Origin of the sequence: Novosphingobium sp. ZN18A2, assembly GCF_036784765.1 — a bacterium.
In the GTDB taxonomy this organism is placed as follows: domain Bacteria; phylum Pseudomonadota; class Alphaproteobacteria; order Sphingomonadales; family Sphingomonadaceae; genus Novosphingobium.
Genome location: NZ_CP136651.1, coordinates 53,318 through 108,262 on the forward strand (window position 1 = coordinate 53,318; position 54,945 = coordinate 108,262).

Annotated in this window: 60 protein-coding genes (2 of these 60 only partly in view); 24 read left to right on the plus strand and 36 right to left on the minus strand. The window is 64.5% G+C overall.

Annotation, left to right across the window (positions count from 1 at the left end):
* The 5 genes from RXV95_RS00325 to RXV95_RS00345 form a co-directional block, all read left to right on the plus strand.
* A protein-coding gene (locus tag RXV95_RS00325) for a peptidoglycan endopeptidase (RefSeq protein ID WP_338467038.1) crosses the window boundary here: on the plus strand, positions 1–172 show its 3' end. Its footprint begins 257 nt before the window's first position; 172 of the gene's 429 nt are visible here — the last part of the coding sequence; the start codon falls outside the window, past its left edge; its stop codon occupies positions 170–172.
* Positions 160–2,355: a phage tail protein gene (locus tag RXV95_RS00330; RefSeq protein ID WP_338467039.1), complete on the plus strand. Its 2,196-nt coding sequence runs from the start codon at positions 160–162 to the stop codon at positions 2,353–2,355. The genes RXV95_RS00325 and RXV95_RS00330 overlap by 13 nt, the downstream gene beginning before the upstream one ends.
* A 39-nt stretch (positions 2,356–2,394) precedes the next feature.
* Positions 2,395–2,853 carry a DUF2793 domain-containing protein gene (locus tag RXV95_RS00335; protein ID WP_338467040.1) on the plus strand — a complete coding sequence of 153 codons (459 nt, stop codon included), beginning with the start codon at positions 2,395–2,397 and terminating at the stop codon, positions 2,851–2,853.
* Positions 2,854–3,046: 193 nt separating this feature from the next.
* A complete protein-coding gene (locus RXV95_RS00340) occupies positions 3,047–4,147 on the plus strand; it encodes an OmpA family protein (RefSeq protein WP_338467041.1) in 1,101 nt (366 codons plus the stop codon).
* A 109-nt stretch (positions 4,148–4,256) separates the two neighbouring features.
* The gene (locus tag RXV95_RS00345; protein ID WP_338467042.1) at positions 4,257–4,790 is read left to right on the plus strand and encodes a superoxide dismutase family protein; all 534 of its coding nucleotides are present in this window, start codon (positions 4,257–4,259) and stop codon (positions 4,788–4,790) included.
* Positions 4,791–4,795: 5 nt separating this feature from the next.
* On the opposite strand, the gene RXV95_RS00350 is transcribed toward RXV95_RS00345, so the two are convergent.
* The 7 genes from RXV95_RS00350 to RXV95_RS00380 all read right to left on the minus strand — a co-directional run bounded on the left by RXV95_RS00350 (position 4,796) and on the right by RXV95_RS00380 (position 11,795).
* Positions 4,796–6,388 (minus strand): MFS transporter, encoded by a 1,593-nt coding sequence (locus RXV95_RS00350; RefSeq protein ID WP_338467043.1) that lies wholly within the window; start codon positions 6,386–6,388, stop codon positions 4,796–4,798.
* Between the two features lie 23 nt (positions 6,389–6,411).
* The gene (gene queC / locus RXV95_RS00355; protein WP_338468597.1) at positions 6,412–7,116 is read right to left on the minus strand and encodes a 7-cyano-7-deazaguanine synthase QueC; all 705 of its coding nucleotides are present in this window, start codon (positions 7,114–7,116) and stop codon (positions 6,412–6,414) included.
* A 112-nt stretch (positions 7,117–7,228) separates the two neighbouring features.
* Complete coding sequence (locus RXV95_RS00360; RefSeq protein ID WP_338467044.1) at positions 7,229–7,663, minus strand: DUF3617 family protein; 435 nt, start codon at positions 7,661–7,663, stop codon at positions 7,229–7,231.
* A 136-nt stretch (positions 7,664–7,799) separates the two neighbouring features.
* Positions 7,800–8,720 carry an Hsp33 family molecular chaperone HslO gene (locus tag RXV95_RS00365; RefSeq protein ID WP_338467045.1) on the minus strand — a complete coding sequence of 307 codons (921 nt, stop codon included), beginning with the start codon at positions 8,718–8,720 and terminating at the stop codon, positions 7,800–7,802.
* A gap of 24 nt (positions 8,721–8,744) precedes the next feature.
* Positions 8,745–9,671 carry an ornithine carbamoyltransferase gene (gene argF / locus RXV95_RS00370; protein WP_338467046.1) on the minus strand — a complete coding sequence of 309 codons (927 nt, stop codon included), beginning with the start codon at positions 9,669–9,671 and terminating at the stop codon, positions 8,745–8,747.
* A complete protein-coding gene (locus RXV95_RS00375; RefSeq protein ID WP_338467047.1) occupies positions 9,668–10,861 on the minus strand; it encodes an aspartate aminotransferase family protein in 1,194 nt (397 codons plus the stop codon). The genes argF and RXV95_RS00375 overlap by 4 nt, the downstream gene beginning before the upstream one ends.
* Positions 10,862–11,030: 169 nt before the next feature.
* Complete coding sequence (locus RXV95_RS00380) at positions 11,031–11,795, minus strand: cold-shock protein (protein WP_338467048.1); 765 nt, start codon at positions 11,793–11,795, stop codon at positions 11,031–11,033.
* A gap of 255 nt (positions 11,796–12,050) precedes the next feature.
* Between RXV95_RS00380 and RXV95_RS00385 the strand changes: the two genes are divergently transcribed.
* Genes RXV95_RS00385 through RXV95_RS00400 form a run of 4 tightly spaced genes read left to right on the plus strand, consistent with a single transcriptional unit; the run spans position 12,051 to position 14,625 of the window.
* Positions 12,051–12,863, plus strand: coding sequence for a TerC family protein (locus tag RXV95_RS00385; protein ID WP_338467049.1), 813 nt, complete (start codon positions 12,051–12,053; stop codon positions 12,861–12,863).
* Positions 12,847–13,281, plus strand: a complete 435-nt coding sequence (locus tag RXV95_RS00390; protein WP_338467050.1) for a TIGR01244 family sulfur transferase — start codon at positions 12,847–12,849, stop codon at positions 13,279–13,281. Before RXV95_RS00385 ends, RXV95_RS00390 begins: the two co-directional genes overlap by 17 nt.
* A gap of 22 nt (positions 13,282–13,303) precedes the next feature.
* Positions 13,304–13,726 carry a hypothetical protein gene (locus RXV95_RS00395; RefSeq protein ID WP_338467051.1) on the plus strand — a complete coding sequence of 141 codons (423 nt, stop codon included), beginning with the start codon at positions 13,304–13,306 and terminating at the stop codon, positions 13,724–13,726.
* Complete coding sequence (locus RXV95_RS00400; RefSeq protein WP_338467052.1) at positions 13,723–14,625, plus strand: sterol desaturase family protein; 903 nt, start codon at positions 13,723–13,725, stop codon at positions 14,623–14,625. The genes RXV95_RS00395 and RXV95_RS00400 overlap by 4 nt, the downstream gene beginning before the upstream one ends.
* A gap of 98 nt (positions 14,626–14,723) precedes the next feature.
* Here RXV95_RS00400 and RXV95_RS00405 read toward each other — a convergent pair whose 3' ends face one another.
* From RXV95_RS00405 to RXV95_RS00415, 3 genes are all read right to left on the minus strand, one after another.
* Entirely contained in the window at positions 14,724–14,876 is a 153-nt protein-coding gene (locus RXV95_RS00405; RefSeq protein ID WP_338467053.1) for a hypothetical protein, read from the minus strand.
* 229 nt (positions 14,877–15,105) lie between these two features.
* Positions 15,106–16,440 carry an ammonium transporter gene (locus RXV95_RS00410; RefSeq protein ID WP_338467054.1) on the minus strand — a complete coding sequence of 445 codons (1,335 nt, stop codon included), beginning with the start codon at positions 16,438–16,440 and terminating at the stop codon, positions 15,106–15,108.
* A 29-nt stretch (positions 16,441–16,469) separates the two neighbouring features.
* Positions 16,470–16,808: a P-II family nitrogen regulator gene (locus RXV95_RS00415; RefSeq protein WP_338467055.1), complete on the minus strand. Its 339-nt coding sequence runs from the start codon at positions 16,806–16,808 to the stop codon at positions 16,470–16,472.
* Between the two features lie 224 nt (positions 16,809–17,032).
* Between RXV95_RS00415 and RXV95_RS00420 the strand changes: the two genes are divergently transcribed.
* The 3 genes from RXV95_RS00420 (at position 17,033) to RXV95_RS00430 (ending at position 19,304) form a co-directional block, all read left to right on the plus strand.
* Positions 17,033–18,004, plus strand: coding sequence for an IS1595 family transposase (locus RXV95_RS00420; RefSeq protein WP_338467056.1), 972 nt, complete (start codon positions 17,033–17,035; stop codon positions 18,002–18,004).
* A gap of 281 nt (positions 18,005–18,285) precedes the next feature.
* The gene (locus RXV95_RS00425) at positions 18,286–18,624 is read left to right on the plus strand and encodes a GIY-YIG nuclease family protein (RefSeq protein WP_338467057.1); all 339 of its coding nucleotides are present in this window, start codon (positions 18,286–18,288) and stop codon (positions 18,622–18,624) included.
* A gap of 113 nt (positions 18,625–18,737) precedes the next feature.
* The gene (locus RXV95_RS00430; RefSeq protein WP_338467058.1) at positions 18,738–19,304 is read left to right on the plus strand and encodes a hypothetical protein; all 567 of its coding nucleotides are present in this window, start codon (positions 18,738–18,740) and stop codon (positions 19,302–19,304) included.
* Between the two features lie 125 nt (positions 19,305–19,429).
* Here RXV95_RS00430 and RXV95_RS00435 read toward each other — a convergent pair whose 3' ends face one another.
* The 10 genes from RXV95_RS00435 to rpmI form a co-directional block, all read right to left on the minus strand.
* On the minus strand, positions 19,430–20,131 hold the full coding sequence (locus RXV95_RS00435) for an endonuclease/exonuclease/phosphatase family protein (protein ID WP_338467059.1): 702 nt from the start codon (positions 20,129–20,131) through the stop codon (positions 19,430–19,432).
* 51 nt (positions 20,132–20,182) lie between these two features.
* A complete protein-coding gene (locus tag RXV95_RS00440) occupies positions 20,183–21,052 on the minus strand; it encodes an alpha/beta hydrolase (protein WP_338467060.1) in 870 nt (289 codons plus the stop codon).
* A gap of 94 nt (positions 21,053–21,146) precedes the next feature.
* Positions 21,147–21,998: an NAD(P)-dependent oxidoreductase gene (locus RXV95_RS00445; protein ID WP_338467061.1), complete on the minus strand. Its 852-nt coding sequence runs from the start codon at positions 21,996–21,998 to the stop codon at positions 21,147–21,149.
* A 23-nt stretch (positions 21,999–22,021) separates the two neighbouring features.
* A complete protein-coding gene (locus tag RXV95_RS00450) occupies positions 22,022–23,557 on the minus strand; it encodes a peptide chain release factor 3 (protein WP_338467062.1) in 1,536 nt (511 codons plus the stop codon).
* A 40-nt stretch (positions 23,558–23,597) separates the two neighbouring features.
* Positions 23,598–24,344 carry an SDR family NAD(P)-dependent oxidoreductase gene (locus tag RXV95_RS00455; RefSeq protein ID WP_338467063.1) on the minus strand — a complete coding sequence of 249 codons (747 nt, stop codon included), beginning with the start codon at positions 24,342–24,344 and terminating at the stop codon, positions 23,598–23,600.
* Positions 24,341–26,764, minus strand: a complete 2,424-nt coding sequence (pheT, locus tag RXV95_RS00460) for a phenylalanine--tRNA ligase subunit beta (protein ID WP_338467064.1) — start codon at positions 26,762–26,764, stop codon at positions 24,341–24,343. The genes RXV95_RS00455 and pheT overlap by 4 nt, the downstream gene beginning before the upstream one ends.
* The gene (pheS, locus tag RXV95_RS00465; RefSeq protein ID WP_338467065.1) at positions 26,761–27,861 is read right to left on the minus strand and encodes a phenylalanine--tRNA ligase subunit alpha; all 1,101 of its coding nucleotides are present in this window, start codon (positions 27,859–27,861) and stop codon (positions 26,761–26,763) included. Before pheS ends, pheT begins: the two co-directional genes overlap by 4 nt.
* A 114-nt stretch (positions 27,862–27,975) precedes the next feature.
* Positions 27,976–28,746: a helix-turn-helix domain-containing protein gene (locus RXV95_RS00470; protein ID WP_338467066.1), complete on the minus strand. Its 771-nt coding sequence runs from the start codon at positions 28,744–28,746 to the stop codon at positions 27,976–27,978.
* Between the two features lie 294 nt (positions 28,747–29,040).
* Positions 29,041–29,400: a 50S ribosomal protein L20 gene (rplT, locus tag RXV95_RS00475; RefSeq protein ID WP_338467067.1), complete on the minus strand. Its 360-nt coding sequence runs from the start codon at positions 29,398–29,400 to the stop codon at positions 29,041–29,043.
* Positions 29,401–29,413: 13 nt separating this feature from the next.
* The gene (rpmI, locus tag RXV95_RS00480; RefSeq protein WP_338467068.1) at positions 29,414–29,617 is read right to left on the minus strand and encodes a 50S ribosomal protein L35; all 204 of its coding nucleotides are present in this window, start codon (positions 29,615–29,617) and stop codon (positions 29,414–29,416) included.
* Positions 29,618–29,856: 239 nt separating this feature from the next.
* Between rpmI and RXV95_RS00485 the strand changes: the two genes are divergently transcribed.
* From RXV95_RS00485 to RXV95_RS00500, 4 genes are all read left to right on the plus strand, one after another.
* The gene (locus RXV95_RS00485) at positions 29,857–30,267 is read left to right on the plus strand and encodes a hypothetical protein (protein ID WP_338467069.1); all 411 of its coding nucleotides are present in this window, start codon (positions 29,857–29,859) and stop codon (positions 30,265–30,267) included.
* Between the two features lie 162 nt (positions 30,268–30,429).
* On the plus strand, positions 30,430–30,606 hold the full coding sequence (locus tag RXV95_RS00490; protein WP_338467070.1) for a (2Fe-2S)-binding protein: 177 nt from the start codon (positions 30,430–30,432) through the stop codon (positions 30,604–30,606).
* Positions 30,607–30,721: 115 nt separating this feature from the next.
* A complete protein-coding gene (gene bfr / locus RXV95_RS00495; protein ID WP_338467071.1) occupies positions 30,722–31,204 on the plus strand; it encodes a bacterioferritin in 483 nt (160 codons plus the stop codon).
* A 135-nt stretch (positions 31,205–31,339) separates the two neighbouring features.
* Positions 31,340–32,521, plus strand: coding sequence for a CoA transferase (locus RXV95_RS00500; protein WP_338467072.1), 1,182 nt, complete (start codon positions 31,340–31,342; stop codon positions 32,519–32,521).
* 42 nt (positions 32,522–32,563) lie between these two features.
* Here the strand turns inward: RXV95_RS00500 and RXV95_RS00505 are convergent, their stop codons facing one another.
* From RXV95_RS00505 to RXV95_RS00560, 12 genes are all read right to left on the minus strand, one after another.
* Positions 32,564–32,863 carry a hypothetical protein gene (locus RXV95_RS00505; RefSeq protein ID WP_338467073.1) on the minus strand — a complete coding sequence of 100 codons (300 nt, stop codon included), beginning with the start codon at positions 32,861–32,863 and terminating at the stop codon, positions 32,564–32,566.
* A 62-nt stretch (positions 32,864–32,925) separates the two neighbouring features.
* Positions 32,926–33,246 (minus strand): hypothetical protein, encoded by a 321-nt coding sequence (locus RXV95_RS00510; protein WP_338467074.1) that lies wholly within the window; start codon positions 33,244–33,246, stop codon positions 32,926–32,928.
* Positions 33,247–33,333: 87 nt separating this feature from the next.
* Entirely contained in the window at positions 33,334–34,326 is a 993-nt protein-coding gene (locus RXV95_RS00515) for a right-handed parallel beta-helix repeat-containing protein (RefSeq protein WP_338467075.1), read from the minus strand.
* A 77-nt stretch (positions 34,327–34,403) separates the two neighbouring features.
* On the minus strand, positions 34,404–34,685 hold the full coding sequence (locus tag RXV95_RS00520) for a hypothetical protein (RefSeq protein ID WP_338467076.1): 282 nt from the start codon (positions 34,683–34,685) through the stop codon (positions 34,404–34,406).
* Positions 34,682–34,894 carry a toxin-antitoxin system HicB family antitoxin gene (locus RXV95_RS00525; protein ID WP_338467077.1) on the minus strand — a complete coding sequence of 71 codons (213 nt, stop codon included), beginning with the start codon at positions 34,892–34,894 and terminating at the stop codon, positions 34,682–34,684. Before RXV95_RS00525 ends, RXV95_RS00520 begins: the two co-directional genes overlap by 4 nt.
* 6 nt (positions 34,895–34,900) lie before the next feature.
* Positions 34,901–35,815 (minus strand): SPFH domain-containing protein, encoded by a 915-nt coding sequence (locus tag RXV95_RS00530; RefSeq protein ID WP_338467078.1) that lies wholly within the window; start codon positions 35,813–35,815, stop codon positions 34,901–34,903.
* Positions 35,816–35,929: 114 nt separating this feature from the next.
* Positions 35,930–37,702: a DNA helicase RecQ gene (gene recQ, locus RXV95_RS00535; RefSeq protein ID WP_338467079.1), complete on the minus strand. Its 1,773-nt coding sequence runs from the start codon at positions 37,700–37,702 to the stop codon at positions 35,930–35,932.
* 72 nt (positions 37,703–37,774) lie between these two features.
* The gene (locus RXV95_RS00540) at positions 37,775–38,557 is read right to left on the minus strand and encodes a hypothetical protein (protein ID WP_338467080.1); all 783 of its coding nucleotides are present in this window, start codon (positions 38,555–38,557) and stop codon (positions 37,775–37,777) included.
* A gap of 88 nt (positions 38,558–38,645) precedes the next feature.
* Positions 38,646–41,294 carry a methionine synthase gene (gene metH, locus RXV95_RS00545; RefSeq protein ID WP_338467081.1) on the minus strand — a complete coding sequence of 883 codons (2,649 nt, stop codon included), beginning with the start codon at positions 41,292–41,294 and terminating at the stop codon, positions 38,646–38,648.
* A gap of 103 nt (positions 41,295–41,397) precedes the next feature.
* The gene (locus tag RXV95_RS00550; protein WP_338467082.1) at positions 41,398–42,447 is read right to left on the minus strand and encodes a homocysteine S-methyltransferase family protein; all 1,050 of its coding nucleotides are present in this window, start codon (positions 42,445–42,447) and stop codon (positions 41,398–41,400) included.
* Positions 42,444–43,385 carry a methylenetetrahydrofolate reductase [NAD(P)H] gene (gene metF / locus RXV95_RS00555; RefSeq protein ID WP_338467083.1) on the minus strand — a complete coding sequence of 314 codons (942 nt, stop codon included), beginning with the start codon at positions 43,383–43,385 and terminating at the stop codon, positions 42,444–42,446. The genes RXV95_RS00550 and metF overlap by 4 nt, the downstream gene beginning before the upstream one ends.
* Entirely contained in the window at positions 43,382–44,383 is a 1,002-nt protein-coding gene (locus tag RXV95_RS00560) for a metalloregulator ArsR/SmtB family transcription factor (RefSeq protein WP_338467084.1), read from the minus strand. Before RXV95_RS00560 ends, metF begins: the two co-directional genes overlap by 4 nt.
* Before the next feature lie 198 nt (positions 44,384–44,581).
* On the opposite strand from RXV95_RS00560, the gene RXV95_RS00565 reads away from it, so the two are divergent.
* Both RXV95_RS00565 and RXV95_RS00570 read left to right on the plus strand, forming a co-directional pair.
* The gene (locus RXV95_RS00565; RefSeq protein ID WP_338467085.1) at positions 44,582–44,962 is read left to right on the plus strand and encodes a hypothetical protein; all 381 of its coding nucleotides are present in this window, start codon (positions 44,582–44,584) and stop codon (positions 44,960–44,962) included.
* A 94-nt stretch (positions 44,963–45,056) separates the two neighbouring features.
* Positions 45,057–45,290, plus strand: a complete 234-nt coding sequence (locus RXV95_RS00570) for a hypothetical protein (protein WP_338467086.1) — start codon at positions 45,057–45,059, stop codon at positions 45,288–45,290.
* Here RXV95_RS00570 and RXV95_RS00575 read toward each other — a convergent pair.
* Complete coding sequence (locus RXV95_RS00575) at positions 45,287–46,048, minus strand: helix-turn-helix domain-containing protein (protein WP_338467087.1); 762 nt, start codon at positions 46,046–46,048, stop codon at positions 45,287–45,289. The genes RXV95_RS00570 and RXV95_RS00575 overlap by 4 nt on opposite strands.
* Positions 46,049–46,154: 106 nt before the next feature.
* Here RXV95_RS00575 and RXV95_RS00580 point away from each other — a divergent pair, with 106 nt between their 5' ends.
* The 6 genes from RXV95_RS00580 to RXV95_RS00605 all read left to right on the plus strand — a co-directional run bounded on the left by RXV95_RS00580 (position 46,155) and on the right by RXV95_RS00605 (position 53,261).
* Positions 46,155–47,072, plus strand: a complete 918-nt coding sequence (locus tag RXV95_RS00580; RefSeq protein WP_338467088.1) for an SDR family NAD(P)-dependent oxidoreductase — start codon at positions 46,155–46,157, stop codon at positions 47,070–47,072.
* A gap of 10 nt (positions 47,073–47,082) precedes the next feature.
* Positions 47,083–48,270: an acyl-CoA dehydrogenase family protein gene (locus RXV95_RS00585; RefSeq protein WP_338467089.1), complete on the plus strand. Its 1,188-nt coding sequence runs from the start codon at positions 47,083–47,085 to the stop codon at positions 48,268–48,270.
* 16 nt (positions 48,271–48,286) lie between these two features.
* Entirely contained in the window at positions 48,287–49,516 is a 1,230-nt protein-coding gene (locus RXV95_RS00590) for a CoA transferase (RefSeq protein ID WP_338467090.1), read from the plus strand.
* Positions 49,517–49,603: 87 nt separating this feature from the next.
* Positions 49,604–50,833 (plus strand): acetyl-CoA C-acetyltransferase, encoded by a 1,230-nt coding sequence (locus RXV95_RS00595; protein ID WP_338467091.1) that lies wholly within the window; start codon positions 49,604–49,606, stop codon positions 50,831–50,833.
* Positions 50,830–52,416, plus strand: a complete 1,587-nt coding sequence (locus RXV95_RS00600) for an acyl-CoA dehydrogenase family protein (protein WP_338467092.1) — start codon at positions 50,830–50,832, stop codon at positions 52,414–52,416. Before RXV95_RS00595 ends, RXV95_RS00600 begins: the two co-directional genes overlap by 4 nt.
* On the plus strand, positions 52,416–53,261 hold the full coding sequence (locus tag RXV95_RS00605; RefSeq protein ID WP_338467093.1) for a MaoC family dehydratase N-terminal domain-containing protein: 846 nt from the start codon (positions 52,416–52,418) through the stop codon (positions 53,259–53,261). Before RXV95_RS00600 ends, RXV95_RS00605 begins: the two co-directional genes overlap by 1 nt.
* Here RXV95_RS00605 and arfB read toward each other — a convergent pair.
* The 3 genes in view from arfB to RXV95_RS00620 are tightly spaced (each overlapping or abutting the next) and all read right to left on the minus strand, a layout consistent with a single transcriptional unit that may run on beyond the window.
* On the minus strand, positions 53,258–53,671 hold the full coding sequence (gene arfB, locus RXV95_RS00610; RefSeq protein ID WP_338467094.1) for an alternative ribosome rescue aminoacyl-tRNA hydrolase ArfB: 414 nt from the start codon (positions 53,669–53,671) through the stop codon (positions 53,258–53,260). The genes RXV95_RS00605 and arfB overlap by 4 nt on opposite strands.
* Positions 53,664–54,320 (minus strand): RNA pseudouridine synthase, encoded by a 657-nt coding sequence (locus RXV95_RS00615; protein WP_338467095.1) that lies wholly within the window; start codon positions 54,318–54,320, stop codon positions 53,664–53,666. Before RXV95_RS00615 ends, arfB begins: the two co-directional genes overlap by 8 nt.
* Positions 54,317–54,945: the 3' portion of a pyridoxal phosphate-dependent aminotransferase gene (locus RXV95_RS00620; RefSeq protein WP_338467096.1), read on the minus strand. The gene runs 550 nt beyond the window's last position; only the last 629 of its 1,179 coding nucleotides appear in the window; its start codon lies off the right edge, out of view; it ends in the stop codon at positions 54,317–54,319. The genes RXV95_RS00615 and RXV95_RS00620 overlap by 4 nt, the downstream gene beginning before the upstream one ends.

The following is a 54,945-nucleotide window of genomic DNA, read 5'->3' on the forward strand; positions in this document are numbered from 1 at the left end:
GTTGCAGCCCCACCTTGCCGTGATCGTGCCGGGCGGCATCGTCCACGCCCATGCCGGGCTTGGCCGGACGACATTCCTGCCCGGCCCGATCCCCTGGCCGGTTGAGCGCCGCTGGCGGGCCGCACCGGCCGAAACGATCCAAACGGAGACCCGACGACAATGGCTACGCTGATCCTTTCCGCCGTCGGCACGGCGATCGGTGGCCCGGTTGGCGGCGCGATCGGCGCGCTGATCGGGCGCCAGGTCGACAGTGCAATCATCGGTGCGCCCCATCGCGAAGGACCGCGCCTGAAAGACCTTGCCGTGCAGACGTCAAGCTATGGCGCGCCCCTGCCGCTCCATTTCGGCAGGATGCGGGCTGCGGGCACCGTGATCTGGGCAACCGAACTGGTGGAGCACAGCGAACGGCAGGGCGGTGGCAAGGGCCGCCCTTCGGTTACGGCCTACAGCTATACCGCATCATTCGCGGTAGCCCTTGCCAGCCGGCCGATCGCACGGATCGGGCGCGTCTGGGCCGATGGCAACCTGCTGCGCGGCGAAGCGGGCGACCTGAAAGCGGGCGGAACCATGCGGGTTCATACCGGCCATGGCGACCAGCGCGTGGACCCGCTCATCGTGCAAGCCGAAGGTGCGGCGAACTGTCCTGCCTTCCGTCATACGGCCTATGCCGTGTTCGAAGACCTGGAACTGGCGGATTTCGGGAACAGGCTTCCGTCCCTGACATTCGAGGTTTTCGCCGACGACGACGATTGTACGCTTGCCCGGATCGTGCGAGCCATCGCACCCCAGGTCGATTGCGAGAACATGGACGCGGCAATTGCGGGCTTCACCATCGATTCCGGCCGCGCAGTGGACACGCTTTCAACCCTTTCGAACGCATTTGCGCTGGCCGTGGCGCTGGATGGCAACCGCATCGCCGTGTCGATGGCAGGCGCGTCCGCGAATACCCTGCCGATGCTGGACATGCCCGTGGCCGGCGGTGCGCAAGCCGACACCGTGCAGCAGACGGGCTGGAGCAGGCAGCGCAGCCCGCTGCCCGAAGCGCGGCAGGCGGGGCTTCGCTATTACGATCCGGCGCGCGACTACCAGCCCGGCCTCCAGCGAAGCCCGGGGCGCGCGGCGCCAGGCGATCTTGCCGTCATCGATCTGCCCGCAGCCATGTCCGCGGCGAAGGCACGCACACTTGCCGGCACGGTTGCCCGGCGCGCGGCATACCCGGCAGACCGCATCCGCTATCGCGTCGGCACCATAGACCCGGCAATCCGCCCCGGAGCATGCGTTCGCCTGCCGGTTGCCGCCGGAACCTGGCAAGTGGATAGCTGGGAATGGCAAGCAGGCGGGGTAATGCTCGATCTGCGGGCCGTGCCGGGCAACGCCGGTTCCGGCAAATCCATCGCCGATCCGGGTCGCGCCAACCTGCCGTTGGACGAACCCGTCCCGCCCACCGTGCTCGACGCGTTCGAGGTTCCGTGGGACGGAACCGGCGGAGGCAACGCCCCGTCCCTTTTCGCGGCAGCCAGCGCCGTTTCCGCAGCCTGGCGCGGTGCAGCGTTGTTCGCGCAGCAATCGGCGGACAGCCTGGTGCCCCTTGGTTCGACCGGAAGGCAACGCGCAATAACGGGCACCGCGCTCGGCGCATTGCCTGCTTCGTCGCCGCTCCTCCTCGACCGGTCGAGCCGTCTTGTCGTCCGGCTTTCCGCCGTGGATCTCGATCTGGCGCCAACGGATCTGGCCGGGCTGGTGCGGGGCGGCAACCGTGCGATGATCGGCGATGAAATCGTCCAGTTCGCCCGGTGCGAACCGCTTGGCGACGGTTGCTTCGCGCTTTCGGGCCTGCTGCGCGGCCGGGGCGGAACCGAATGGGCCATCGGCAACCACCAGTCGGGCGATCCTTTCGTGCTGCTCGACAATGCGCTTGTGCCGCTCGATCCGGCGGCAGTAGGGGAAGCGACCGTCGCTACGATCCTTGCAACCGGGCTGGGTGACGGAAACCCCGCGCAAAGCGCGATCCGGTCGGCGGGCGCAACGCTCCGCCCGCTGGCCCCGGTCCACGGCAAGGCAGCCAAAGCGCCTGACGGCAGCCTGCATGCCAGCTGGATACGGCGCGCGCGCGGCGCATGGGGCTGGCCCGACTACGCGGACCTGCCGCTGAACGAAACAAGAGAAATCTGGGATATCGCGTTCGGCGATCCGGCTGCACCGCTGGCGCGCTGGCGAACGGCCGAAGCGGTTCTGGATCTCTCGCCGGAAACGGCCCAGCCCCTTCTCGGGAGCGAAGCGCCGCGCCGCCTGACCATCCGCCAGATCGGCAGCGTCAGTGCATCGCACCCGCTGACGATCGAGATTGCAGCCTGATCCCGTCCGCGAATCCCGCCAACCCAACGGAGCCGAGCCATGTCCGATCCGCTTGCCTTCCCCGAAATCACACCGCGTTACAGCCTGCCGATGCTATTTGCCGGCCAGGCGCAGAAGGAAGTTACCGTAAACGAAGCGCTTTCCTGCATGGATACCCTGCTCCATGCAGCCATCGCGGGAGAAAGCGCGACCCCGCCGGCAAATCCGTCTCCCGGCGAAACTTGGCTTGTCGCCAGCGGAGGCACGGGCCTCTGGGCGAGCCACGATGGCGATCTGGCAGCGTGGACCGACGGGGGGTGGCGCTTCACCGCGCCGAAGCCTGGAATGCGTGTCTTCGACATCACGCTTGGAATGTTCCGGCATTACCATCAGAGCTGGACAGAAACCGCCGCTCCCGCCGGCCCGCAAGGCGGCGACGTAGTGGATTCACAAGCTCGCCAGGCGATTGCGGACCTTGTTGCAACCCTGTGCAATGCAGGAATTTTTTCAAGCGGGTAACGGGAACCAAATTGAACTTGCAACATTGCAGCAAGGCATGAGGGTTACCGACTTGGCTGCTACTTGTTGGCGCAATGTCTTTAGGGCGTTGTAAATCGGCAACACTCTTGGCGTATGCAAGCTTGCAGAAGAAAACACGAATCTATAGACATTCGCCACGACGTGGCAATTTTCGCAAAAAGGGGAATTGAGAATGCGGAAACTGGTCCTAGGCTTAGCTGTGGCTTCTACAGCCATGGCAACGCCGGCTTTGGCCCGCGACAAGTCATGGTATGTCGAAGCCGATGGCGGCGGCATGCTGGTCGAGAATATCGATCTCGACATCGGCTCGCTTCCCAAGGCAGGCACGCTCGATACGAAGGCCGGCTATGACGTTGGCGGCATTGTAGGTTATGACTTCGGAGGTTTCCGCTTGGAAACCGAAGCAAGTTATCGCCGTGCGCATCTGTCCTCCTACCATTATAATGATCAGTCGGGCGCAAACTATGCGAACGGCAACGGTGCGGACGGCGGGACGAGTGCGCTTAGCTTCATGGCCAACGGTCTGCTGGACTTCGGTCCAGACGACGGCCTTCAGGGATTTGTTGGCGGTGGCGTCGGCGTTGCCCGCGTGAAGCTCCAGAAAGCCACGCCGATCGACGCCAACATCAACGATTCGGATACGGGCTTCGCGTGGCAGGCACTCGCCGGGATTCGCGTCCCCGTGAGCGACCATGTCGACGTCGGGCTGAAGTATCGCTTCTTCAATGTTCAGGACGTGAACGTCGTTGACGATTACGGCCGCAATGTGGCCGGTACGTTCCGCTCGCACTCGCTGCTGGCGACTGTGGCGTATAACTTCGGTGGCCCGGCTGCTCCGCCGCCGCCCCCGCCGCCCCCGCCGCCCCCGCCGCCGCCTCCTCCGCCCCCGCCGCCTCCGCCGCCGCCTCCGCCGGCTCCGGTGTGCAACAAGGGTCCGTACATCGTGTTCTTCGACTGGGATAAGTCGGACATCACGCCTGAGGCTGCAACGATCCTCGACAACGCGGTCACGGCCTATGGCAACTGCGACAACGTGCCGATCATGCTCGCTGGCTACACCGACCGTTCGGGTACGGTGAAGTACAACATGGGCCTGTCGGAACGCCGCAACGCCTCGGTCCGCGCGTACCTGACCTCGCACGGCGTGCCGGATGGTGCCATCACCAGCCAGGCCTTCGGTGAGAGCAACCCGCGCGTCCCGACTGCGGACGGCGTGCGCGAACTGCAGAACCGCCGCGTGGAAATCACGTACGGTCCGGGTTCGGGCATGTAAGTTTCGACACAAGTCGAACGAAATCGAAGGGGCCGGAGAAATCCGGCCCCTTTTTCGTTTCCGTTTCGGTTATGCTCCGCCTGCGACCAACCAGACCGGAGATCTATCGATGCGCAAACCGAACGGATTTATCCTCGCCCTTGCCGCCACGCCCCTGTTTGCCGCCTGTGCGACAATCGGCGGCCCAAGGACAGAGCAGGTTGCCGCTGCGGGCTTGCTGACCGCAAATGGCACCAGCGTCGGCGAAGCGCGATTCATGCGAACGGGTGACAGGCTGGAAATGCTGGTTTCTGCTTATGGCCTTCCGCCCGGCCCCCATGGGATCCACCTGCACACAACCGGCTCCTGTGTTGCGCCAGGATTTACATCGGCGGGCGGGCACCTCAATCCCGGTGGCAGCAGGCACGGCATGAACAATCCGCGGGGCCGCCACCTGGGCGACCTGCCGAACCTTGAGGTGGGTCATGACGGATCTGGCCGCCTCACTGTTCCATTGCCCGGACCGGCCGACGCAATCGAGGCCGACCTGTTCGATGCCGATGGAACAGCCGTGGTGATCCACGCTGGCCCCGACGATTATCGCACCGACCCCAGCGGGAACAGCGGCGGCCGCATTGCCTGCAGTGTGGTGTCGCGCGGCTGAGCTACCTAGGCGGGTTCCCCGGCGGCCTGCGCGTGGACCAGCGCGTTGCGGGCCGCTTCGGGAACAAGCCTGATCGCGGCGACAAGGCACAGGAAACCGACCGGTGCCGCCCAGAAGACCGACCGCACGCCCAGCGAAATGTCGCCGCCATGGGCCGTTGAAATCCAGCCTGCGGTAAACGGTCCCAGCGCAAGGCCAACCAGCGTCGTCGCCAGAAAAAACGTGGCCGTGGCAACGCCGCGCATACGCGGCAGGACCAGCGACTGGCTCGTCGCCGCTGCTGCGCCCAATGCGCTTGCCGCCAGAAACTGGGCAAGGCTTGCGCAGATGAAGAAGACCGTCACGCTGTTGGTGGTATAAATCGTCCACATCACGGGAAGCGGCGCAATCAGACCGAACATCACGACGTAAAGCCGGCCCGAAGGATGCCGTGCGAACAAGTAATCGGCAACACGACCACCGATGATGACGCCGACAAACCCCGCCACCGCAGCCGGGGCGCCCAGAAGCCAGCCGATTTCCGTCTTGGGGATCGAAAAGGTCACTTCACCGTAAGGTGCGGCAAAGAATGCGCTGGCATAGGCCATGAAGGCGACAAGGCCATACCCCATGATGGTGGTCATGAAGGCGGGCGATCCCCAGGTCAGGCGGAAAGTCGGCTTGTCGCGAGACCGCAAGGCACTTGCCCAGCTGAACACCGCATAATAGCCGATGGCAAGGAACAGCCACTGGTCGGAGACGGCGGCAACGAACTTGCCCTCACCGGCCGGAACCCACTTTGTCAGCAGGATCGCCGCGAGCGCAAATCCCACCGCCGCAGCAATGTTGATGGCCAGCGCGCCTATTCCGCGCGCGGCTGCGCCTATGAATGTGAACGGTGGAATGATCTGCACCAGTTCGTCACGAAAGCCGCAGAACGGAGCGGGATCTTCTGGTGTGGGCAACCCGTCTATCGCGCCGCGAACGGGTTCGCGCAGGGTCAATACCCACAGTGCCAAGGCCAGCCCGGGCAAGCCGACAGCGATGAACGCGGCCTGCCACCCTGCAAGCCCCAGAGGGCCGCCGTGAGGATAGGCTCTGTTCCACGCTTCTACGATGGACCCGCCGATCAGCAGGGAAATGCCGCCGCCGAAATAGAGGCCGGAGGAATAGATGGCGAGCGCCGTTCCGCGAAGGCGCGCCGGGAACCAATCGGAAATCAGCGAATAGGCCGCCGGACTGGCCGTCGCTTCACCTACACCGACGCCGATCCGCGCACTCGTGAGCATCAGGCTGTTACGCGCAAGTCCGGAAAACGCGGTCATCACAGACCACAGCGCCAGCCCGGCGCTCATCAAGCGCACGCGCTTCCAGCTGTCCGCAAGTTTGCCCAGCGGTATGCCGAAAAGGGCATAGAAAATTGCGAATGCCGTGCCGTAAAGGAAGCCAAGGTAGGCATCGTCCACGTGCAAGTCGGCCTTGATGTCGTTGGCAAGGATGGAAAGGATCTGCCGGTCGACGAAGTTGAGAACGTAGATCAGCACCAGCACGCCCAGGGCATACCAACTGTAGGCGGGAACCTTGTCATCCGCGCCGCTTGCCTGACTGTTGCCTTCCATCCTTCTCCCCATCCCTCTCTTTTTTATGGCGTCCGGGCGTAATCCCCGCGATCTTCCAGTCCGGCCTCGGCAAAGCCGGCGCGCCGTAATCGGCAACTGTCGCATTCACCGCATGGCCTGCCGTCGGGCAGCGGGTCGTAACAAGACCAGCTATCGCCGGGATCGAGCCCCAGGCGAGCAGCCTCGCGCGCGATATCTGCCTTGCTGAGATGCTGCAGCGGCGCATGGACCGTCACCGTCCCGCCTTCACTGCCGACTTTCGTGGCGATCCGCGCCAGATCCTGGAATCCCTGCACGAATTCGGGCCGGCAATCGGGATAGCCCGAATAATCGAGTGCATTGACGCCGATGAACAGGTCGTTCGATCCTGCGGCTTCGGCCCAGGCGAGGGCGAGCGAAAGAAATACAAGGTTGCGCGCCGGAACATAGGTGACGGGAATATCATCCCCGACGCCGCCTTTAGGCACGTCGATCGCGTCGGTCAGCGCAGAGCCACCGAACTGGCGCAGGTCGAGCGGCAGGATAACGTGTCGTTCCACGCCAAGCCTGCCGGCGATGCGCCGCGCGGCATCGAGTTCGATGCGATGGCGCTGATTGTAGTCGATGGTCAGGGCAAGCACGCGAAAGCCCTGCTCTTTCGCAAGGCCTGCGCAAACCATCGAATCGAGCCCGCCCGAGAGCAGGACGACGGCCAGCGGATTATGGGAAGATACCGGTGCACCAGGCATCGCCATTGGCTAGCCGCACCCGCGTAGGCTGGCAATGCCTGATCGTATCTCCGGGCCTGATCGTATCTCCGGGCGTGATCGCACCTCTGCCTGTAGCGTCAGTTTCGAACGATCACCCGTTGCACGGACCGACGCGGCGCACTTCGGCCGAAAAGTCGAATGGCCGTCCCTGCGCAATTCCCTGCGTATCCAGTTGCGCCAGCGTGGGCGATTCCATGCGAACCGACGTGCGGCCATAGCCCGACCCGGGACAGGTGTATTGCACGGTCACAACCTGTGCGCTGTCTTCAACCACCAGTCGCTTGCACGCCTCGCCCGGATGACGGATCTGGATCAACGCGCGACCGCTCGCGATACAGATCTTGCGCGATGTCTTCTCGGTCCGGTCGCGCAGTTCCCACAGGCCGGGCTGCAACTGGTCGAGCATTTGCAACGTCGGTTGCTGCGGCCGCGCCTCACCGGACGGAACGGCAACGCCTACCGCAATGGCTGCACCCGCGAGTGCGGGCAGGGCAGCGGCAAGGGCAAGGCGACGAAGTGGCGTCATGATCGGCGTGATTATTCCTCTACGCGGCCAGCACGGGTGCCAGCCGCCATCTCCTTAAAGATAGGCATGGAAATGCGGCGATAAAGTGGTTCGCGTGCGCTTCGGACCCAATTGGCTCCACCCATGCCGGCCAGGATCAGAGATCAATGGCGAACTCTCGCGAACAGAATGCACAATCGACGACGATCCGGCCTTCGTCGTTGCGCATCGATGCCCGCTCTTCTTCGGGAAAGCGCGAGAGGATATCCTGGTAATGCTCGACCGTGCAGCGACAGCCACGCTCGAGCGGCGGGCCGAGCAGCGTGCGCACTTCCGATTCCTCGTGGAACAGGCGCCAGACGAGCGCCTCGAGGCTGAGCGACGTATCCACCAGCTCCGCGCCGCTCGTCGTCCCGGCCAGCGCGGAAACGTGTTCCCAATGCGGATGGTCAAGCTGCACGTGAAGGCGCTCGCGCCCTTCCTCGCCTTCGGGAAGGTGCTGCACCAGCAATCCGCCCGCTACGTATCCCTCGTCGCCGGGTTCCACCGCGACGCGGATCAGCGTGGGCACCTGTTCGGACTGGAGAAAATAGGATTCGCACGCTTCGGCAAGCGACGCGCCCTCCAGCGGCACGATGCCCTGGTATCGTTGCCCTGTTGCGGCCAGATCGAACGTGATCGCCAGATAGCCCTGGCCGAACAGCGAGAAGAGCGACGGGTTGGGGCCAAGCTCGTCAAGCCGTGCGCGATCGTGGCGGACATAGCCGCGCAGCTCTCCGCCGCGATAATCGCACACAAGCAGTTCGATCACGCCCTCTTCGGTCTGGGCCTGCATCGTCAGCTGGCCGCCATCCCCGTCCTTCCCGCCATCCTTCATCAGCGTGCCGATCATCGCGGTCAGCACCAGCGCCTCGGCCAGGAGGTTGCGCACCGGGGTCGGATAGTCGTGCGCAGACAGGATACGATCCAGCACCGGGCCCAACCGCACCACACGCCCGCGCGCATCGCGATCGGGTACGGTGAAGATCAGCGTCCGGTCGAAGCCGGTTTCGTCGTCGGGAGTAAGATCTTTCGTCACGGCGTCACTCTGGCAGATTCGACCTTACAATTGGCCGAACGCCCAGCGCAAAACCGATTTCTGCGCATGGATGCGGTTTTCCGCTTCGTCCCAGACAACGGAGCGGGGGCCGTCGATCACCGCATCGGTCACTTCCTCGCCGCGGTGCGCGGGCAGGCAGTGGAGGAACAGGGCGTCCGCCCTGGCAAGCCCCATCAGCTCTTCGTTCACCTGGTATGGCGTCATCGCTGCAATACGCTGCTCCGCGCCGGATTGCCCCATCGAAACCCAGGTATCGGTGACGACGACATCGGCGCCCGCCGCCGCCTCGCGCGGGTCGCGCGTCACGGTGATCGCCGCACCGGCCGCACGGGCACGATCGATGAAACCCGCATCGCTGTCATACCCTTCGGGCACGCCGATACGGACGTTGAACTTCATCAGCCCGGCGGCTTCTACAATCGAATTGAGCACGTTGTTACCATCGCCCAGCCACGCGACCTCCAGCCCCGGCAATGCCTTGCCGTGTTCCAGCACGGTCTGCAGATCAGCCATGATCTGGCACGGGTGCGACATGTCGGTCAGCCCGTTGATCACCGGCACATCGGCATAGCGGGCCAGCTCCTCCACCTTTGCGTGATCGTCCGTCCGCAACATGATCGCGTCGGCCATGCGGCTGAGCACGCGCGCGGTATCGGCAATCGTCTCGCCCCGGCCAAGCTGCGTCGTGCCCGCATCGAGCACGACTGCGCTGCCGCCAAGCTGGCGCATCCCGATATCGAACGACACGCGCGTGCGCGTGGAACTCTTTTCGAACACCATCGCCAGAACGCGACCAGCAAGCGGCGCATCCGCATCGGGCTGCCCCTTGGGCAGTGTGGCGCGGGCGCGCTTGCGGTCGATCGCATCGCCCAGCATCGCGGCGATCGCATCGCCTCCGGCATCGCTCAGATCAAGGAAATGGCGCGTCATGTGGTCGCGTCCTCCGGCTGGTAGCTTGCGGCGCCGGCCGAAAGCTTGTCCATGAATTCGTCGATATGGCTGTCGTCGATCACCAGCGGCGGCAGGATGCGCACCGTCTGGTCGCCCGCGGCGACGGTCAGCAAGCCGTGATTGTCGCGCAGGTGCGCCACGAACGGCCGCGGTTCTGTCTTGAGCTTCACGCCCATCATCAGCCCGCGCCCCTTTACGTGATCGAACAGGTCCGGATAGTTTCCGATGAACTGTTCGAGCCGCCCGCGCAGCCGCTCACCCTTTTCGCGCACGCCGGCAAGGAATTCGTCGTTCGCGACCACGTCGAGAACCGCCTCGCCCGCCGCCATCGCCAGCGGGTTACCGCCATAGGTCGATCCGTGCGAGCCGAAGCCCATGCCGCGCGCGGCCTTTTCGGTGGCAAGGCACGCGCCCATCGGAAACCCGCCGCCGATGCCCTTGGCCGTTGCCAGGATATCGGGCTCAATCCCGTATTGTTCATAGGCATAGAGCGAACCGGTGCGCGCAACGCCGCACTGCACTTCGTCGAACGCCAGCATCAGGTCATGTTCGTCGCACAGCGCGCGCAGGCCCTGCAGGAACGCGTCGGTGGCCGCGCGGATGCCGCCTTCGCCCTGGATCGGCTCTACAAGGAAACCGGCGGTATGTTCGCCGATCGCCGACTTAGCGCCTTCAAGGTCGTTGAAATCGACATACTTGAAGCCTGCCAGCATGGGCATGAAGCCCTTGTGCATCTTTTCCTGGTTCGAGGCGCTGATCGTCGCCATCGTGCGGCCGTGGAACGCGTTCCTGAAGGTAATCAGTTCATAGCGGTGCTCGTCTCCGGCGTGCTGGTGATAGGCGCGCGCGGTCTTGATCGCGCATTCCACCGCTTCGGCGCCGGAATTGGTGAAGAACACCGTATCGGCAAACGTCAGGTCCACCAGCCGCTGGGCCAGCTTTTCTCCCTGCGGACTGCCATAGAGGTTCGACACGTGCATAAGCGTGGCCGCCTGCTTCTGGATCGCGCCGATCAGGTGTTCGTTCGAATGGCCCAGCAGGTTCACCGCAATGCCGCTGGCGAAGTCGAGAAATCGCCGCCCGTCTTCGGAAATGAGGTGGCAATGTTCACCGCGCACCGGACGCACACCGCACCGGGGGTAGACGGGCATCAACGGAGTGATCGACATCGGACAGGTTCCTCTTGCAATCCGGAAAAGCGGGATGGGGCCAATCAGGCGACGGCCCTGAAACGCAAACGACAAATGGCGGCACCCCACCAAGCGGGAGCCGCCATTTGCGCGCGTTTATGACGTTGCGCCGGCCCGGTCAAACAGGCCAGGCCGGCGATACCAGCGATCAGTCCTGACGCGGCACCAGGTTGACCGCCGAGTGCTTGCCTCGTCGATCGACCTCAAGGTCGAACTCCAGCCGGTCGCCTTCGTTGAGGCTGCTCAGGCCGGAACGCTCGACCGCGCTGATGTGCACGAATGCGTCGGGTTGCCCGTCGTCGCGGGTGATGAAGCCGAAGCCCTTCATGGTGTTGAAGAACTTGACCGTGCCGGTGGCCTTTTCGCCCGTAAGCTGGCGCTGCGGAGCCGCAGGCCGGCTTTCAACCGGGATCACATCGCCCACAACCTGCAGGTCGGCAGCGGAAATCTTGCCGCCGCGATCGACGAGGTTGAATTCAAGCTGCTGCCCTTCGGCAAGGCCTTCAAGGCCGGCCCGCTCAACCGCGCTGATGTGGACGAAAACGTCTTCGCCGCCGTCTTCACGCTGGATGAAGCCAAAGCCCTTCTGCGAGTTGAAGAACTTTACGGTGCCCTTGCCGGTGCCGACAACCTGTGCCGGCATTCCGCGGCCACCGCCGCCGCCGCCGCCGCCGCCAAAGCCGCCGCGGCCACCACCGCCGCCGCCGAAGCCGCCACGGCCACCGCCGCCCCGGTCACCGCCGCCGAAACCGCCGCGATCGCGGTCGCCAAAACCGCCGCCGCCGCCGCCGAAGCCGCGATCGTAACCGCCGCCACCGAAACCGCCGCCGCCGCCGTAGGGATCAAAGCCTTCTTCGCCGAATCCATCTCGCTTGTCGCGTCCGCGACCGCGCCGCCCTCTGTCAAAACCCATATTAACCGATAGACCTTCGCACCGCCCGAGAAAGCAAAAGCAGCCGCAAGCCCGGGCGGGAAGACCGGCGGCTCTACACAATCGGCTCCCCCCATCGTGTGACGGTCGGATGCGTCTTTGCGGGGGTCTTATAACGGATCGCGCGATAAAGTGCGAACGGAATCCTTCATACGCGGTTCAGGCGCGCTCCGGCGGTTTCGGCAAGACCTGCGAGATGGCTTGCCCAACCCTGCGCCATTGGGCAAGAACGCCGCCATGGACATCATTGCCCTGCTTTCCGATCCAGCCGCCTGGATGGCGCTTGTCACGCTTGTTCTGCTCGAGATCGTGCTGGGCATAGACAACCTGGTGTTCATCGCCATCCTTTCGAACAAGTTGCCGCCGCAGCAGCAGAAAAAGGCGCGGCGTATAGGGCTTTCGCTGGCTTTGCTGATGCGACTGGGCCTGCTTACGCTGATCGGCTGGCTGGTTACGTTGCAGACGCCGCTGTTCGATCTGGGCATCGCGGGCGCGCCCGGCGCGCATGGCGAACCGACATTCGAAACGGCCTTTTCGGGGCGCGACCTGATCCTGATCGCGGGCGGTCTGTTCCTGTTGTGGAAGGCCACCAAGGAGATCCACCACAACATCGATCCCGAACCGTCGGGCGAATTGCTGGACCACAAGGGGCACGCCATCCTGGGATTCGGCGCCGCGATTGCGCAGATCATCGCGCTGGACCTTGTATTCTCCATCGATTCGATTCTCACCGCCGTGGGGATGACCGACCACGTGCCGATCATGATCGCGGCCGTGGTCATCACCGTCACGCTGATGATGTTCGCCGCCGATCCGCTGGCGAAATTCATCGAGCACAACCCGACGCTGGTGATGCTGGCGCTGGCCTTCCTGGTGATGATCGGCGTGGTTCTGCTGGCCGACGGGTTCGGCATGCACATCCCCAAGGGTTATATTTATACGGCGATGGCCTTTTCCGTCTTCGTCGAGATCCTAAATATCATCGGTCGCCGACGCCGGGAGAAGCGACGCGAACGAACCGAAGGAGTCGCGAATGTTCAAGAAGCTTGACGATACAATCTCGGCCAGCGAGCAGATTACCGTCGATGACGTGAAGAAGGCCGCCGAACAGGGCTTCGGCATGATCGTCAACAACCGGCCCGAAGGGGAAAGCCCCGACCAGACGCCGGGCGACGCGATAGAGGCCGCCGCGAAGGAAGCGGGGCTTGCCTATGTCGCGATTCCCGTCGGGCGCACCGGCTTTTCCGCGCCGCAGGTTGCGATGATGCAGAAGGCCATGGCCGATGCCGGGGGCAAGCCGGTGCTCGCCTATTGCCGCACCGGCACGCGCTCCACCCTGCTGTGGTCGCTGGCAGAAGCGCAGGGCGGCCGCTCTCCCGACGAGATTTCGGCTGCCGCCGCGGCCGCCGGTTATGACGTATCGGTGATCCGCCCGCAGCTTGACATGCTGGCCGCGCAGGCCGGCTGACCGCACGCGGGAGAGGGGCAGGATGACATTGGCCCTCCAGGCCGTCGCATCGCTGATCGCGATCCTTGTCGTCGCGTGGGCGGCGCGGCGCATGAAGCTGGGCGGAGACCCGCGCATCCGCGACGAGGATCACGCGCGCGAACTGGCGAATGAGGCGATCGACGGGTTCGAGCCGGTCGACCTGGCGCTGGACCGCGCGCGCGTGGGCGCGATGCTGCGCGACCGCCGGGGCCGTGTGATGGTGCTGCGCCGCCACGGTGCCCATTTCGCGGGCCGCCTGCTGACCGATCATTCGGGCGTCCGGCTGGACCGCAACACCCTTACCATCGCCACCGGCGAGCGGCGCTTCGGCACCGTCACGCTTGACCTTGGCCCCGCCGCGCAGGAGTGGGCGGCAAGCCTTCGGCACCTGGACGGGGCGACGCGGCCCGGAGCCGGGCAATGACGCACGGCTTCGACCCCGTTCCCTTCGCGATCCCGCTGTTCATCGCGCTGATCGCGATAGAGATGGCCTGGGCAAGGCGCCGCGCGCCCGAGAAATACGAACCGAAGGATACGCTGGTCTCGCTCGCCATGGGGCTGGGCAGCACGATTGCCGGCGCGGCGAGCGCGGGGCTCGTCTTCCTGGCGGCGATGTGGCTTTACCAGCACCGCGTGATGACCGTCGGCTGGGCGTGGTGGGCCTGGATCGCCTGCTTCGTGCTCGACGATTTCAATTACTACTGGGCGCATCGCACGGGGCACCGGGTGCGCTGGTTCTGGGCGAGCCACGTCAACCACCATTCCAGCCAGCACTACAACCTGTCCACCGCGCTGCGGCAGACGTGGACGGGCTTTATCGCGCTGTCCTTCATCTTCCGCATATGGCCCGCGCTGCTGGGGTTCCACCCGGCGATGATCGCGACGGTGGGCGGGATCAACCTGATCTACCAGTTCTGGATCCACACCGAGGCGGTGGACCGTTTCCCGCGCTGGTTCGAAGCGGCGATGAACACCCCTTCGCACCACCGCGTGCACCATGCGACCAATCCGCTCTACCTCGATCGCAACTATGCCGGCGTGTTCATCGTGTGGGACCGGCTGTTCCGCACCTTCGAACCAGAGCGAGCGGCGGGCGATCCGCAGGTCGGCCGCATCCGATACGGCATCGTGAAGCAACTGGGCAGTTTCAACCTGGTTTGGGTCGCCTTCCACGAATGGGCCGGCATCGCGAGCGACGTGCGGTCGGCCCCATGGCGGCACAAGCTGTCATACCTGTGGCGGGAACCGGGCTGGAGCCACGATGCCAGCCGCGACACCTCCGATGCGATCCGCCAGCGCTGGCGCGAACGCACGGAGCGGTAAACGCGTACGATCTGACAATTCCGCCCAGCCTGACAATTCAGTTTGTCCAGAGCCGCCGCGCTTTTCCTGACAGGCGCCTTGGCTGAAAGGCGTTCCGACTATCCGCGCTTGTGCAGCAGGAAGTCGATCCGCCGGGCATATCCGGCAGCGCGTTCCTTGTGCACCTTTGCCGTTTCCTCGTCCGGCGCCTGCCGGATCATGGCGTTCTCGAACTGGAGCTTTTCGCGATAGGTCTGCAGTTCTGCGGACATGTTTGCCTCTCCTTTTTCGTTTTGACCCGCGCACCATAGCACAAAATGGCGCGCCTTGCCCGGCAATCGCCACCGCGCCGGCGCAACCACGTGGAACGAAACGAAAAAGGGCCGGAGCGGGCTAGCGCTCCGGCCTTCAGTCTGTTCGCAGGAGGAACATGGTCTGGCGGGGTTCCGGGGTTTCGAGAGGGAGAGGATTGAGCCCCCGGTTCCCCGCCAAGCTGGTTGATCAGTTGTAGGCGCGCTCCCCGTGCTCGCCCAGGTCGAGGCCTTCGCGCTCGACTTCGGGGCTGACACGCAGGCCGGTCAGGGCCTTGGCAGCGTAGATCGCGATGGTCGTGCCGATCGCGGCCCAGACGATGGAGATCACCACGGCGGTGATCTGGATCATCACCTGGGCGCCCATTCCGGTGGAGCCGTCGCCCGGCCCGCCGAACATCGGCTGATAGACGATGCCGGTGCCGATCGCGCCGATGATGCCGCCGATCCCGTGGATGCCGAAAGCGTCCAGCGAGTCGTCGTAACCCAGCGCGGGCTTGACCTTCGAAACCATGAAGAAACAGACGATCGAGGCGACCGCGCCCAGCACGATGGCGCCGAACGGTCCGCTGTTGCCCGCCGCCGGGGTCACCGCGACAAGGCCGGCGATCAGGCCCGAGGCGAAGCCCAGCGCCGATCCCTTGTGGCCCATCACGCGCTCGGTCAGCATCCAGAACAGCCCGGCCGACGCAGTGGCGACAAAGGTGTTGATCATCGCAAGGCCCGCGGTGCCGTCGGCTTCAAGCTCCGAACCGGCATTGAAGCCGAACCAGCCCACCCACAGCAGACCGGCGCCGACCATCGTCAGCGTCAGGCTGTGCGGCGGCATCGGCTCGGACGGATAGCCCTGGCGCTTGCCCAGGATAAGGCAGGCCACCAGCGCCGAGACACCGGCATTGATGTGGACAACGGTGCCGCCCGCAAAGTCGAGCGCGCCCAGCTTGAACAGATAGCCGCCACCGGCCCACACCATGTGGGCGATCGGGAAATAGACGATCGTCAGCCAGATCGCGACGAACGCCATCGCGGCCGAAAACTTCATGCGTTCAACCGTCGCGCCGAAAACCAGCGCGGCGGTGATCGCGGCGAAGGTCATCTGGAAGCAGACGAACACATATTCGCTGATCACTTCCTTTGAGAACGTCGCGGCCGTGGTGGACGGCGTGACGGACGAAAGGAAGAAGCTTCCGCTGGACAGGAAGTTACCGATGAAGCCGTCCGAAGTGACCGGGCCGAACGCCATCGAATAGCCCCACATCACCCAGATAAGCATGGCCAGCGCCGCTGCGGCGCCGACCTGGGTCATCGTGGAAAGCATGTTCTTCGACCGCGTCAGGCCGCCATAGAACAGCGCGAGGCCCGGCAGGATCATCATCAGAACGAGGATGGTCGACGTCATCATCCAGGCGTTGTTGCCCGGATTGGGCACGGGCGCCGCGGCTGCGGCGTCCTGTGCGAAGGCGGCGGTCGAAGCGAGGAGCGAAAGGCCCATTGCGCCCGCGCCGCAAACGATTTTGCGGATCATAGTTGTGTCCCTCTTGTCCAAGGCCCCGCTCACAGCGCGGTGTCTCCGGTCTCCCCGGTGCGGATGCGCACCGCCGATGCGAGATCGAGCACGAAGATCTTGCCATCCCCGATGGCCTCGGTGCTCGCGGTCTGCTGGATGGTTTCGACGATCTGCGGCGCAAGGTCGTCCCCCGCGGCGATCTCTATCTTCACCTTGGGCAGCATGTTGGTCGAATATTCGGCGCCGCGATAGATCTCGGTCTGGCCCTTCTGGCGACCAAACCCCTTGACCTCGGACACCGTCATCCCGGCAACGCCCAGACCCGAGAGCGCTTCACGCACTTCGTCGAGCTTGAACGGCTTGATGATGGCGATGATGAATTTCATTCACGCCCCCTTTCGTGGTCTGTGGCGGCGAACGACCCGCCGGCCAGACCCCTTCAGCAAAAGGCGTGCCAGATTCGAAAATTGCTGATTTATCCGTTTCGGCGGCATATTCGACCGCCACGCAATCCGCACTTTCGCTCGAATCTTGTGCAGCGCAAAAGCGTGTGCCTAAATTTTGGGCATTGTATACTTGACAAAGCAGACCTTCTGACGCATTAAAAGGCATGGACATTTTCAGCCCCCGCTTTCAGTCAGAAGACGCAGCCCGCGAGCACCTTGAGGCGCTTCACTGGCCCGATGGTCCGTTCTGCCCCCATTGTGGTTCGACCAACGCCAAGCGGCTGCCACCCCAGAAGGGCCGCAAGACCAAGGCGCACCCCGAAGGGATGATCCGCAAGGGCGTGGTCCAGTGCAACGACTGCCGTCAGCAATACACCGTGACGGTCGGCACCGTGTTCGAGTCCTCCAAGGTGCCCTTGAACAAGTGGCTTCTCGCCAATCACCTGCTTTGCGCCTCAAAGAAGGGCATCAGCGGGCATCAGATGGCGCGTATGCTCGGCGTCACCTACAAGACCGCCTGGTTCATGATGCATCGCATCCGCGAAGCCATGAAGGACGATGGCGGCGATCCTATGGGTGGCTACGGCGAAACCGTTGAAGCCGATGAAACCTATGTCGGCGGTAAAATCAGCAACCGCCATGCCAAGCAGCGCGGTCGCGGCGAAAAGAAGCTGTCACCCTTCCGTGACAAGATGCCCGTTGTCTCCCTTGTGGAGCGCGGCGGTCGCGTCCGTTCGTTCCATGTTGCCAACGTGACCGGCGAAACGTTGCGCCACATCCTTGTTACCAACGCGGATCGCGGTAGCTGGTTGATGACCGACGAGCATCAGGGCTACAAGAACGTTGGCAAGGAATACGTGGGCCACGGCGTCGTCTCGCACTCACGCGGCGAGTATGTCCGCTCCACCTATTTCCACACCAACACGATTGAAGGCTTTTTCTCCCTGCTCAAGCGCGGGATCATCGGCGTGTATCACCATGTGAGCGAAGCCCACCTGCATCGCTACACGACCGAATTTGATTTCCGTTACAACACCCGCGACCTGAATGACTTTGAGCGTGCCGAGATTGCCCTGCGTGGCAGCAAGGGCAAGCGCCTTACCTATCGGCGGACTGGTGCAGTCGCAGCCCAATAAGGTTGTGCCTGCGCCCCGCGTTGGAGAACGTCGAAAGCGTTGGATCGCATAAAGAACGCAACAGGAACAGCGGGACTCGCCAACCCATCGAATCACTGCTAAGATATATAGTTAAGGGGGCGCCTTGCCGGGCACCCCCTTAAAGTAGTGTTTGGCAAATTTCTCCTTGGACGGACCTGCCAAACCCAAAATTGTTGGAGTCTTGCGACACCGGTGTTGACAACCCTGTATGCGCTAGACTCCGCCATTTTGCAAGGTCCGTTTGCAATGATGGAGCCTTTATGGCCAATTCAGAGACGGTGACTGCTGCCGGTATCAGCGGAACAAATTATGAGTTTTTCGTCCACCCCATCGGCACGACATATAAGCCGATTTCGGGGGTCTACATCTTCCTCAACCAGACCGCACAAGGCCAATGGAACGCCCTCTACGTAGGTGAAACCAGTGACCTTAACCAGCGCCTGAATGCCGCATTGCAGGGTCACAATGCTTGGCCCCGCATCAGTAAGCATCGCGCTACTCATATCGCTACCAGGGCGGTTTCTGGCGGACTCGACGCCCGACTTAAGATTGAGACCGATCTCCGACATGGCCTCAATCCCCCTTGCAACGATCAGTAGTGGCAGACGAGGGGGCAGGCTTGCGCTTGCCCCCTTTCCCCTTGTGCGGTTTCGGCGGGGTCTTCAGCATCCGCCGAAGCACCTCGTCTTCTCTCTCTTGATCGGTATCTGTCATGGATGAAACCATTGCTAACTTCCAAAGATGGTTCACCGAGATAGCGGTAAATTGGAACAATTGCGAACGCGCGGGCCAAAAGCTGCTGGCAACGATCCTGGGCAACTCACCTGTGGCCCACGCTATGTGTTGCGAAATGGGAAACGTCCAACTCGTCAATGCCCTCAATATCGCGGCAGACCTTGAGAGCGAAGGAACAGCCAAAGCCATACGCCGCTTTTGTGAGTCATTCGAGCGCCTCAGAGCCTACCGCAACTTCGTCATTCACGGCCTCATCGAAATTCCGCGAAAGGACCATCATATGGGCCACGGAGTGACCACGCTTTTCACTGAGAGCGGGAAAGGTTCCTTCAAAATAGGAACGCAAAATGTGCTCGACGGCGATCTTCGGGCTGTGGCCGAATGGCTGGGCGCGTTCACTCTTCTAGCAGAGGGGACCGCACTCGCGATTCAGAACGACGAACCTTCTCCATCGCTAGATAAATTTCCCTTGCCAGCGAGGATGGCAAAAAATTCTCGCAATCATCCACTGCTTGAGCGCCCGCCTCAATCATCTCCGGCGTAATCTCAATTTCAGCGGCGTCAGCCATAAGTCACCCAAAAATTGGGCAATTCCACACTTGAGCAATCCGGCCTGTCACGCTGGGGCAAGGTGATTCGCAAACCCTGCTTTGTCAAGTATACAATCGCCTAAATTTTGGGCAATCGCAGCTTCGCCCAGACCGGCAGGTGGTCCGATCCCACGGCCGATAGCGGGCTGTGGTGGACGCCGGTTTCCTCCACTTCCCACTCGTCGCTCACCACGATGCGGTCAAGCTGGGCAACGGGACGACGCGAGGGGAAGCTGCGGCCGGGGGCGAGCACGCGCAGCGCGTCTCCGAAGGCCGAAAGCGCGCCGCCGCGCGTGGACCATTCGTTGAGGTCGCCCATCAACACGGCGGGTGCGCGCAGGCCGCTTTCCACGTGATCGCAGACCGCGCGCACCTGGTGGCGGCGGCGCAGGCCCGAAAGGTCAAGATGCATCCCCACCACGCGCAGCAACCTGCCCTCGATCGCAAGGTCCGCACAAACCGCGCCGCGCGGCTCCAGCGTCGGCAGCGGCACCGCCTGGACCGATTGCACATCCATATCGCGCCGCACCAGCAGCGCATTGCCGTGCCACCCCATGCTGGCGGGCAGCATCGGCGGGGCGAGCGTGCGCCACGGGGTGTGGTCGTCTATCGTCTGGCGCGGGATCACCGCCTCACGGCTGCCGAAGCGCCGGTCCACCTCTTGCAGCGCGATCACGTCCGCATCGATTTCGCGCAGGACGGACACGATCCGGTCCGGGTCGCGCTTGCGGTCCAGCCCGATGCCCTTGTGGATGTTGTAGCTGGCGAACGTGAGGCGCATCGTCACCCGATCAAGCGAGAGGAACCGCTTCGGGTTCCGGCCCGCCGCACCTTACAGGAAATCCCGCACGGTAGAGATGAAACGGTCGAACTGGTCATGGTGAAGCCAGTGCCCGGCGTTTTCGAACTCTATCACGCTGGCGTCGCGGAAATGGTCGAGCCGCCCGTCGCCTGCCGGATTCGATGCCCATGAATCCGCGCCATAGAGCATCAGGACCGGGCAGGTGATGGCCGCCCAGATCTGTTCCACGCTCACCTGTTCGGGATCGTGCGGCGGCCAGTTGTTGAGGTGCGGATCGAACTTCCACGAATAGGTGCCGTCCTCGTTGCGGTTGACGCCGTGGATCGTCAGGTGCCGGGCCTGTTCGGGGGTGAGATAGGAATTCTCCTCTATCATCCGAGCCAGCGCGTCGTCGATCGTCGCATATCGGCGCGGCACACGGCCTGAAGACTTGTGCTTTTTTTCGATCCACGAACGCATCCGTTCGCGAAACGGGGTTTCCTGTAACTCGGCAAGGCGCTTGGGAGAGGGGCCGAGGCCTTCGATCACCACCATCTTGCGCACCAGTTCGGGGAATATCCCTGCAAGGCGCAGGCTTACGTTGCCGCCCAGCGAATGCGCGACGATGGTAACGGGCCGGTCGTCGAACTGGTGGATGAACTGCGCGACGTCATAGATCATGTCGTTCGCGACATAGTTGCCGTCGGACACCCATTCGCTGTCACCGTGGCCGCGGTGATCCATGGCCACCACGTGCCAGTCGTCGCGCAGGGCCTCGGCCGTCCAGTCCCAGCTGCGGCAATGGTCGCGCCCGCCGTGGATCAGCAGCAGCAGCGGCTTTTCGGGATTGCCCCAATCGACATAGTGCAGCCGCAGCCGCTGCGAAATGAAGCTCTGCGATGTGGGGCCAAGCAACGTCATGCCAGATGTGTTCCCTGCGTCTTTTCGTTGTTACGTGATTGTCGATCTGTCGTCTCACCCGACATTGCGGGACGGGCGCGCGATTGCAAGCGTATCAGCCGCACATCTCGCGCCACGAACGGCACGGGCGATAGCCGAAAAGCGTTCCCGCCCGGTCGCTGGAAAGCAGCGAGGCTTCGCCCGAAAGCGCATCGTCCAGCCGAACGCCGGGGTAGAATTCCGCCATCAACGACCGCGAATCGCGCCCGGCGATATTGTCCGCCGCCGCGATGATCGCCGGCTCATGACCGGTGAACGAGGCTTCCAGCGCAAGGCGGCAGGCATCGGCCGCATCCGCCGCGTCGACATAGCCCCACAGGTTCCACTTGCGGCTGGCCGGATCGGACTGGATCGCGGGAACAGCCGCATAGTCCTGTGGGGCATAGACGTTGGAAAAGCGCAGCGACGCAATGGAAAGCGAGGGCATCCAGCGCACGAACTGGTCCGCCATCTCCTCACCCATCAGCTTCGACAGCGCATAGGACCAGTTGGGCTGCAACGGGTGCGCTTCGGTAATCGGCGCGAATTGCGGCGGATCGCTGAAAGGCAGGCCCAGCAGCGTCTCGCTTGAGGCCCAGACCACGCGGCCTATGCCCAGCCGCGCGGCGGCGGAAAAGACGTTGTAGGTGCCAAGGGTGTTCACCCGGAACGCCGCTTCGTCGCTTGTCGCGCCCGGTTTCGGGATGCCGGCAAGATGCAGCACCGCATCGAACTTTCGCGCCACGGTATCGACGCCCGAAAGCGCGCCCATCACCGCTCCGAAATCCGCGCAGTCCAGCCGCACGGTCTCGTCCCCGTAGGTGGAACTGGCGATATCGAACCCGGTCGCGCGGTGCCCCGCTTCGGCCAGCGTGCGCATCGCCGCACGGCCCAGCTTGCCGCTGCTTCCGGTAACCGCGATGCGCATGAGGGCGTCTCCTGATTGCCCGATCAACGCTCCTTGGTGGCGCTGAAGGTAAGGTCGGGATTCTTCTCTTCCTGGTATCCCACGTCCCAGGCCGAACGGGCAAGAAACACCGGATCGCCATCGCGGTCCTTGGCAAGGTTGCCCGCGTTGAACTGGATGAAATCCTTCATCGCCGCGTCCGTGCCCTTTACCCAGCGCGCGGTATCGAACGGCGCGGCCTCAAGCGCGGCCTCAACCTTGTATTCGGCGGAAAGGCGCGAAATCAGCACGTCGAGCTGCAACTGCCCCACCACGCCGACGATCCACTGCGCGCCGATCTCGGGATAGAACACCTGGATCACGCCTTCTTCGGAAAGATCGTCGAGCGCCTTGCGCAACTGCTTGGTCTTGGTCGGGTCTTTCAGCGCGACGCGGCGCAGGATTTCGGGCGCGAAGTTGGGCAGGCCGGTGAAACGCACATCGTTCTTTTCAGACAGCGTATCGCCCACGCGCAAGGTGCCGTGATTGGGAATGCCGATGATGTCGCCAGCCAGCGCGGTATCGGCAATCTCGCGGTCCTGCGCGAAGAACATGATCGGCGAATGCACCGCAATGGGCTTGCCCAGGCCGGACGGCGTCAGCTTCATCCCGCGCTTGAAGGTGCCCGAAACCATGCGCATGAAAGCGATGCGGTCACGATGCTGCGGGTCCATGTTGGCCTGCACCTTGAACACGAAGCCGGTCACTTCGTCGCGCTCCGGGCTGATTTCGCTCTGTTCGCCCGATGAATCGAGGATGGGCTGGGCGCGCGGCGGCGGGGCGATGCTGGCGATCGCCTCGATCAGTTCGGTCACGCCGAAGTTCTTCAGCGCCGACCCGAAATAGACCGGCGTCAGGTCTCCGTGGCGATAGGCTTCAAGGTCGAACTCGGGATAGCCGGCCTGCGCCAGTTCGGCCTCTTCGGCGATTTCCGGGGGAAGATCGGCCTTTTCGCGCTTGCCGAGGAATTCGCGGCTGTCGCCTTCGGGGCGGCTGATCTCGCCCGTCCTGAAATCGTATAGCCCTTCGAACAGCCCGCCCATGCCCACCGGCCAGGCCTGCGGGCTTACATCGAGCGCCAGCGCGTCGGCCACTTCGTCCAGCGTTTCGAACGGCGACCGGCCCTCGCGGTCGATCTTGTTGACGAAGGTGATGATCGGCACGCTGCGCAGCCGGCAGACCTCGAACAGCTTCCTTGTCTGCGGCTCGATACCCTTGGCCGCGTCTATCACCATGATCGCGGAGTCGACGGCGGTCAGCGTGCGATAGGTGTCCTCGGAAAAGTCCTCGTGCCCCGGCGTATCGAGCAGGTTGAAGGTCACGCCATCGCGCTCGAACGTCATCACGCTGGAGGTGACGGAGATGCCGCGCTGCTGTTCTATCTTCATCCAGTCCGAACGCGCGCGCCGCGCCTGGCCGCGCGCCTTCACCTCGCCGGCAAGATGGATCGCGCCGCCTTGCAGCAGCAGCTTTTCGGTCAATGTGGTCTTGCCCGCGTCAGGGTGGGAAATGATCGCGAACGTGCGGCGATTGGAGGTCATCGCGCGCACTTAGGGGCGCGCGGCGGGGACTGCAACCGGATCAGCCCTCGCGCGAGATCTGGAACCCCGCAAAACTCTGGCTGACGGGCATCAGTTCCAGCGTGTTGATGTTGAGGTGCGGCGGCAGGTCCGCCACCCAGCGCACGGTTTCGGCGATGTCTTCGGCGGTCATCGGGTTCGCGCCGCCGTAAAGCGTGTCGTGCGCGTTCTGGTTGCCGCCGGTGCGCACCAGCGTGAATTCGGTTTCCACCATGCCCGGCTCGATAGAGGTCACGCGAACGCCCGTCCCGGCAAGGTCGCTGCGCAGGCCGAGCGAAAACTGGCGCACGAAAGCCTTGGTTCCGCCATAAACATTGCCGCCGGTATAAGGATAGGTCGCCGCAACGGAGGACAGGTTCACGATGGCGCCCTTCCGCTCGATCAGCGCGGGCAGCAGCTTGTGGGTGAGCGAAACCAGCGCGGTAATGTTGGTATCGATCATCGTCTTCCACTGGTCGAGATCGGCCTTCTGTGCCGGAGCGGTGCCCAGCGCCAACCCGGCGTTGTTGACCAGCAGATCGATCTCCCAGCCTTCGGGCAGCGTGACCAGCGCCGCGTCGCGCGCGGCTTCGTCGCGAATGTCGAACACCGCGCCGTGGAACCTGTCCGCGCCCAGTTCGACGGCCAGCGCATCCAGCCGTTCGCCGCGCCGTCCGGTGCCGATAATCCGCCAGCCCGATTGCACCAGGCTGCGAACGCACGCCTCGCCGATCCCGGCGGTTGCGCCTGTTACAAGTGCCGTCTTCATCCCCTTAACTCCGCGCCTTGCTTGCCTGCCGCCGCAACGATCCGGTCGGCAATCGCCTTCAGGTCTTCGTCCTTGTAGCTCTTGCCCGATGGCTGGAGCGTCACTTCTACCGCAAGCGACTTGTGTCCTTCGGGCACGCCCTGCCCCCGGAAATCGTCGAACACGCGCGCTGCAACGATGTTGGCCTTGTCCGCGCCCTTCACCGCGCGGACCAGATCGCCCGCGGCGAGGTCCACCGGCACGAGGAACGCGAAGTCGCGCGTCACAGCCTGCAGCGGCGGCGGGGCGAAGTGCGGCTTTGCGAAGCCCGGCACCGCCTTTTTCGCAGGGATGCGATCCAGGAACAGCTCGGCCACGGCAACAGGCCCGTCGAGGTCGAACGTCTTCGCGGTTGCCGGATGGAGCATACCGAAGCGCGCCAGCACGTTTTTCGGCCCCAGTCGCAACGTCGCGGACTGGCCGGGATGGAACTGCGATCCCGCGTCGCCCATCACCATCAGGTTATCGACCGGCGCGCCTGCTTCGGACAGCAGCGCCAGCGCCTCGGCCTTGGCGTCCCACGCATCGAACGGCGCGGCCTTGCCCCCGAAGAGACGCTGATCCCAGCCGCTCGCGCGTTTTTCGCCCGCCAGGACGACCGCGATGGACAGCCGCTCGTCGCTCGATCCGTCGTCCGCACGCAGATAGCGGCGGCCAAGCTCGAACAGGCGCACGCTGGCTGCGCCGCGATCCATGTTGCGCTGCGCGGCCGAAAGCAGACCGGGAAGCAGCGAGGGGCGCATCGCCTTCATGTCCTCGCTGATCGGGTTGGCGAGCGTCCACACGAATTCGCCATCGGCAAAATGCGCGGCCTGCGCTTCGGGCAGGAAGCTCCACGTCACCGCCTCGTCCAGCCCGCGCGCGGCTGCGGCACGGCGCACCCGGCGTTCCAGCAACTGCGCGGGCGTGGCGGTAGGTTTTGCCACGCCATCTGCACGCGGCAGCGGCGTGGACGGCACGGCGTCGAGCCCGTGAACGCGGATCACTTCTTCCACCAGATCGGGCGCGCCGTCCACGTCTCCGCGCCATGTGGGAACGGATACCGCCCAGTGCCCTTCGAAGCCCGCCTGTTCGGCGACAACCGAAAAGCCGAGCGCTTCCAGCACGGCCTGCTGCTGTTCGTGCGGCACGTCCACACCGCCCAGCCTGCCCGCAAGCGCCGGATCGTATCCGACAACCTTCTGCGCGGCGGGGGCCGCACCCGCGCGCACCACGCGGCTCGCCTCACCGCCGCAGATTTCCAGGATCAGGTGGGTCAGCAGGTCAAGCCCGGTATCGAGGAACGCCGGATCGACCCCGCGTTCGAAACGCGCGCGCGCATCGCTGGTCAGCACAAGAGCCTGCCCGGTGCGCGCGATGCGCTCCGGATCGAAATAGGCGACTTCAAGCAGCACGTCGGTGGTCGTGTCGGAACACCCCGAATGTTCGCCGCCCATGATGCCCGCAACGTCGTGCACGCCGGCATCGTCGGCGATTACGGTCATTGCGCTGTCGAGCACATAATGCTTGCCGTTGAGCGCTGTCACACCCTCGCCATCCTTCGCGCGGCGGGCGATGACCGCGCCCTTCAACTGCGCCAGGTCATAGGCGTGGGCCGGGCGGCCATAGCCGAGCATCACGTAGTTGGTGATGTCCACCAGCGCGGAGATCGGCCGCTGTCCGGCGCTTTCCAGCCGGGCTTTCAGCCAGTCGGGGCTTTCGCCGTTCTTAACGCCCCGGATCACGCGACCATGGAAGGCCGGGCAGCCTTCGGGATCATCGGTGCGGATTTCGGTCGGGCAGGCGAAGCCGCCTTCCACGTGCGGCGCATCAATGGCTTTCAGCGTGCCCAACCCTGCGGCCGCAAGGTCGCGCGCAATGCCGTAAACACCCATGCAATCGGGCCGGTTGGGGGTGATCGCCACGTCGAACACCGGGTCGCTGCCATGATAATCGGCATAGGACCGGCCGACCGGCGCATCTTCCGGCAGTTCGATGATGCCTTCGTGATCCTCGCCCAGCCCCAGTTCGCGGGTGGAACACATCATGCCGTTCGATTCGACGCCGCGGATCGCCGCCTTGCGCAGTTCCATGCCGTTTGCGGGCACGACAGCGCCGGGCAGGCCCAGCACGCCCAGCATACCCGCACGCGCATTGGGCGCGCCGCAGACCACCTGCAACGGCTCCGCTCCGCCAACATCGACGCTGAGCACCTGCAGCTTGTCCGCATCGGGGTGACGTTCCGCCGTCAGCACGCGCGCCACCTTGAACGCGTCCAGACCGGCGGCCGGATCTTCCACGCCTTCGATTTCCAGCCCGAGCGAGGTCAGCTTGTCCGCGATCTGGTCGGCGCTTGCATCGGTATCGAGACAGGCCTTGAGCCAGGAGAGCGAGAACTTCATGCGCGCACTCCTACCCCGCCCGACAGGGTCGGCACGTCCAATGCGTTGAACCCATAGTGTTGCAGCCAGCGCGCATCGCCGTCGAAGAAGGCGCGCAGGTCATCCATGCCGTATTTCAGCATGGCCAGCCGGTCCACACCCACGCCGAAGGCAAAGCCCTGCCATTCGTCGGGGTCCAGCCCGCCCATCTCTATCACGCGGCGGTTGACCATGCCGCTGCCCAGCAGTTCCATCCAGCCCCCGTCCTGACCGTTACCGCTGCCGCCCAGCACGCGCTTTCCATCGACCAGCGTGAAGCCCACGTCCACTTCCACCGAAGGTTCGGTGAAGGGGAAATAGCTGGGGCGCAGGCGCAGCACGATGTCTTCGCGCTCGAAGAAGGCCTTCAGGAAGGTTTCCAGCGTCCATTTCAGGTGGCCAAGGTGGATACCCTTGTCGATCACCAGCCCTTCGACCTGGTGGAACATCGGCGTGTGCGTGGCGTCGCTGTCCGACCGGTAGACGCGGCCCGGCGCGATGATGCGCAAGGGGGCGCCTTCGGCCAGCATCGTGCGCACCTGCACCGGCGAGGTATGCGTGCGCAGCAGCATCTCGCGCCCTTCGCCGTCCATTTCGGGGAAATAGAACGTATCGTGCATCGCGCGCGCGGGATGCGTTTCGGGCATGTTGAGCGCGGTGAAGTTGTGCCAGTCGTCCTCTATCTCCGGCCCGGTTGCGACGGCGAAGCCCATGTCGGCGAAGATTTCCGCCAGTTCGTCCATCACCTGGCTGACCGGGTGCACGCTGCCTTTCGGCGCTTCGGGCGCGGGCAGCGTCAGGTCGACACGTTCGGCGGCAAGGCGCGCTTCGAGCGCGGCGGCCTCAAGACCGGCCTTGCGATCGGCGATGGCCGCCGTCACCGCTTCGCGCACGGCATGGATCTTAGGCCCTTCGCTCTGCCGCTGTTCGGGCGTCATCCCGCCCAGCGTTTTCAGAAGCGCGCTGACCCAGCCCTGCTTGCCCAGCGCGGCGACACGGATCGCCTCTACCGCATCCACCGTTTCGGCGGCGGCAATCGCGGCCAGCGCTTCGGCCTTTTGTGTTTCCAGTTCCTGCATGGCGCTGCCGCTAGCCGGAAATGGCGCGCATTTGAATACCCGATGCCAGCAGGCGCGCGGTTTATGACAGGTTTGCCCGATGCGCCCCCGGCGCCGCCGGCCCCGGTATCGCCGTCAATCCGCCTTCGGCGAATGCAGCGCCTGCACCGCGGACCCGACGAATTCCTGCCGGGCGCGCATCACCTCGTTCAGCACCGGATGCGGCTGCGCGGCGTATTCGCTGGGGCTCATCCCCATGAACCGATGGAAATCGCGCACGAACTGGGCCTGGTCGTGATAGTGGCTGTCCAGCGCGCCGATCCATTTCAGCGACGGGTCCAGCATATATTGCGCAAGGCTGCGCATGAAACGCTGGCGGCGCAAAAGCAGGCGCGGCGGGAACCCGAAATGGCGGCGGCACAGGCGTTCGAGCGTGTGCGGTGCGATTCCGGTCGCTTCCGACATTTCTCCCACCGTGGACACGTCCACGTTCACCAGCGCGGACTGGCAGGCGACGATCCTTTCGCGATCGGGAAGATCGGGATCGCGCCGCTTGGTGAAATAGGCTTCCATCCGCTCCAGTTCGGCCGCCTCATCCGGCTCACCGTCGAAAAGCGATTCGATCAGGGGGGCGAAATGGACAAACGCAGGCTCGATTCGCGCGTCGTAAAGCCGGTCGGCATATCCGTTTGCCGACGCGCCGATGAAGCCTGCCCAGCCCAGCGGCAGGAAGCCCACGCCCCAGATCCGCGTCGTGCCCACCGTGAAGCGCGTGGTGTTGCTGGTCGGCCCGGCAAGGATCGCATCCACCCCGCACTGCTCTGGCGTGCCGACGATCTGCGCATCCGGCAGGTCGCCGCGAATGCAACGCAGGCCGCCCCATTCAGGATGAAGCCAGTCCGTCACGCGTTTCCCGTCGGGAACGGTGAGCTCTGTCAGGTAAAACGTGGTGAAATAGGGCCGCAATGCCGGTGACGGCTGATAAAATCGGACCCGGACTTCACAATCCGAATGCACTGGTTGCGCCCCTGTTCTATTCTGCCCCTGCGGACATATGCCGCAAAACGGGCCGAATAAATACGCCATTTCGGATTTTATCAAGCGTTAGGTGCGGTCGGGGCGGCACAAAAAAGGCGCCGGCCCTGTTCGGGACGACGCCTTTTTTCATGCCTTTTCAGGCAATTCGGAAACAGGCCCGGATCAGGCCGGAAGCGCGGCCTTGGCCTGCGCGATCACGGCATTGAACGCGGCACCTTCGTTCATGGCCAGGTCCGCCATGACCTTGCGGTCAAGATCGATACCCGCAAGCTTCACGCCGTGCATGAACTGTGAATAGGTAAGGCCTTCGGCGCGGACCGCGGCGTTGATGCGCTGGATCCACAGGGCGCGGAAGTTCCGCTTCTTCACCTTGCGGTCGCGATACGCATACTGGCCGGCCTTTTCGACCGCCTGGCGCGCAACGCGGATGGTGTTCTTGCGGCGACCGCGATAGCCCTTGGCCTGGTCGAGAATCCGCTTGTGCTTGGCGCGGGTGGTAACACCCCTCTTGATACGGCTCATGGTCTAGCGCTCCTCAGTTCAGCCCGTAGGGCGCCCACTTCTTGATCGTCTTCGCATCTGCGTCAGAGATCACTTCGGTGCCGCGGTTCTGGCGGATGTACTTGCCGTTGTGGCTGATCAGGCGGTGGCGCTTGCCGGCAACGCCGTGCTTCACCTTGCCGCTGGCGGTGAGCTTGAAGCGCTTTTTCACGCCGCTCTTCGTCTTGAGCTTGGGCATTTTCGTCTCCTTGCGTTACGAGACACGTCCAACCAGCCCTGGCAGCCCTTGATAGCCAGGCCGGTCATCGATTCCGTGCCGTGTGAAGGGCGGCCCCTTACGTCCGGCGGACGCGAAAGGCAAGCGCAAAAGGCTGCCGGGCGGCGGCTTTGCGAAGCTACGGCCCCTGCGATGAGCCTCGACTCTCTTCCAGCTTATGCTAATATTCGCGGATAAACACATAAGTGGAGAGGTATTCAATGGGGAAATTCCATGGCGCCGCGATCCTTGCGGCGGCTGTCGCTGTCGGTCTGGCCAGCCCGGCCTTTTCGGCAACCGACCCTTCGGGCAACTACAAGCGCAAGAACGGCGACCTCGTCCACGTGTGGATCGATGGCGGCAAGCTCTACTGCAAGATCACCCAGGGCAAGAAGAAGGACTTCGAGATGTGCCACGGCATGTCACCGGTGGGGGAAACGTGGCAGGGCAAGCACATGAAGCATCCCGGCATGCCCGGCTTCATGACCTTCAACGGCACCGTTACCAGCGACCCCGGCTCCATCAAGATCAAGGGCTGCGCGTTCGGCAAGTCGATGTGCGATTCGGAAGTCTGGCAGAAGGTTGAGCCGGAACCGGCCGCACCCGCCGCGCAGAAAGCCACGCAACAATAGGGTTTATCCTGCCCGCGCTCGCCGCGCAGGCGCTCGCTTCACGTGGAGCTGGCGCCTGCGTGCGGACGCGGATGGCTGGCACGGACACAAGCCTGCCCCTATTGCTATTGCAATCTATTCGCATTAACTTCGTCTCCAACGCGAGCCGAAGGACCACGCGCAATGTATGTCTGCATCTGCAATGCCATCCGCGAATCCGACCTGCGCGATGCCGCGCGGAAGTATTCGGGCGACGCCGAGGCGCTTTATGCCCGTCTCGGCAAGGTGCCGCAGTGCCGCCAGTGCCTTGAAGAAGCGCAGGACGTTGTAGAGGACGCGCGCGCCTGCCTGCCTGTGTGACGCGGCCTGAGTGAGACGGGCTTGATTGATGCGGCCGGCCTGATGCTGCGCCCTTGCTGCATCGCTTCGGCGCGCGCATAATCGGCAAAGGCCGAACCGCAACGGGAGCGACGCCATGAAGGGCGACAGTGCCGTCATCGATTTCCTCAACAAGGCCCTGCTGAACGAGCTGACCGCGATCAACCAGTACTGGCTGCACTATCGCATGCTCGACAACTGGGGCGTGAAGAAACTCGCCGAATTCGAACGCCACGAATCGATCGACGAGATGAAACACGCCGACATGCTGGCCGACCGCATCCTGTTCCTTGAAGGGCTGCCCAATTTCCAGGCGATCGGCCGCCTGAAGATCGGCGAAGGCGTGGAAGAGATCGTCAGGGCCGATCTCGCGCTCGAACACGAGGCGATTCCCTTGCTGAAAGAGGCGATCGCCCATTGCGAGGCGGTTCGCGACTATGTCAGCCGCGAAATCTTCGAACGCATCCTCGAAAGCGAGGAAGAGCATGTCGATACGCTGGAAAAGCAGCTCGACATGATCGAGCGCATGGGCATCCAGAACTATGTCCAGATGAACAGCGAGGCACCCGAAGCCGGATAGGTCCGCCCCGCGCGTTCCCCCGTCGCGCGCCCGCATCTCGATGCGCGCCGGTGTGTGGCAATTCGCACCGATGCGGTTATATCCACCCCCGCAATCCGCCCCGCAGAGGCCGGAAGAAGAGGGATGAGCGCCTGCATGACACGCACCGAAACGCCTGCTCCGCGAATGCTCGAAGGTATCCGCATCGCCGACATGACATCGGTGGTGTTCGGCCCGCACGCCACGCAGATGCTGGCCGATCTCGGCGCGGAGGTGATCAAGATCGAACCGCCGGGCGGCGAGATCTTCCGCCGCGTTGGCGCCAATCCGGATACGCCCACGATGGGCGCGTGCCATATGCTGCTCAACCGGGGGAAAGAAGCCATCGCGCTCGACCTGAAGGCAGAGGACGATTGCCGGGTGATGCACGAACTGCTCGGCACGGTCGACGTGTTCATCCACAACGTGCGCGGCAAGGCGATGGATCGGCTGGGTTTCGGATACGAAGCGGTGAAAGCCCTGAACCCCGCGATCATCTATGTCCACGGCGTGGGCTTCGGCTCCGACGGACCATATGCCGATTTCCAGGCTTATGACGACGTGATCCAGGCTGCATCGGGCACCGCGACGCTGCTGCCGCGCGCCGACGGCAACCCCGCGCCGCGCTATTTCCCGTCGCTCGTCGCAGACAAGATCGCCGGGCACTACGGCACGCAGGCGGTGCTGGCGGCGCTGGTGCACAAGCTGCGCACGGGCGAAGGGCAATTCGTGGAAGTGCCCATGTTCGAAGCCTTCACCCACTTCATGATGGTCGAGCATTTCTATCGCGGGACGTTTGCGGACAATCCGGAAGAGTTCGGCTATCCGCGCCAGCTCGATCCCAATCGCCAGCCCTTTCCCACCGCCGACGGACATATTTCCATCGTGCCCTATCACGACGGCAGCATCGTGAAGACCTTCGAACTGATCGGCGCGGCGGACCTGCTGGACGATCCGCGCTTCGCCACCACGATGGACCGATACAGGAACATCACGCAGATCTATGTGGAGATCGGCAAGCGCACCCCCGCGAAGACCACTGCGGAATGGATGGACCTGCTCAACGCCGCGGGCGTCCCCGCGATGCAGGTGCGCGACCTTGCCGACCTGCCGAACGACCCGCATCTGCAGGCGGTGGGCTTCTTCCGCGAGCGCGAGCATCCGCTGGCCGGGCGCTTCACGGAAGTGCGCGCGCCGGTACGATACGGTGCCGATCCCGACCGCACGCTGGGCCTTGCGCCCGAAGTGGACCAGGACGGCGAAGCGATCCGCGCGCGGCTGCAAAAGCGGCCCGGCTGAAAGGCGGGGGCAGCCCGCGCCGCCCCCGCGCCCTCATACCGGTCAGCCTTGTCGCATCAGCATGGCGACGATGCCGGCGACCACCAGCGCCACGAATGCCAGCATCGTCACGGCATCGCGCCAGCCGATCGGATCGATGCGCTGTTTGCGGAACAGGCGATAGCCCGCCGCCAGCCGTTCGTTGCTGGCCAGCATGGCCACATCGTAGGAACTGGCCTCTTGCCGGTACCACGTCAGCAGTTCTTCCAGCGCCTCGGAATCGACGTGGGGATAGGCCGCAAGCGTCGCCTCTATGCGCGCGCGGCGATCGTCGGCGGAGGGTCCGCCGCTCGTATCGGTCATGATCGGATCTCCTGATCGGAAAGGGACGCGCCGCGCCATTGCGGCGCGACGGGCTGTTCCGGTCAGGCAGGCGGTGCGCGCGGCCCCGGCCGCAGCAGCAACAGGTCCGGGAACGGCGGGCCGGTCGATTCGGGACGGACGCGCCATCGCGGCTGCATCGCTGTCGCGACCGCCGGGCGGCGTACCGGAACCGTGCGCGCACCGGCGATAGGTTCGGGCACGACGGTTTGCCGTGCGGTTTCGCCGCGCCGCTCTGTCACCAGCGCGACTTCGACGGTGGATGCGCTGAAGGCCGATCCGTGCTGCGGCGCGACGCTCAACCGCCAGGGTTGCGCCGCCTGCAAGCCGATCACGGCAAGCGCCAGCGCCGCGAACAGGCGCAAGTGCAAAACCGCTGGGCGACAGGCAGACATGGCTATTGCGCTATAATGTGCGCGCCCGATGCGCAAGCGCGCACCGGAGGCTTGACCCTAGCGGCGGTCGCGCGCCTTCAGCCCGATACCCAGGCGGTTGCCCTGCAAGGTAATGTCGTCGCCGGTCCAGTCGGACACGAACACGGTGTTGCGATCGACGCCGGGCGCAAGGCGGGCGTCGTTGTCTTCCACCAGCAGCCCGTTCGCGCTGTGCGTATGCCCTTCCGCGCCCACGGCGATGAAGGTGCTGTAGTTCTCCTTGTCCTGCCCCTGGACGAACCAGTTGCTGGAAATGCGCCCCGTCGCGCCTTCGGGAAGGTCGATCATGTAGTTCGTTGCGTGGCCGTGCGAATCGTCGAAAGAGTTGTCTTCGATGTCCACATGGCCGGCGCGCGACTTCACATAATGGCCGCCGGTGCCCTGTTCGAAACGGCTCTGCCGCACGGTCAGCATCCCGTAATTGCCGGTATAGATCGAATGCGCGCACGAAAGGCCGCGGTCGCACCGGCCAAGGCGCGTGAAGGTCGATTTTTCCACCAGCACCTGGTGCGCGGTATCGTCGCCCGTCAGGATGCCTTCCTCGCTGTCGCGAAACCAAGATTGCGAAACGCCCAGATCGCCATGTTCCAGCCGGATGCCCGCGCCGTTCCCGTCGGGCACGCGCAGGTTCTGGAAGATGATCCCCGTCACCCGCGCGGAACGGCCGCGCAGGACCAGCGCCGCCTTGCCCTCGCACGTCACCCCGTCGAACACCACCTGCCCCGGCTCTGCCGCGACATAGGCGACATCGCCGCCTTCCTGCACCGCGCACTGGCGATAGACGCCGGGCGCGATGCGGATCGTGCCCGATCCCGTGCCGATCCGGCTCACCGCCTGCTGTAGCGTGGCGAAATCCATGCCGGTGCCGTCAATGGTGAAGGGCGCGGGCGCGCGCGCCTGTGCCGCGACGATTCCGGCGGGGATCGCCGCCAGCGACAGCGCGCCAAGCGCGACAAGGCCGCGCCGCGAGGCGCGGTGGGCGCGAATGATCTGGACATATCTTTCGGGCATCAGGCAGTCCCCGGTCATTTTCCTGCGCCCGGCCTAGCGCAGAATGGTTAACTGCCCGTTAGGTGTGCGTGCCCAAGTCAGTCGCGGCGGCCCCATCGCCAACGCCACCCGCCGCGCGTTTTCGCGGCGTAGAGCGGCAGGGGAGCGAGCCCGACCAACACGATGGCGATTGCCTGCGCGGGTTGGTGACCGTGCAGCAGACGCGCGGCGCCAAGGATAGCCGCAACGTGAAGCGCCATCATTGCCCAGCCCTGCCATGCGATCGGCAGGCCGGCCCCCATGCCGAAGCGCTTCGGCGCGAACCATGCGCCGTCAGGCACCGGGTTCGCCGTGCCGGGTTTCGATCCGCGCCTGTTCATTTCTCCGTTCCTTCTGACTTCGGCGGCCGCCCGCGCCGGGGCGGCTCCGCCTTCGCAACCTTCACGCCGCGCCGCGACAGCGCGTCGCGCAGCAGGAATTCCACTTCGGCGTTGACCGAACGAAGGTCTGCCGCGGCGACCCGTTCCAGCGCATCGAACAGCGCCGGGTCGAGCCGCAGCGGAAAGGCCTTGCGGGGTTTCGCCGCCATGCCGCGTCAGCCCTGGTAGAGCGTGCCCGCGTTGACGACCGGCTGCGCATCGGATTCGCCGCAGAGCACGACCATCAGGTTGGAAACCATCGCCGCGCGGCGTTCGTCGTCAAGCTCCACCACGCTGTCCTCAGCCAGCTTGGTCAGCGCCATGTCGACCATGCTGACCGCGCCCAGCACCAGCTTGGCACGCGCCGCGATCACCGCTTCGGCCTGCTGGCGGCGCAGCATCGCCCCCGCGATCTCCGGCGCATAGGCAAGGTGGGTAAGGCCGCATTCGTCAACCGCCACACCCGCGACCGCCAGCCGCGCCTGCAGTTCCTGCTTCAGTTCGCCGCTCACTTCGTCATGGTGGCCGCGCAGCGTGACTTCGTTTTCCTCTATGTCGTCATAGGGATAGCGCGAGCCGATGGTGCGCACCGCGGCTTCGATCTGCACGTCCACGAACTCGCGGTAGTCGTCGATATCGAACAGCGCCTGCGCGGTGTCGGATACGCGCCACACCACCTGCGTCGCGATCTCGATCGGGTTGCCGCGCAGGTCGTTTACCTTGAGCTTTTCGGAAACCAGGTTGTTGGCGCGGACCGAAACGGTCTTGCGCATCATCCACGGCCAGACCCAGCGCAGCCCCGTTTCGCGGTCGGTCCCGCGATAGGCGCCGAACAGCGTGATCGCCGCCGCCTGGTTGGGCTGGATCATGTAGAAGCCCGACCAGCTGAGCAGCGCGACAAGCAAGCACAGCACCATCCACAGCACGTACCCGCCAAGCGGCATATCGGCCTTGGCCGCGGCGATGAAACGCACGAAACCCCAGATCGTAAGCGCGGTGAACACAAGCGCGGTCGCCAGCATGGCATAGCCGTTGAAGGTGGAAGCCGGGCGTTCCCGCGTCGGGTTCATAACCTTGATCGTGTCGGTCATTCTCAAAACCCCTGTAACGATAAAAATGTATCAATATGATATCATATTAATATCGCAAACGGGTTTCCGCAAGGATAATCGGATTCGCGATGCCCGGCCCGGGCAATGCCGCTTTCAGTGCTGGCGGACGACGGACAGGAAGGCCGCGCCATAGGCTTCGAGCTTTTTCGCGCCGATACCACTCATCTGGCCCATCTCGGCAAGGCTGGCCGGGCGCGTTGCGGCGATTTCGCGCAGCACCGAATCGTGGAAGATCACGTAAGGCGGCACGCCCGCTTCCTGCGCCAGGTCGCGCCGCAGAGCGCGCAGCGCATCGAACAGCGGATCGCCCACGGGATTGAGCGCGGAGGACGATCCTTTTCCCTTGCGCCGGGCGCGTTCGCGTTTGGGCGGCACAATCAGCGAAAGGTCCGCGTCCCCTTTCAGGATGCCGCGCGCTTCCGGTCCCAGCATCAGCCCGCCGTGTTCCGTCGTGCGCAGCGCATCGCGCACCAGCAGCGCGCGGCCGACGGGTTTCAGCAGCGCTGCCTCGTCTCCCTCCACGATGCCGAAAACGGAAAGCGCGTCATGCCCGTTGGACCGCGTGCGATCGCTGTGCTGGCCGGTGAGCACGCCTTCCACATAGCCCGCACCGAACATCTCGCCGGTGCGGAACACGGCGGAAAGGTATTTCTGCGCGGTCACGCTGGCATCCACCGCCTTGGGCGGAGACAGGCAGTTGTCGCAATTGCCGCAGCTTTCGGGCGGACGCTCCCCAAAGTGGCGCAGCAGCACCGCGCGGCGGCAGCCCGCGGTTTCGACCAGCGCGCCCAGCGCGGAAAGCCGGGCGCGTTCCCCTGTGCGCCGCGTCTCGTCCACTTCGGAAAGCCTCTGGCGCGCACGCGCGAAATCGTCCGCGCCCCACAGCAGCAAGGCGACCGAGGGATCGCCGTCGCGCCCCGCGCGGCCGGTTTCCTGGTAATAGCTCTCTATGGACTTTGGCAGGCCCGCATGGGCGACGAAGCGCACGTCCGGCTTGTCGATCCCCATGCCGAAGGCAACGGTGGCGACCATCACCATGTCCTCACTGGCGACGAAGGCCGCCTGGTTCGCCGCGCGCACATCGGGCGGCAATCCGGCATGGTAGGGCAGCACCTGCCGGCCATTGCCCGAAAGTTTTTCCGCCAGCCGCTCCACCCCCGCGCGCGTGGGCGCATAGACGATGCCCGGCCCCGGCTGTTCCGCCATCAGGCGTTCTATCTGGCGCAGCGGGTTATCGCGCGGGGTAATCGTGTAGCGGATGTTGGGCCGGTCGAACCCCGCGACGATCAGCCCCTCGGCCGGAATGCCAAGCTGGTCCAGGATATCTGCGCGCGTGTGCGCATCGGCCGTCGCGGTCAGCGCAAGGCGCGGCACTTGCGCAAAGGCGTCCATCATCGGGCGCAGCAGGCGATAGTCGGGGCGGAAATCGTGCCCCCATTCTGACACGCAATGCGCTTCGTCTATGGCGAAAAGCGCGATGCGGCATTGCTCCAGCAAATCGCGGAAGTGGCCCTGGCTGGCGCGTTCCGGCGCGACATAAAGCAGATCAAGCTCACCTGCGCGCATCCGCCGCACGGTTTCCGCCCTGTCCGTATCGACGCTGGTCAGCGTGGCGGCGCGGATGCCGTTGGCCTGCGCGGCGCGAAGCTGGTCATGCATCAGCGCGATCAGCGGCGAAACGACAACGCAGGTGCCGTCCAGCATGACGGCTGGAAGCTGGTAGGTCAGGCTCTTGCCCGCGCCGGTGGGCATGACCGCCAGCGTCGATTGGCCGTCCAGAACGCGCGACACCACGCGGTCCTGCACCCCGCGAAAGGCGCTGAAACCGAAAGTTGCGTGAAGGACATCGAGCGGGTCGGCAAGCATCGCGCCCACCGCCCTAGCCGCCGCGCCACCCCCGCGAAAGGGCGGCGGCGCGCACGGTCCACAGGTGCGGCCTTATTCGAACACCCCGCCCAGTCCGCCGCTTTCGCTGCCTTCCAGCGCCAGCTTCGTTTCAAGATAGATCGACGTCAGCAGAGAATAGACGACCATCATCATGATCCATCCGAAAATCACGCTAAACACGAAACCCACCGGCGTTCCTTCCGCGCGCAGCATACCGGCCGCGCCCGCAGAGCCGCCGATTGCGCCGGCCATGCCCCCGGCAAACATGATGGGAACATAGATAATGACAACCGCGACGATCAGGACCGCCAGGATCTTCCAGCGCGCACCCTTGGTCAGCGCGCGGCTGCGCCCGAAGCTGGCGAACACGCCGCCGCCCTCTCCGATCAGGACAGGCAGGCAAACCGCCCACATCGCGACAAGGATCAGGCCCGGAACGATCAGCAGCGCGAAGCCCAGCGAAATGCCGATGGTCCACAGGATCATCAGGCCCAGCACGGGAAGCGCATGACCCAGCCCGGCGCGAAACAGATCGCCGAGCGGCCCGCTCTCTCCACGTGCGGCGGAAAGAAAGCCGGAGATCGCGCCGCCGGCCAGCACCGCGCCGATCGCGAAACCGACAAACAGCATCGCCCAATACCACGGAGACAGGAAGATCGCGGCCGGATTGGCGGCATCGCCCGTGGCGGCAACCTTCAGCCTGCCCGTGGCCATGGTGTTCAGCCCTGCCGAAACGATCTGAAGCAGCAGGACGAAAACGCCGACCGTTCCGACCGAAGCGCCAAGAATGGAAAACGTGCGCGAAAGCGTGCGCCCGAACTGAAACCCTTCCATGAACCTCACCCCCTGTGATCGTTTCAACGGCAACCTACCGCTTTGCAGCGGGAATACAATCGCTTGGCCGCCCCAGGGCTGCGGGAATTCAGTCGAGGTTGGGCCGCAGCCATCGCTCCGCCGTCGCCAGATCGATGCCGCGCCGCGCGGCGTAGTCTTCCAACTGGTCGCGCCCGATGCGCGCCACGCCGAAATACTGGCTTTCGGGATGCCCGAAATAGAACCCGCTGACGGCGGACGTGGGCAGCATCGCGTTGCTCTCGGTCAGCGTCATCCCGGCATTGGCACCGGCGTCCAGCAGGTCGAACAGGATCGGCTTCAGGCTGTGATCGGGGCACGCGGGATATCCCGGCGCGGGACGGATGCCGCGATATTCCTCATGGATCAGGGCTTCGTTGGTAAATTGCTCGCCCGGCGCATAGGCCCACAAGGTGGTGCGCACGTGCTGGTGCAACCGTTCGGCAAAGGCCTCTGCAAAGCGGTCGGCCAGCGCTTTCAGCAGGATGTCCGAATAATCGTCGTGGTTCGCGCGGAAGCGTTCGATGTGCGGCTCTATCCCGTGGATCGCCACCGCGAACCCGCCGATCCAGTCGCCTGCGGGATCGATGAAGTCGGCCAGGCAGAAGTTCGCGCGGTCACGGCTCTTGCGGATCTGCTGGCGCAGGAAGGGCAGGCGCAGGTGGCGTTCTTCCTCTGCCAGGTAAAGCTCCACATCGTCGCCGTCGCGCGCGCAGGGCCAGAAACCGCAGACGCCTTTTGCCGTCAGCCACTTTTCCGAAACGATCCGGTCCAGCATCGCGCGCGCATCGTCGAACAGCGCCCGCGCGCTTTCGCCCACGACCTTGTCGGAAAGAATCGAAGGGTACGTGCCCGCCAGTTCCCACGCGCGGAAAAACGGCGTCCAGTCGAAACAGTCCACCAGATCCTTCAGGTCCCAGTCGGCAAACACGTGGATGCCGGGATTTTCGGGCGGCGGCGCCTTTTCCGACATGTCCGCCTTGAACGAATTGGCGCGCGCGTCTTCCAGGCTCAGCAGCACGGAACCCGTCTTGCCCGCGCGCACGTCGCGGATATGCGCGTATTCCTGCGCGGTCGCCTCCACGAAGCCTTCGGCCTGCGTGTCCGAAAGAAGCTGCGATGCAACGCCCACCGCGCGGCTGGCGTCCAGCACGTGCACCACCGGGCCTTCATAGGCCGGATCGATGCGCAGCGCGGTGTGGACCTTGCTGGTGGTCGCGCCGCCGATCAGCAGCGGAATGGTGAACCCGGCGCGCTGCATTTCCTCGGCCACCGTCACCATCTCGTCCAGCGACGGCGTGATCAGGCCCGAAAGGCCGATCATGTCGGCATCATGTTCCTTCGCGGTGTCGAGGATCGTCTGGTATGGCACCATCACGCCCAGATCGATCACTTCATAGCCGTTGCACTGAAGCACCACGCCCACAATGTTCTTGCCGATATCGTGAACGTCGCCCTTCACGGTGGCCATCACGATCACGCCCTTGGACTTTGCGCCCTCTTCCTTTTCCGCTTCGATGAAGGGAATCAGGTGCGCCACCGCCTTTTTCATCACGCGGGCGGATTTCACCACTTGCGGCAGGAACATCTTGCCCGCGCCGAACAGGTCGCCCACGGTGTTCATGCCCGCCATCAGCGGCCCTTCGATCACTTCGATCGGACGCCCGCCAGCTTCGGCGCGGGCAAGGCGCGCTTCTTCGGTGTCTTCCACGATGTGGCTGTCGATGCCCTTGACGAGCGCGTGTTCCAGCCGACGCACCACGTCCCAGCCGCGCCATTCCTCTGCCTGACGGGCTACCTCCGCCTTGTCTTGCCCCTTGTAGCTTTCTGCCAGGTCTATGAGCCGTTCTGTCGCTGTCTGGTCGCCTTCAACCGGCCGCATAAGGATCACGTCTTCGCAGGCATCGCGCAGCACGGGGTCTATCGTATCGTAGATGTCGATCTGCCCGGCGTTGACGATCGCCATGTCCAGTCCGGCGCGGATCGCATGGTACAAGAACACCGAGTGCATCGCGCGGCGCACCGGCTCGTTCCCGCGGAAACTGAACGACAGGTTGGAAAGCCCGCCCGAACAATGGACGTGCGAGCACTTTTCCTTGATCTCGCCCACTGCTTCGATGAAGTCGAGCGCATAGCGGTCATGCTCTTCGATCCCGGTCGCCACGGCGAAGATGTTGGGATCGAAGATGATGTCTTCCGGCGGAAAACCGATGCCCGTCAGCAGGTTATAGGCGCGTTCGCAAATCTCGACCTTGCGCTGTTTGGTGTCGGCCTGGCCCTTCTCGTCGAAAGCCATGACCACCACCGCCGCGCCATAATTCATGCACAGCCGCGCCTGATCCAGAAAGGCTTCCTCGCCCTCTTTCATGGAGATCGAATTGACGATGGGCTTGCCCGAAACGCACTTCAGCCCCGCTTCGATCACGTCGAACTTGGAACTGTCGATCATCACCGGCACGCGCGCGATGTCCGGCTCTGCCGCGATCAGCTTCAGGAACGTGGTCATCGCGTGAACCGCGTCGAGCAGCCCCTCGTCCATGTTCACGTCGATCACCTGCGCCCCGTTTTCGACCTGCTGGCGCGCGACTTCGACGGCGGCGGCATAATCGTCGGCAAGGATCAGCTTCTTGAACTTCGCAGAGCCGGTAACGTTGGTGCGTTCGCCGACGTTGACGAATCTTGCCGTCGAATCGGGGCGGGCGGTGGATTCCTGAGTCATTCTTCACCTTGAATCGTCATCCCGGCGCAAACCGGGATCGCGGGCCGCCTGGTGCGACCCTGTTTCCAGCGGTCCCGGCCTGTGCCGGGACGATGCGAGATTGCTATTGCGCCATCACGAAAGGCTCCAGCCCGGCAAGCCGCGTCACCGGATCGGGGTGCGGCAGCTTGCGCGGTGGCAGCCCTTCTATCGCCTTGGCCATTGCGGCGATGTGTCCGGGGGTCGATCCGCAACAGCCGCCCAGCACGTTGACCTGCCCGTGCTCGGCCCATTCGCGCACCAGCGCGGCGGTGGTTTCGGGCATCTCGTCATATTCGCCCAGTTCGTTGGGCAGCCCGGCGTTCGGATAGACCATGACCAGCGTATCGGCGATGGCGGAAAGCGCGCGCACGTGCGGGCGAAGCTGCGCCGCGCCGAACGAGCAGTTGAGGCCCACCGTCACCGGCTTCGCATGGCGCACCGCGTACCAGAACGCCTCTACCGTGTGGCCCGAAAGGTTGCGGCCCGACAGGTCGGTAAGCGTCATCGACAGCATCAGCGGCACGTCGCGCCCCAGCTCTCGCTCAAGCCGCTTGACCGCCATGATCCCGGCCTTGGCGTTCAGCGTGTCGAACACCGTTTCGATCAGGATGAAATCCGCCCCGCCTTCGACCAGCGCGGCCGCCTGTTCGTGATAAACGTCGACAAGGAAATCCCAGTCGATCTCGCGAAAGCCCGGATCGTTGACGTCGGGCGAAAGCGAAAGCGTCTTATTGGTCGGCCCGATCGCACCGGCAACGAAGCGCGGGCGTCCGTCCTTCGCCTGATATTCGTCCGCCAGCTTGCGCGCGATTGCGGCCGATGCGCGGTTGATATCGCCGACAAGGTGTTCCGCGCCGTAATCTGCCTGGCTGATGCGGTTCGCGGAAAAGGTGTTCGTCGAAACAATATCCGAACCCGCATCCAGGTAGGCGCGCGTTATCGATTCCGGAACTTCGGGCTTCGACAGGGCCAGTATGTCATTGTTGCCCTTCTGGTCCTTCGACAGGCCGAGCGACCCTGTATAGTCCGCTTCTCCCAGCTTCCAGCCCTGGATTTCGGTGCCGAAGGCGCCGTCGGTCAGCAGGATGCGCTTTGCCGCCTCGGCAAATAACTGTTCACGCTTGCCGGTCATGCCGCGGCCTCCAGTGCAGGTAGTTTCGGACGCAGGCCAAGCAGGTGGCAGATCGCATAGCTCAGTTCCGCGCGGTTCAGTGTGTAGAAGTGGAAATCGCGCACCCCGCCGGCATAGAGGCGGCGGCAGAACTCGGCCGCAATCGTCGCGGCGACGAGCTGGCGCGCGGGCGGATGCGTGTCGAGCCCTTCGAACAGCCCTTCCATCCACGACGGGATCGCCGCACCGCAGGCGGCGGCGAACTTGCGCGTCTGCGCAACGTTGGACACGGGCAGGATGCCGGGGATCACCGGTGCATCTATGCCCGCCGCCGCAAGCCGGTCCCGAAAGCGGAAGAACGTTTCCGCATCGAAGAAGAACTGCGTGATCGCGCGGCTTGCCCCGGCGTCGAGCTTGCGCTTCAGGTTGTCGAGGTCCGCCTGCGGACTGGCCGCATCCGGGTGCGTCTCGGGATAGGCGGCAACCGAAATCTCGAACGGGGCGATCTCTTTCAGGCCCGTCACAAGTTCCGCGGCGTTGGCATAGCCTTCGGGATGGGGCGTGAAGGGCACACCCGGCGCGCCCATGTCTCCGCGCAGCGCGACGACATGGCGCACGCCCGCTTCCCAATAGGCTTCCGCGACTTCGCGGATTTCGGCCTTGCTCGCGTCCACGCAAGTCAGGTGCGCGGCAGCGGGCAAGCGCGCTTCGCCGATGATCCGCGCGACCGTGCCATGCGTGCGGTCGCGCGTCGAACCGCCCGCGCCATAAGTCACCGAAACGAACTGCGGCCCCAGTGGCGCAAGCGTTGTCACCACTTCCCACAGCTGGCTCATCAACGCGTCGGTCTTTGGCGGAAAGAATTCGAACGATACGCGGATGTCGCCGGGCAATCCGGCGAACAGCGGCGTATCGAGCGCGGTTCGCGCCTCGCGAAGCTGGTCGTAACTGGCAATCATGGTCGGGATCCCGTCTGGGCGCGGCGCGGGTCGAGGCGCGTCACGCTGTCTTCGCGGCGCAGGCCGCTCCACAATTTCACGATAAGCTGGTGGCCGGGCAGCGCGCGCTCTTCACCCGGCGTGAAGCCGGCGCGATCCAGCATCGCGGTGACTTGCGCATCGGAAAAGCCGAGACGCGCATGGGCGTGGCGTTCGCGCAGTTCTTCGCGGTCGTGCGCGGCGAAGTCCACGATGAACACCCGCCCGCCCGGCGCCGTGACGCGCGCCGCTTCCGCGATGACCGCTGCCGGGTCCTGCGCATAATGCAGAACCTGGTGGAACAGAACCGTGTCGAACCCGGCGTTTTCGAATGGCAGGTTGGAAAAGTCGCCCTGCACCAGGTCCACCGTGCCGGCGGGCAGGTGCTGCAGGTGCGTGCGCGCAATGCGCAACATCTCGGGGCTCTTGTCGAAGGCGACCGCATGTTCGGCGCGCGGCGCGAACAGTTCGACCATGCGCCCGGTGCCCGTGCCGATATCGAGCAACTGGCCCAGCGAGGCTTCGCCCAGCATGTCGGCCAAAGCGCGCTCCACCGGCCCGTCCTCGATATGCAGGCTGCGCAATTCGTCCCATTCGGACGCGTGACGCGCGAAGTAGTCTTCCGCACTCGCTTCGCGCGATGCGCGGATGGCATCGAGGTGCTGGCGGTCTTCCGCGCATTGCCGCGCGAATTTGCCGTCCTCCGTCTCTGCCAGCGACAGTAACCGCGCGAACGCGGCGCCAAGCGGCTGCACCGCCGATTCGCTGACGGCGGCGCGCAGAAAGACCCAGCCGCCTTCGCGCCGCCGTTCCGCCAGCCCGGCATCGCACAGGATCTTTACGTGACGCGATACGCGCGGCTGGCTTTGCCCCAGGACTTGCGCCAGTTCACCAACGGCAAGCTCCATCCGCGCCAGTAGGCGCATGATGCGCAGCCGCGTGGGGTCGGCAAGCGATCGAAAGGCGTCAAGCGTGTCCATGGGAAGCGGGATATAAAGAAATCTTTATATCGTTCAATCTCTCTTGTTAGTATTATGCGGAAACGGCGCGAATTGCCCGATTGCGCCGTTTGCTTTCGTTGTACCGAACGGATAAACCTCGCCCATCCGCCTTGCCGCATGGACCCTGGTCCGTCCGGAAACATTCGGGTGGGACCGGTTTGGAAAAAGGGTCAACACATGAAGAAAATCGCTACCGTCGCTTTCGTTGCCACCGCGGCCCTGGCGCTTGCCGCCTGCGGCAAGTCCGATAACGCATCGGACTCCGCCACTGCCGACAACGTGGAAATGCCCGCTGACGACATGCCTGCCGGCGACGCTTCGATGGACGCTCCGGCGCCCGACGCCGCGATGACGGACGATGCCGCCCCCGCCGCCGATGCCTCGGCCGCTGCCGATTCGGCCGCCGAAGCCGCGCAGAAGGCCGCGGACAGCGCAGCCAGCGCCGCAGAGGCGGCAAAGGCAGCCGCGGCCGGTGTATCCGACACCGCGAACAACATCTCCGGTGCGGCCAAGACCGCCAAGACCGCGGTCAACGACGCGAAAAAGGCCGCCGAATAAGCCCGGCGGCGCCACGCGCGCCGCATTACGGATTTTCGAAGGGGTGGAAGGTCGCAACCTTCCACCCCTTTGCCTTATCGCCTAAGGTAATCCGATGAAGATCGCCCGCAGCCTGTTTGCCCTTTCCGCACTTGCCGCGCTGTCAGCTTGCGGCAGCAAGGACACCGATCCCGGCCCCGGAGGCGTAACCGTGGGTGAAGCGCGGACGCTGGACCAAGCGGCGGAGATGCTGGACAAGCGTCAGCTTCCCCCGAGCCCGCAAGCTGGCGACGCTTCGCAGGGCGCCGCGCCCCAGGCACCTGCCGCGACCGCAAGCGGAAATCCCTAGGCTGTTTCGTCGGCTGATTTGTCGCTGCCGATCGCCTTGGCCAGCGTCACCAGTCTTGCGCCAAGTTCCGCGATGGCACGCTTGTCGCGCCCGCCGCTGAAGATCGACGCGGACAGACAGAAACGCTGACCTTCGGGCATTCCGGGCACAACCGCACCAAGCGAGAGAACGCCTGCGTGCCCGTAACTGTCGTCAATCGCGTAACCGGCCTTTGCGGTATCGCGCACCTGCGCGGCATAGGCGGCGAACGCCAGCGCCCGCTGCCATCGCACGGCGGCGAACCGGCGCGCCAGTTCCGCCTCGTCCACGCTATCGGCGGCAGCCAGCGCCCGGCCGGTCGCCCCGCCGCCAAGCGGCTGGCGCTGACCTTCTGCCATGTGGATGCGCGTTGCCGCGCCGCTTTCCGCCAGCGCGACAAGCGCAATGCGCTCTCCCGCCACGACTTGCCACAGGCCGATGGCGGCATCTTCGCCTTCTGCCATCCGCGCAAGCGCGGGGCGCACGCTTGCGACAAAGCGCTGGGCTGCGCCGCGCAGAACCCCGCTTGCCGCCCAATCGGCAGCCAGCCGGTATCGCCTTCCCTCCCCGCCACGCAGCAGCAAACCTTCGGAAACAAGGGTGCGCAGCAGGTTCAGGCAGCTCGACGGGCTGAGGCCGGTTTCGCGTGCGATATCGGACAAGGTCATCGCATCGCCGCGCGCGGCAAGCAGGCGAAGAATCGCAAGAGCCTGCGAAACGGAGCGGACGGGACCTGTCATCGGCACAAGGATAGTTTTCAGTATTTTGAAAATCAATTCTCCATGTTGAAAACACGCTTGTGCCGCGTTACGGCTTCACCCAAGCTTGCAAGCGGGAGAGAATCACATGGCCGGAATGCTTGAAGGCAAAGTTGTCGCCATCACAGGGTCGGGGCGCGGCGTAGGCCGGGAAATCGCCCTGCTTTGCGCAAAGCACGGCGCTGCCGTCGTCGTGAACGATCCGGGCGTGGGCGGCGGCGGGGAAGGCGGCGATGCCGGCCCCGCGGAGCAGACCGTGAACGACATCGTCGCGGCGGGCGGCAAGGCACACGCCAACCTTGCCAGCGTGGCCGATCCGGCAGGGGCGGCCAGCATCGTCGAAGACGCGGTGCAGCGCTTCGGGCGGATCGACGCGGTGGTGAACAACGCCGGCGTCCTGCGCGACAGCATATGGCACAAGATGAGCCATGCCGACTGGCAGGCGGTGATCGACGTGAACCTTACCGGCCCGTTCAACGTGTCCAAGGCGGCAACGCCCTATTTCCGTGAACAGAAGTCGGGCAGTTTCATCCATTTCACGTCCACCAGCGGGCTGATCGGCAACATCGGCCAGGCAAACTATTCGGCGGCCAAGCTGGGCCTTGTCGCGCTGTCGCAGTCGATCGCGCTGGACATGGCGCGCGTGGGTGTGCGCTCGAACTGCATCGCTCCCTTCGCGTGGAGCCGGATGACCGCTTCGATCCCCGCCGAGACGCCCGATCAGAAGGAACGGGTCGAGCGGCTGAAAACGATGAGCGCGGACAAGATCGCGCCGCTGGTCGCCTATCTTGCATCCGATGCGTCAAAGGACGTGACCAACCAGATATTCTCGGTTCGCAAGAACGAGATCGTGCTGTTCAACAAACCGCGCCCGGTAAGGTCGATGACCAAGCTCGAAGGCTGGACGCCGGAAGCCATCGCCGAAGAACTGATCCCCGCGTTCCGCCCCAGCTTCGCCCGTGCCGATGAAGTGAGTGCCGACGTTTTCCCTTACGATCCGATCTGAGGACAGCCGCATGAACACCGGAATGCCCATAAACACCGGAATGGATGAAGAAACGTTCGAACAGTTCCTGGAGCAGCTGAACCGCTATGTTCGCGAACGGCTGATCCCCGCTGAACGCGAAGTCATCGAAAGCGACAATATCCCCGCCGACATCGTGCAGGAAATGCGCGACATGGGCCTGTTCGGGCTTACCATTCCCGAGGAATACGGCGGCGCGGGGATGAATATCAGCCAGTATGCGCGCTGCGTCCATGCGATCAGCTATGCGATGCCCGCGTTCCGATCGATGATTTCGATAAACATCGGCATGGGCTGTTCGGCATTGAAGAATGGGGGGACGGACCAGCAGAAGGCCGAATGGCTGCCCCGCCTTGCAGCTGGCGAAGTTGTCTGCTTCGGACTTACCGAACCAGGGTCCGGGTCGGATTCGGCCGGAATGCAGACCACCGCGACGCGGTCGGGCAACGGCTGGGTTCTGAACGGCACGAAACGCTATATCTCGAATTCGCCGAACGCGCGGATGGCGTTGATCATGGCGCGTACTTCGAAGGAAAACCTGCCAAAGAACGCGCATGTTTCGGCCTTCCTCGTCCCCGTCGAGACACCGGGCGTGACCATCGGCAAACGCGACAAGAAGATGGGCCAGGCCGGCGCGCTGATCGCGGATGTCATCCTTGAGGACGTGCACTTGCCCGCCGATGCCCTGTTGGGTCTGGAAGAAGGCAAGGGCTTCCCGATTGCGATGAAAAGCCTGGATAACGGGCGCATTTCCGTCGGTGCGATGGCGGCGGCGATGGCGCGCCGTGCGCTCGATTCGGCCATCCGTTACGCCAACGAGCGCAAGGCATTCGGCGAGCCCATCGCAAATTTCCAGCTGATCCAGCAGATGCTCGCCGAAAGCGAGATGGAAATCTACGCCGCCGAATGCACGATGGCGGACGTCACCCGCCGCGCCGACGCGGGCGAAAACGTGATTCGCAAGGCCGCCGAATTCAAGGTCTTCTCCAGCGAGATGTGCGGCCGCGTGGTCGACCGCGTGGTGCAGGTTTATGGCGGCGCAGGCTACCTTGCGGAATACGACGCAGAACGCTTCTTCCGCGATGCGCGCGTGCTGCGCATCTACGAAGGGACCACGCAGATCCTCTACCTCCAGATCGCCAAGCACATGCTGCGCGAATGGAAGGCGGAACACGGCTGAGGGAATACCTGGAACGATGTATGACCTGCTTTCCGGCCTGACCCTTGTCGAGGTCTCGTCTTTCGTCGCTTCGCCCACGGTCGGGCTCTATTGTGGCCAGTTCGGCGCCAATGTGATCCGCGTCGACCACGTCGCGGGGGGGCTCGACTACGATCGCTATATGCTGACGCGCGAGGGGCGCTCGCTTTCGTGGGAAAACCTCAACCGCACGAAAAAGAGCCTCGCGCTCGACCTGCGCAGCGGCGAAGGGCGCGAACTTGCCGTCGCACTGGCGGCAGAGGCCGGGCAGATGGTCACCAACCTGCCGGTGAACAGCTTCATGAGCCATGAGGCCGTGGCGGCGAAGCGGCCCGACCTCGTTTCCGTGCGCATCATGGGATGGCACGACGGGCGGCAGGCGATGGACTTCACCGTCCACGCGGCAAGCGGATATCCGCTGATGACCGGCCCGGCCGAGTGGGATGCGGAAAGCGCGCCGCCGGTCAATCAGCTGCTGCCGGCCTGGGACTTCATAACCGGGGCCTATTGCGCGTTCACGCTGCTGGCCGGGCTGCGCCATCGAGACAGGTCGGGCGAAGGCAGCGAGCTGCGGGTGCCGTTGGGCGATGTCGCCATGGGCACTGTCGCCAACAGCGGCGCAATGGCGGAAATGCTGTATCGCGGCGCAGACCGGGAACGGCTTGGCAATGCGATCTGGGGCGCGTTCGGCAAGGATTTCCGCAGCCGCGACGGCAAGCGCTTCATGGTCGCCGCGCTGACCCCGAAACAATGGGGCGGACTGATCGAGGCATTCGGCGTAAGCGAGGGAATCGCCGCGCTTGAAACGACGCTGGGCGTAAGGTTCGACAACGATCATGACCGTTTCGTCCATCGCGAAAGCCTTTTCGCGCTGTTCCAGAAAGCGGCGGATGCATTCGATTACGAAACGCTGGCCACCCGGCTGGCGAAAGCAGGCGCAACGTTCGAGCGATATCGCACCATGCACGAAGCGGCGAACGATCCGGTGCTGGTGGCGGACAATCCGCTGTTCGGTCCGTCGCCCGCGAACCCCAGCGGTTTCCATTATCCGGTGGCGCGCAGCTTCGCCAACATACCTGACCGCGAAGCAGGCGACCCGCTGCCCGCGCCCTATCTGGGCGAACACAGCGAACAGGTTCTGGCCGAAAACCTCGGGCTTTCCTCGGGCGAGATCGCCCGCCTGATAGACTGCGGCATCGTCCGCACCAGCGACAAGGACAACCGATGAGTTGCCCTTTGCGTCCGGTTCGAGCGAAGTCGAGCACCGTTCGCGCCAAACATGCCCCGACTTCGCTCGACATGATCGGAGATTAGAATGACCCAGCTACGACGCGCAGCAATCGTCTCCCCCATCCGCACCGCCGTGGGCAAGTTCGGCGGATCGCTGTCATCGGTGACCGCCGGGCAACTTGGCGCGGTCATCCTGAAAGCGCTGGTAGAGCGGACGAAAGTCGATCCCGACCGTGTGGACGACGTGATTTTCGCGCAGGGATACGGCAACGGAGAAGCGCCGGCGATCGGCCACTGGTCGTGGCTAGCGGCGGGGCTGCCGCTGGACGTGCCGGGCTACCAGGTGGACCGGCGCTGCGGATCGGGCCTGCAGGCGGTGATCAACGCGGCGATGATGGTGCAGACTGGCGCGGCGGACTGCGTTGTCGCGGGCGGATGCGAATCGATGTCCAACGTCGAGCATTACACCACCGACATTCGCAAGGGTGTGCGCATGGGCAACCTGACCGTGCATGACCGGCTGACGCGCGGCCGGGTGATGAGCCAGCCGGTGGAGCGCTTCGGCGTGATCACCGGGATGATCGAAACCGCGGAAAACCTTGCCAAGGACTATGGCATCTCGCGCGAGGCGGCAGACGCCTATGCGGTGCGCAGCCACCAGCGCGCCACCGAAGCGTGGAACAAGGGCCTGTTCGCCGACGAACTGGTTCCGGTCGAAGTTCCGCAGCGCAAGGGCGACCCGGCGCTGTTCGACCATGACGAGGGCTATCGCCCCGACGCGACGATGGAAACGCTGGGCAAGCTGCGCGCGATCGAAGGCAAGACCAACCCGGACGCGGTCGTCACCGCCGGCAACGCCAGCCAGCAGAACGACGCGGCGGCGGCCTGCCTCGTAGTGGCGGAGGACAAGCTTGAGGAACTGGGCCTTGAACCGATTGCCTGGTTCCATTCATGGGCGGCAGCCGGCTGCGATCCGTCGCGCATGGGCATCGGCCCGGTTCCGGCGACGGAGCGGTTGTTCGCCCGCACCGGCCTTTCGTGGAACGATATCGACCTTGTCGAACTGAACGAGGCCTTTGCGCCGCAGGTGCTCGCCGTGCTGAAGGGCTGGGGCTGGTCGGACGACGACAGCCGCAACGATATCCTCAACGTCAACGGATCGGGCATTTCGCTCGGCCACCCGATCGGCGCGACCGGCGGACGCATCCTTGCCAACCTGACGCGCGAACTGGTCCGGCGGGACGGGCGTTACGGGCTTGAGACGATGTGCATCGGCGGCGGGCAAGGCATCGCCGCGGTGTTCGAGCGGGCGTGAGCCTTTCGGCGTACCTTGCCGCCGCGCAGGCCTATCGCGCGGCGGCGCAGTCTGCGCTTGCCGGGCGACTGGCATCGCACAGCGTCGATAGAGAGCAACGCGCGGCGCACGGGTCTGCCTGGGTGGCAACCGGCGTCGCCGCGCTTGAGGCGGTGCTTTCATGGCGCGAGGCGAGTGGCGACAATCCGCTGGACCACGCCGTCGCCACACTGGCCTTCGCGGAAACGATCGGCCAGCTGACGGGCGGATTGCCGATGGGGCAGAACGAATTGTTCCGCCCCGCCGACCTTGGCATCACAGCCGAAGCGCGCATACTGGCGGATGCTTGCGCGCCATTGCTCGAGGCAGACCATGCGGACCTTCGCGCCGAAATCGCGGGCGCGCTTTCGAACGGTTTCTGGCCGTCCGAAAGCTTCCATGACGCGGAACTCGACGCGATCCGCGACCAGTTCCGCCGCTTCACCGAAGCCGAAATCCTGCCCAATGCGCACAAGTGGCATCTGGCCAATGCGCTGATCCCGGACGAAACCGTTCAGGCGATGGCAGGCCTTGGCACCTTCGGCGTTTGCATCCCCGAAGACCATGGCGGGCTGGGCCTGTCCAAGCTCGTGATGTGCGTGGTGACCGAAGAACTGTCGCGCGGGTGGATCGGCGCGGGCTCGCTCGGCACGCGATCCGAAATCGCGGGCGAACTGATCGCGGGCAGCGGCACCGAAGCGCAAAAGGCGCAGTGGTTGCCGAAAATCGCCAGCGGCGAAGTTCTGCCTACCGCCGTGTTCACGGAACCCGATACGGGGTCAGACCTCGGCTCGCTCCAGACGCGGGCGCGGCGCGACGGCGACGGCTGGACCATCGACGGGGCGAAGACGTGGATTACCCACGCCAGCCGGTCCGATCTGATGACGCTGCTTGCGCGCACCCTGCCGGACGAAAAGGGATACGCGGGCCTTTCCATGCTGCTGGTGCCCAAGCCGCGCGGGACCGAAGCCGATCCCTTTCCGGCCGACGGCATGGCCGGCGGCGAGATCGAGGTGCTCGGCTATCGCGGAATGCGCGAATACGCGCTCTCTTTCGACGGCATGCGCGCGCCTGCCGATGCGCTGCTGGGCGGAGAGGAAGGGCAGGGCTTCAAGCAATTGATGCGCACGTTCGAGGGCGCCCGCATCCAGACCGCGGCGCGCGCCACCGGCGTTGCGAAACGCGCGCTGGAACTGGGGCTGGACTATGCGCTGAACCGCAAGCAGTTCGGCAAGGCGATCGTCCACTTCCCGCGCGTGTCCGACAAGCTGGCGATGAGCCTTGTCGATCTGGTGATGGCGCGCGAGCTGACCTATGCGGCAGCCCGTGCCAAGGATTCGGGCAAGCGCTGCGATATAGAGGCAGGCATGGCCAAGCTGCTGGCCGCACGCGCCGCGTGGGCGAACGCCGATGCCGCGCTGCAAATCCACGGCGGCAACGGCTATGCGCTGGAGTTCGAGATCAGCCGCGTGTTGTGCGATGCGCGCATCCTCAACATCTTCGAAGGCGCGGCCGAAATCCAGGCGCAAGTTATTGCGCGCGGACTGGTGAAGGGACGCAACTGATGGGCGCGTGGGACGCATGGATCGGACGCGAAGAGACGCACACCGACCACGTCGACGAAGGCTTGGCGGCGCGCTGGCTGGCAACGCTCGACCGCGCGCCTTGCGCCGATGGCACCGCGCCGCAAGGCCTGCACTGGTGCCTGGGCCTGCCCGATGCCCCCACCGCGCGATTGGGGCCGGACGGGCACCCCTTGCGCGATAACAACGGCTTCCTTCCACCCGTTCCCCTGCCGCGCCGGATGTGGGCATCGAGCAAGCTGGCCTTCCATGCGCCGCTCCGCACCGGCGAGGCGGTAACGCGCACCTCGCGCATTGCATCGATCACGGAAAAACAGGGCGGATCGGGCACGCTGGTATTCGTGGATGTCGCACATGAGACGCATGGCGAAAGCGGTCTTGCCGTGTCCGAGACGCAGACCATCGTCTATCGCGATGCCGCACCGGCTGGCGCGCCGCCAGTCCCCCCTCCCCCCGGCGAAACGGCGTTCGATCCGGCGGGCTGGGACGCGCACCGCCAGATCGTTCCGTCCGAACCGCTGCTGTTCCGCTATTCGGCGCTGACCTTCAACAGCCACCGCATCCATTACGACCGGCCATACGCAACGGGCGAGGAAGGCTATCGTGGCCTTGTGGTCCACGGCCCGCTGACCGCGACGCTGCTGCTGCAACTGGCCGCGCGCGAACTGGGCGACAATGCGCTGACGTCCTTTGCCTTCCGGGGCATGTCGCCAGCGATCTGCGGAGAGGCGCTGAACCTTGCGATGCGGGGATCTGGCGACGCGATTGACCTTTGCGCCTTCGCCAGCGACGGGCGCGAAGTGATGCGCGCCAGCGCCACAGCCTAATCGAAGCGGACTTTGCCGCGCCCCGCCTTCACCGCGCCGCGCGCCTTCTTTCCCTGAAGCCGCTTTTCCTTGCCCACGCGGTTGAGGCGCGTCTTCGCGCGCTTCGCTGGTTCCTTGCACGCCGCGCGAAGCATTTCGGCAAGGCGATCGCGCGCATCTTCCCGGTTGGCTTCCTGCGTGCGAAAGCGCCGCGCGGTCAGCACGATTTCGCCCTTCGCGGTCATCTTCGATCCGGCCAGCGATTTCAGGCGGTGGAATACGGGCGGCGGCAGGCGCAGCGCGAATACGTTCAGCCGCAGCTGGACAGCGGTTGCCACCTTGTTGACGTTCTGCCCGCCCGGCCCCGCCGCTGCGATGAAGCTTTCATCGACCAGCGAAAGCGCGCGGGCGACCAGTTCGTCTTCATCCATCGGTGAAGCCGAGCGCAAGGAAATCCGGCGGGAATGGCGCGGTCGCGGCAATCGGGTCTTTGCCTTCGCGCGGCACCCAAAGCGAATGCGCATGAAGCATGGTGCGCGCCGCGCCCTTGGCCGAACCATAGACCGGATCGCCCAGCAGCGCATGGCCCAGACCGCTGGCCGCATGAACGCGGATCTGGTGCGTGCGCCCGGTTTCGGGGCGGAACTCGACCAGCGTATTCCCGCCGTGTTCCGCGATCTTCCGCCAACGGGTCAACGCGGGCTTGCCCTTTTTTGCGGGGATCATCCGCCAGCCTTCTTTCGCGGTGCTGACTTTCGACAGGTTCAGCGCGATCTCGCCTTCCTCGCCCGTCACCGGCCCGGCCACGATCCCGAAATAGACCTTTTCCACCTCGCGCGCTTCGAAGGCGGCGGAGAACCGTTTCAGCGCCTTGGGATTGCGCGCCAGCAACAGGCAGCCCGAGGTATCGCGGTCCAGCCGGTGAACCGGCGCGGGCGGGCGCTGGAAACCCAGCTTCAGCGTATCGAGATGGTCTTCCAGGCATTCGCCGCCGGCGCGCGGGCGATCGAGCGGCAGGCCCGCCGGCTTGTCGATCACCAGAGCCTCGCCGTCTTCGAACAGGATCGGGATATGCGTCACGCCAGCGCCTCCGCGATGCGGCGCAACGCTTCGTCGAGCGTGTCCTCGTCCGCCGCGAAGCTGATGCGGAAGCCGTCCACCCCGCCGAACGCGGACGCGGCGACAACCGCCACACCGTGTTCGAGCAGGTGCATCGCCAGTGCTTCGTCGTCACCGAAGCGCGCGATGTGTGCGCCGGCGTCTATCATGCAATAGAACGCACCGTCCGGAACGGGCGTGGAAAGCCCCGGAATCGCGTTTACGCCCGCAACCACCCGGTCGCGCCGCGCGCGAAACCGCTCGCACCAGTCGTCCAGAAAATCCTGCGGCCCGGTCAATGCCGCCACTGCCGCCGCCTGGCTGATCGAGGCGGGATTGCCCGAATTGTGCGATTGCAGCCGCCCCATCGCCTTCACCAGCCATTCCGGCCCGGCGGCAAGCCCGATGCGGAACCCGGTCATCGCGTGGCTTTTCGATACGCCGGAAATTGTCAGGACGCGCCCGGCAAGATCGGGACATTCGGCGGCCAGCGTCGCGTGGGCGCCCGGCGTATAGCGCAAGGGTGCATAGATATCGTCGGACAGCACCAGGATATGCGGATGGCGCCGCAGCACTTCGCCCAATGCGCGAAGCTCTGCCGCGCTAT

Bases quoted from the DNA above. Each gene is read 5' to 3' on its own strand.
- RXV95_RS00330 (WP_338467039.1), top strand. From the start codon at position 160: ATGGCTACGCTGATCCTTTCCGCCGTCGGCACGGCGATCGGTGGCCCG.
- RXV95_RS00335 (WP_338467040.1), top strand. From the start codon at position 2,395: ATGTCCGATCCGCTTGCCTTCCCCGAAATCACACCGCGTTACAGCCTG.
- RXV95_RS00340 (WP_338467041.1), top strand. From the start codon at position 3,047: ATGCGGAAACTGGTCCTAGGCTTAGCTGTGGCTTCTACAGCCATGGCA.
- RXV95_RS00345 (WP_338467042.1), top strand. From the start codon at position 4,257: ATGCGCAAACCGAACGGATTTATCCTCGCCCTTGCCGCCACGCCCCTG.
- RXV95_RS00350 (WP_338467043.1), bottom strand. From the start codon at position 6,388: ATGGAAGGCAACAGTCAGGCAAGCGGCGCGGATGACAAGGTTCCCGCC.
- queC (WP_338468597.1), bottom strand. From the start codon at position 7,116: ATGCCTGGTGCACCGGTATCTTCCCATAATCCGCTGGCCGTCGTCCTG.
- RXV95_RS00360 (WP_338467044.1), bottom strand. From the start codon at position 7,663: ATGACGCCACTTCGTCGCCTTGCCCTTGCCGCTGCCCTGCCCGCACTC.
- argF (WP_338467046.1), bottom strand. From the start codon at position 9,671: ATGACGCGCCATTTCCTTGATCTGAGCGATGCCGGAGGCGATGCGATC.
- RXV95_RS00375 (WP_338467047.1), bottom strand. From the start codon at position 10,861: ATGTCGATCACTCCGTTGATGCCCGTCTACCCCCGGTGCGGTGTGCGT.
- RXV95_RS00380 (WP_338467048.1), bottom strand. From the start codon at position 11,795: ATGGGTTTTGACAGAGGGCGGCGCGGTCGCGGACGCGACAAGCGAGAT.
- RXV95_RS00385 (WP_338467049.1), top strand. From the start codon at position 12,051: ATGGACATCATTGCCCTGCTTTCCGATCCAGCCGCCTGGATGGCGCTT.
- RXV95_RS00390 (WP_338467050.1), top strand. From the start codon at position 12,847: ATGTTCAAGAAGCTTGACGATACAATCTCGGCCAGCGAGCAGATTACC.
- RXV95_RS00395 (WP_338467051.1), top strand. From the start codon at position 13,304: ATGACATTGGCCCTCCAGGCCGTCGCATCGCTGATCGCGATCCTTGTC.
- RXV95_RS00400 (WP_338467052.1), top strand. From the start codon at position 13,723: ATGACGCACGGCTTCGACCCCGTTCCCTTCGCGATCCCGCTGTTCATC.
- RXV95_RS00405 (WP_338467053.1), bottom strand. From the start codon at position 14,876: ATGTCCGCAGAACTGCAGACCTATCGCGAAAAGCTCCAGTTCGAGAAC.
- RXV95_RS00410 (WP_338467054.1), bottom strand. From the start codon at position 16,440: ATGATCCGCAAAATCGTTTGCGGCGCGGGCGCAATGGGCCTTTCGCTC.
- RXV95_RS00415 (WP_338467055.1), bottom strand. From the start codon at position 16,808: ATGAAATTCATCATCGCCATCATCAAGCCGTTCAAGCTCGACGAAGTG.
- RXV95_RS00420 (WP_338467056.1), top strand. From the start codon at position 17,033: ATGGACATTTTCAGCCCCCGCTTTCAGTCAGAAGACGCAGCCCGCGAG.
- RXV95_RS00425 (WP_338467057.1), top strand. From the start codon at position 18,286: ATGGCCAATTCAGAGACGGTGACTGCTGCCGGTATCAGCGGAACAAAT.
- RXV95_RS00430 (WP_338467058.1), top strand. From the start codon at position 18,738: ATGGATGAAACCATTGCTAACTTCCAAAGATGGTTCACCGAGATAGCG.
- RXV95_RS00435 (WP_338467059.1), bottom strand. From the start codon at position 20,131: ATGCGCCTCACGTTCGCCAGCTACAACATCCACAAGGGCATCGGGCTG.
- RXV95_RS00440 (WP_338467060.1), bottom strand. From the start codon at position 21,052: ATGACGTTGCTTGGCCCCACATCGCAGAGCTTCATTTCGCAGCGGCTG.
- RXV95_RS00445 (WP_338467061.1), bottom strand. From the start codon at position 21,998: ATGCGCATCGCGGTTACCGGAAGCAGCGGCAAGCTGGGCCGTGCGGCG.
- RXV95_RS00450 (WP_338467062.1), bottom strand. From the start codon at position 23,557: ATGACCTCCAATCGCCGCACGTTCGCGATCATTTCCCACCCTGACGCG.
- RXV95_RS00455 (WP_338467063.1), bottom strand. From the start codon at position 24,344: ATGAAGACGGCACTTGTAACAGGCGCAACCGCCGGGATCGGCGAGGCG.
- pheT (WP_338467064.1), bottom strand. From the start codon at position 26,764: ATGAAGTTCTCGCTCTCCTGGCTCAAGGCCTGTCTCGATACCGATGCA.
- pheS (WP_338467065.1), bottom strand. From the start codon at position 27,861: ATGCAGGAACTGGAAACACAAAAGGCCGAAGCGCTGGCCGCGATTGCC.
- rplT (WP_338467067.1), bottom strand. From the start codon at position 29,400: ATGAGCCGTATCAAGAGGGGTGTTACCACCCGCGCCAAGCACAAGCGG.
- rpmI (WP_338467068.1), bottom strand. From the start codon at position 29,617: ATGCCCAAGCTCAAGACGAAGAGCGGCGTGAAAAAGCGCTTCAAGCTC.
- RXV95_RS00485 (WP_338467069.1), top strand. From the start codon at position 29,857: ATGGGGAAATTCCATGGCGCCGCGATCCTTGCGGCGGCTGTCGCTGTC.
- RXV95_RS00490 (WP_338467070.1), top strand. From the start codon at position 30,430: ATGTATGTCTGCATCTGCAATGCCATCCGCGAATCCGACCTGCGCGAT.
- bfr (WP_338467071.1), top strand. From the start codon at position 30,722: ATGAAGGGCGACAGTGCCGTCATCGATTTCCTCAACAAGGCCCTGCTG.
- RXV95_RS00500 (WP_338467072.1), top strand. From the start codon at position 31,340: ATGACACGCACCGAAACGCCTGCTCCGCGAATGCTCGAAGGTATCCGC.
- RXV95_RS00505 (WP_338467073.1), bottom strand. From the start codon at position 32,863: ATGACCGATACGAGCGGCGGACCCTCCGCCGACGATCGCCGCGCGCGC.
- RXV95_RS00515 (WP_338467075.1), bottom strand. From the start codon at position 34,326: ATGCCCGAAAGATATGTCCAGATCATTCGCGCCCACCGCGCCTCGCGG.
- RXV95_RS00520 (WP_338467076.1), bottom strand. From the start codon at position 34,685: ATGAACAGGCGCGGATCGAAACCCGGCACGGCGAACCCGGTGCCTGAC.
- RXV95_RS00525 (WP_338467077.1), bottom strand. From the start codon at position 34,894: ATGGCGGCGAAACCCCGCAAGGCCTTTCCGCTGCGGCTCGACCCGGCG.
- RXV95_RS00530 (WP_338467078.1), bottom strand. From the start codon at position 35,815: ATGACCGACACGATCAAGGTTATGAACCCGACGCGGGAACGCCCGGCT.
- recQ (WP_338467079.1), bottom strand. From the start codon at position 37,702: ATGCTTGCCGACCCGCTCGATGTCCTTCACGCAACTTTCGGTTTCAGC.
- RXV95_RS00540 (WP_338467080.1), bottom strand. From the start codon at position 38,557: ATGGAAGGGTTTCAGTTCGGGCGCACGCTTTCGCGCACGTTTTCCATT.
- metH (WP_338467081.1), bottom strand. From the start codon at position 41,294: ATGACTCAGGAATCCACCGCCCGCCCCGATTCGACGGCAAGATTCGTC.
- RXV95_RS00550 (WP_338467082.1), bottom strand. From the start codon at position 42,447: ATGACCGGCAAGCGTGAACAGTTATTTGCCGAGGCGGCAAAGCGCATC.
- metF (WP_338467083.1), bottom strand. From the start codon at position 43,385: ATGATTGCCAGTTACGACCAGCTTCGCGAGGCGCGAACCGCGCTCGAT.
- RXV95_RS00560 (WP_338467084.1), bottom strand. From the start codon at position 44,383: ATGGACACGCTTGACGCCTTTCGATCGCTTGCCGACCCCACGCGGCTG.
- RXV95_RS00565 (WP_338467085.1), top strand. From the start codon at position 44,582: ATGAAGAAAATCGCTACCGTCGCTTTCGTTGCCACCGCGGCCCTGGCG.
- RXV95_RS00570 (WP_338467086.1), top strand. From the start codon at position 45,057: ATGAAGATCGCCCGCAGCCTGTTTGCCCTTTCCGCACTTGCCGCGCTG.
- RXV95_RS00575 (WP_338467087.1), bottom strand. From the start codon at position 46,048: ATGACAGGTCCCGTCCGCTCCGTTTCGCAGGCTCTTGCGATTCTTCGC.
- RXV95_RS00580 (WP_338467088.1), top strand. From the start codon at position 46,155: ATGGCCGGAATGCTTGAAGGCAAAGTTGTCGCCATCACAGGGTCGGGG.
- RXV95_RS00585 (WP_338467089.1), top strand. From the start codon at position 47,083: ATGAACACCGGAATGCCCATAAACACCGGAATGGATGAAGAAACGTTC.
- RXV95_RS00590 (WP_338467090.1), top strand. From the start codon at position 48,287: ATGTATGACCTGCTTTCCGGCCTGACCCTTGTCGAGGTCTCGTCTTTC.
- RXV95_RS00595 (WP_338467091.1), top strand. From the start codon at position 49,604: ATGACCCAGCTACGACGCGCAGCAATCGTCTCCCCCATCCGCACCGCC.
- RXV95_RS00605 (WP_338467093.1), top strand. From the start codon at position 52,416: ATGGGCGCGTGGGACGCATGGATCGGACGCGAAGAGACGCACACCGAC.
- arfB (WP_338467094.1), bottom strand. From the start codon at position 53,671: ATGGATGAAGACGAACTGGTCGCCCGCGCGCTTTCGCTGGTCGATGAA.